50 protein-coding genes are annotated in these 45,727 nt (G+C 71.2%); 29 read left to right on the top strand and 21 right to left on the bottom strand.

All coding sequences use genetic code 11. From position 1 onward, the window contains the following. The 7 genes from ACWDY5_RS36920 to ACWDY5_RS36890 form a co-directional block, all read right to left on the bottom strand. Positions 1 to 92: hypothetical protein (locus ACWDY5_RS36920; protein ID WP_449726770.1), on the bottom strand; the 92-nt coding region annotated here is incomplete at its 3' end. 10 nt (positions 93 to 102) lie between these two features. Next, on the bottom strand, positions 103 to 1,098 hold the full coding sequence (locus tag ACWDY5_RS36915; RefSeq protein WP_449726767.1) for a zinc-dependent alcohol dehydrogenase family protein: 996 nt from the start codon (positions 1,096 to 1,098) through the stop codon (positions 103 to 105). Then, entirely contained in the window at positions 1,098 to 1,922 is an 825-nt protein-coding gene (locus tag ACWDY5_RS36910; protein WP_449726766.1) for a carbohydrate ABC transporter permease, read from the bottom strand. The genes ACWDY5_RS36915 and ACWDY5_RS36910 overlap by 1 nt, the downstream gene beginning before the upstream one ends. Next, positions 1,919 to 2,842, bottom strand: coding sequence for a carbohydrate ABC transporter permease (locus ACWDY5_RS36905; protein WP_449726765.1), 924 nt, complete (start codon positions 2,840 to 2,842; stop codon positions 1,919 to 1,921). Before ACWDY5_RS36905 ends, ACWDY5_RS36910 begins: the two co-directional genes overlap by 4 nt. Before the next feature lie 11 nt (positions 2,843 to 2,853). Then, a complete protein-coding gene (locus ACWDY5_RS36900) occupies positions 2,854 to 4,206 on the bottom strand; it encodes an ABC transporter substrate-binding protein (protein ID WP_449726764.1) in 1,353 nt (450 codons plus the stop codon). 82 nt (positions 4,207 to 4,288) lie between these two features. Continuing rightward, entirely contained in the window at positions 4,289 to 5,050 is a 762-nt protein-coding gene (locus ACWDY5_RS36895; RefSeq protein WP_449726763.1) for a DeoR/GlpR family DNA-binding transcription regulator, read from the bottom strand. 239 nt (positions 5,051 to 5,289) lie between these two features. Next, entirely contained in the window at positions 5,290 to 6,540 is a 1,251-nt protein-coding gene (locus ACWDY5_RS36890) for an MFS transporter (RefSeq protein WP_449726762.1), read from the bottom strand. A 293-nt stretch (positions 6,541 to 6,833) separates the two neighbouring features. Between ACWDY5_RS36890 and ACWDY5_RS36885 the strand changes: the two genes are divergently transcribed. Continuing rightward, positions 6,834 to 6,995 carry a hypothetical protein gene (locus ACWDY5_RS36885; RefSeq protein ID WP_449726761.1) on the top strand — a complete coding sequence of 54 codons (162 nt, stop codon included), beginning with the start codon at positions 6,834 to 6,836 and terminating at the stop codon, positions 6,993 to 6,995. Here the strand turns inward: ACWDY5_RS36885 and ACWDY5_RS36880 are convergent. The 4 genes from ACWDY5_RS36880 to ACWDY5_RS36865 all read right to left on the bottom strand — a co-directional run bounded on the left by ACWDY5_RS36880 (position 6,992) and on the right by ACWDY5_RS36865 (position 10,329). Continuing rightward, positions 6,992 to 8,083: a YeiH family protein gene (locus ACWDY5_RS36880; protein ID WP_449726760.1), complete on the bottom strand. Its 1,092-nt coding sequence runs from the start codon at positions 8,081 to 8,083 to the stop codon at positions 6,992 to 6,994. The genes ACWDY5_RS36885 and ACWDY5_RS36880 overlap by 4 nt on opposite strands. A 246-nt stretch (positions 8,084 to 8,329) precedes the next feature. Next, complete coding sequence (locus tag ACWDY5_RS36875) at positions 8,330 to 8,893, bottom strand: hypothetical protein (protein WP_449726759.1); 564 nt, start codon at positions 8,891 to 8,893, stop codon at positions 8,330 to 8,332. 10 nt (positions 8,894 to 8,903) lie between these two features. Further along, the gene (locus tag ACWDY5_RS36870) at positions 8,904 to 9,341 is read right to left on the bottom strand and encodes a VOC family protein (protein ID WP_449726758.1); all 438 of its coding nucleotides are present in this window, start codon (positions 9,339 to 9,341) and stop codon (positions 8,904 to 8,906) included. Between the two features lie 28 nt (positions 9,342 to 9,369). Next, positions 9,370 to 10,329, bottom strand: a complete 960-nt coding sequence (locus ACWDY5_RS36865; protein WP_449726757.1) for a hypothetical protein — start codon at positions 10,327 to 10,329, stop codon at positions 9,370 to 9,372. 304 nt (positions 10,330 to 10,633) lie between these two features. Between ACWDY5_RS36865 and ACWDY5_RS36860 the strand changes: the two genes are divergently transcribed. From ACWDY5_RS36860 to ACWDY5_RS36850, 3 genes are all read left to right on the top strand, one after another. Further along, positions 10,634 to 10,873 carry a DUF6928 family protein gene (locus ACWDY5_RS36860; protein WP_449726756.1) on the top strand — a complete coding sequence of 80 codons (240 nt, stop codon included), beginning with the start codon at positions 10,634 to 10,636 and terminating at the stop codon, positions 10,871 to 10,873. Further along, on the top strand, positions 10,873 to 11,265 hold the full coding sequence (locus ACWDY5_RS36855; RefSeq protein WP_449726755.1) for a hypothetical protein: 393 nt from the start codon (positions 10,873 to 10,875) through the stop codon (positions 11,263 to 11,265). The genes ACWDY5_RS36860 and ACWDY5_RS36855 overlap by 1 nt, the downstream gene beginning before the upstream one ends. A 359-nt stretch (positions 11,266 to 11,624) precedes the next feature. Further along, entirely contained in the window at positions 11,625 to 12,017 is a 393-nt protein-coding gene (locus ACWDY5_RS36850) for a hypothetical protein (protein WP_449726754.1), read from the top strand. Positions 12,018 to 12,071: 54 nt separating this feature from the next. Here ACWDY5_RS36850 and ACWDY5_RS36845 read toward each other — a convergent pair whose 3' ends face one another. Further along, entirely contained in the window at positions 12,072 to 13,301 is a 1,230-nt protein-coding gene (locus ACWDY5_RS36845) for an ROK family transcriptional regulator (RefSeq protein ID WP_449726753.1), read from the bottom strand. 252 nt (positions 13,302 to 13,553) lie between these two features. Between ACWDY5_RS36845 and ACWDY5_RS36840 the strand changes: the two genes are divergently transcribed. The 7 genes from ACWDY5_RS36840 to ACWDY5_RS36810 all read left to right on the top strand — a co-directional run bounded on the left by ACWDY5_RS36840 (position 13,554) and on the right by ACWDY5_RS36810 (position 22,342). Then, on the top strand, positions 13,554 to 15,215 hold the full coding sequence (locus ACWDY5_RS36840) for an ABC transporter substrate-binding protein (protein ID WP_449726752.1): 1,662 nt from the start codon (positions 13,554 to 13,556) through the stop codon (positions 15,213 to 15,215). 34 nt (positions 15,216 to 15,249) lie between these two features. Further along, on the top strand, positions 15,250 to 16,332 hold the full coding sequence (locus ACWDY5_RS36835) for an ABC transporter ATP-binding protein (protein ID WP_449726751.1): 1,083 nt from the start codon (positions 15,250 to 15,252) through the stop codon (positions 16,330 to 16,332). Further along, positions 16,329 to 17,309, top strand: a complete 981-nt coding sequence (locus tag ACWDY5_RS36830; RefSeq protein WP_449726750.1) for an ABC transporter permease — start codon at positions 16,329 to 16,331, stop codon at positions 17,307 to 17,309. Before ACWDY5_RS36835 ends, ACWDY5_RS36830 begins: the two co-directional genes overlap by 4 nt. 3 nt (positions 17,310 to 17,312) lie before the next feature. Next, positions 17,313 to 18,317: an ABC transporter permease gene (locus tag ACWDY5_RS36825; RefSeq protein ID WP_449726749.1), complete on the top strand. Its 1,005-nt coding sequence runs from the start codon at positions 17,313 to 17,315 to the stop codon at positions 18,315 to 18,317. Continuing rightward, the gene (locus ACWDY5_RS36820; protein ID WP_449726748.1) at positions 18,314 to 19,315 is read left to right on the top strand and encodes an ABC transporter ATP-binding protein; all 1,002 of its coding nucleotides are present in this window, start codon (positions 18,314 to 18,316) and stop codon (positions 19,313 to 19,315) included. Before ACWDY5_RS36825 ends, ACWDY5_RS36820 begins: the two co-directional genes overlap by 4 nt. 22 nt (positions 19,316 to 19,337) lie before the next feature. Next, complete coding sequence (locus ACWDY5_RS36815) at positions 19,338 to 20,744, top strand: GH1 family beta-glucosidase (protein ID WP_449726769.1); 1,407 nt, start codon at positions 19,338 to 19,340, stop codon at positions 20,742 to 20,744. A gap of 113 nt (positions 20,745 to 20,857) precedes the next feature. Further along, the gene (locus ACWDY5_RS36810) at positions 20,858 to 22,342 is read left to right on the top strand and encodes a PQQ-dependent sugar dehydrogenase (protein WP_449726747.1); all 1,485 of its coding nucleotides are present in this window, start codon (positions 20,858 to 20,860) and stop codon (positions 22,340 to 22,342) included. A 40-nt stretch (positions 22,343 to 22,382) separates the two neighbouring features. On the opposite strand, the gene ACWDY5_RS36805 is transcribed toward ACWDY5_RS36810, so the two are convergent. Together ACWDY5_RS36805 and ACWDY5_RS36800 are read right to left on the bottom strand one after the other, a co-directional pair. After that, positions 22,383 to 23,621: a sensor histidine kinase gene (locus ACWDY5_RS36805; protein ID WP_449726746.1), complete on the bottom strand. Its 1,239-nt coding sequence runs from the start codon at positions 23,619 to 23,621 to the stop codon at positions 22,383 to 22,385. Between the two features lie 315 nt (positions 23,622 to 23,936). Next, complete coding sequence (locus tag ACWDY5_RS36800) at positions 23,937 to 24,386, bottom strand: YkvA family protein (protein WP_449726745.1); 450 nt, start codon at positions 24,384 to 24,386, stop codon at positions 23,937 to 23,939. A gap of 139 nt (positions 24,387 to 24,525) precedes the next feature. Here ACWDY5_RS36800 and ACWDY5_RS36795 point away from each other — a divergent pair, with 139 nt between their 5' ends. Further along, complete coding sequence (locus tag ACWDY5_RS36795; protein WP_449726744.1) at positions 24,526 to 25,575, top strand: hypothetical protein; 1,050 nt, start codon at positions 24,526 to 24,528, stop codon at positions 25,573 to 25,575. Positions 25,576 to 25,585: 10 nt separating this feature from the next. Next, complete coding sequence (locus tag ACWDY5_RS36790; RefSeq protein WP_449726743.1) at positions 25,586 to 25,948, top strand: sunset domain-containing protein; 363 nt, start codon at positions 25,586 to 25,588, stop codon at positions 25,946 to 25,948. On the opposite strand, the gene ACWDY5_RS36785 is transcribed toward ACWDY5_RS36790, so the two are convergent. Continuing rightward, the gene (locus ACWDY5_RS36785) at positions 25,945 to 27,150 is read right to left on the bottom strand and encodes a J domain-containing protein (protein WP_449726742.1); all 1,206 of its coding nucleotides are present in this window, start codon (positions 27,148 to 27,150) and stop codon (positions 25,945 to 25,947) included. The genes ACWDY5_RS36790 and ACWDY5_RS36785 overlap by 4 nt on opposite strands. A 188-nt stretch (positions 27,151 to 27,338) precedes the next feature. Here ACWDY5_RS36785 and ACWDY5_RS36780 point away from each other — a divergent pair, with 188 nt between their 5' ends. Further along, on the top strand, positions 27,339 to 27,503 hold the full coding sequence (locus ACWDY5_RS36780; protein ID WP_449726741.1) for a hypothetical protein: 165 nt from the start codon (positions 27,339 to 27,341) through the stop codon (positions 27,501 to 27,503). A 179-nt stretch (positions 27,504 to 27,682) separates the two neighbouring features. Here the strand turns inward: ACWDY5_RS36780 and ACWDY5_RS36775 are convergent, their stop codons facing one another. Continuing rightward, the gene (locus ACWDY5_RS36775; RefSeq protein WP_449726740.1) at positions 27,683 to 28,156 is read right to left on the bottom strand and encodes a MarR family winged helix-turn-helix transcriptional regulator; all 474 of its coding nucleotides are present in this window, start codon (positions 28,154 to 28,156) and stop codon (positions 27,683 to 27,685) included. Positions 28,157 to 28,231: 75 nt separating this feature from the next. On the opposite strand from ACWDY5_RS36775, the gene ACWDY5_RS36770 reads away from it, so the two are divergent. From ACWDY5_RS36770 to ACWDY5_RS36760, 3 genes are read left to right on the top strand one after another with little or no spacing between them, the layout of a single operon-like run. Continuing rightward, the gene (locus ACWDY5_RS36770) at positions 28,232 to 29,176 is read left to right on the top strand and encodes a ring-cleaving dioxygenase (RefSeq protein ID WP_449726739.1); all 945 of its coding nucleotides are present in this window, start codon (positions 28,232 to 28,234) and stop codon (positions 29,174 to 29,176) included. After that, entirely contained in the window at positions 29,173 to 29,775 is a 603-nt protein-coding gene (locus ACWDY5_RS36765) for an alpha/beta hydrolase (RefSeq protein ID WP_449726738.1), read from the top strand. Before ACWDY5_RS36770 ends, ACWDY5_RS36765 begins: the two co-directional genes overlap by 4 nt. A gap of 12 nt (positions 29,776 to 29,787) precedes the next feature. Then, positions 29,788 to 30,006, top strand: coding sequence for an RNA-binding S4 domain-containing protein (locus ACWDY5_RS36760; RefSeq protein WP_449726737.1), 219 nt, complete (start codon positions 29,788 to 29,790; stop codon positions 30,004 to 30,006). Here ACWDY5_RS36760 and ACWDY5_RS36755 read toward each other — a convergent pair. Beyond that, on the bottom strand, positions 29,996 to 32,284 hold the full coding sequence (locus ACWDY5_RS36755; RefSeq protein WP_449726736.1) for an ATP-binding protein: 2,289 nt from the start codon (positions 32,282 to 32,284) through the stop codon (positions 29,996 to 29,998). The genes ACWDY5_RS36760 and ACWDY5_RS36755 overlap by 11 nt on opposite strands. Before the next feature lie 170 nt (positions 32,285 to 32,454). Here ACWDY5_RS36755 and ACWDY5_RS36750 point away from each other — a divergent pair, with 170 nt between their 5' ends. From ACWDY5_RS36750 to ACWDY5_RS36715, 8 genes are all read left to right on the top strand, one after another. Then, positions 32,455 to 33,168: a hypothetical protein gene (locus ACWDY5_RS36750; RefSeq protein ID WP_449726735.1), complete on the top strand. Its 714-nt coding sequence runs from the start codon at positions 32,455 to 32,457 to the stop codon at positions 33,166 to 33,168. A gap of 19 nt (positions 33,169 to 33,187) precedes the next feature. Further along, positions 33,188 to 33,796, top strand: a complete 609-nt coding sequence (locus ACWDY5_RS36745; protein WP_449726734.1) for a TetR/AcrR family transcriptional regulator — start codon at positions 33,188 to 33,190, stop codon at positions 33,794 to 33,796. After that, a complete protein-coding gene (locus tag ACWDY5_RS36740; RefSeq protein ID WP_449726733.1) occupies positions 33,783 to 35,411 on the top strand; it encodes an acyl-CoA dehydrogenase family protein in 1,629 nt (542 codons plus the stop codon). Before ACWDY5_RS36745 ends, ACWDY5_RS36740 begins: the two co-directional genes overlap by 14 nt. Before the next feature lie 198 nt (positions 35,412 to 35,609). Then, positions 35,610 to 36,572: a hypothetical protein gene (locus tag ACWDY5_RS36735; protein WP_449726732.1), complete on the top strand. Its 963-nt coding sequence runs from the start codon at positions 35,610 to 35,612 to the stop codon at positions 36,570 to 36,572. 217 nt (positions 36,573 to 36,789) lie between these two features. Next, the gene (locus ACWDY5_RS36730; RefSeq protein WP_449726731.1) at positions 36,790 to 37,173 is read left to right on the top strand and encodes a peptidase inhibitor family I36 protein; all 384 of its coding nucleotides are present in this window, start codon (positions 36,790 to 36,792) and stop codon (positions 37,171 to 37,173) included. Between the two features lie 185 nt (positions 37,174 to 37,358). Further along, on the top strand, positions 37,359 to 37,775 hold the full coding sequence (locus tag ACWDY5_RS36725) for a DUF6292 family protein (RefSeq protein ID WP_449726730.1): 417 nt from the start codon (positions 37,359 to 37,361) through the stop codon (positions 37,773 to 37,775). 123 nt (positions 37,776 to 37,898) lie between these two features. Further along, positions 37,899 to 38,300, top strand: a complete 402-nt coding sequence (locus tag ACWDY5_RS36720) for an SSI family serine proteinase inhibitor (protein ID WP_449726729.1) — start codon at positions 37,899 to 37,901, stop codon at positions 38,298 to 38,300. 125 nt (positions 38,301 to 38,425) lie between these two features. Next, positions 38,426 to 38,923, top strand: coding sequence for a hypothetical protein (locus ACWDY5_RS36715; protein ID WP_283659075.1), 498 nt, complete (start codon positions 38,426 to 38,428; stop codon positions 38,921 to 38,923). Positions 38,924 to 38,992: 69 nt separating this feature from the next. Here the strand turns inward: ACWDY5_RS36715 and ACWDY5_RS36710 are convergent, their stop codons facing one another. After that, a complete protein-coding gene (locus tag ACWDY5_RS36710) occupies positions 38,993 to 39,964 on the bottom strand; it encodes a TIGR03557 family F420-dependent LLM class oxidoreductase (RefSeq protein WP_449726728.1) in 972 nt (323 codons plus the stop codon). A 100-nt stretch (positions 39,965 to 40,064) separates the two neighbouring features. Between ACWDY5_RS36710 and ACWDY5_RS36705 the strand changes: the two genes are divergently transcribed. Genes ACWDY5_RS36705 through ACWDY5_RS36690 form a run of 4 tightly spaced genes read left to right on the top strand, consistent with a single transcriptional unit; the run spans position 40,065 to position 43,187 of the window. After that, positions 40,065 to 41,150, top strand: a complete 1,086-nt coding sequence (locus tag ACWDY5_RS36705) for a carboxylate-amine ligase (protein ID WP_449726727.1) — start codon at positions 40,065 to 40,067, stop codon at positions 41,148 to 41,150. Positions 41,151 to 41,184: 34 nt separating this feature from the next. Next, the gene (locus ACWDY5_RS36700) at positions 41,185 to 42,165 is read left to right on the top strand and encodes an iron-containing redox enzyme family protein (protein ID WP_449726726.1); all 981 of its coding nucleotides are present in this window, start codon (positions 41,185 to 41,187) and stop codon (positions 42,163 to 42,165) included. Between the two features lie 39 nt (positions 42,166 to 42,204). After that, on the top strand, positions 42,205 to 42,555 hold the full coding sequence (locus tag ACWDY5_RS36695) for an ArsR/SmtB family transcription factor (protein WP_449726725.1): 351 nt from the start codon (positions 42,205 to 42,207) through the stop codon (positions 42,553 to 42,555). Beyond that, positions 42,552 to 43,187, top strand: coding sequence for an SRPBCC domain-containing protein (locus ACWDY5_RS36690; protein WP_449726724.1), 636 nt, complete (start codon positions 42,552 to 42,554; stop codon positions 43,185 to 43,187). Before ACWDY5_RS36695 ends, ACWDY5_RS36690 begins: the two co-directional genes overlap by 4 nt. Here ACWDY5_RS36690 and ACWDY5_RS36685 read toward each other — a convergent pair. The 3 genes from ACWDY5_RS36685 to lpdA form a co-directional block, all read right to left on the bottom strand. Then, positions 43,175 to 43,357, bottom strand: a complete 183-nt coding sequence (locus tag ACWDY5_RS36685) for a CDGSH iron-sulfur domain-containing protein (RefSeq protein WP_449726723.1) — start codon at positions 43,355 to 43,357, stop codon at positions 43,175 to 43,177. The genes ACWDY5_RS36690 and ACWDY5_RS36685 overlap by 13 nt on opposite strands. A gap of 13 nt (positions 43,358 to 43,370) precedes the next feature. Next, positions 43,371 to 44,027, bottom strand: a complete 657-nt coding sequence (locus ACWDY5_RS36680; RefSeq protein ID WP_449726722.1) for a HemK2/MTQ2 family protein methyltransferase — start codon at positions 44,025 to 44,027, stop codon at positions 43,371 to 43,373. Between the two features lie 123 nt (positions 44,028 to 44,150). Continuing rightward, complete coding sequence (gene lpdA, locus ACWDY5_RS36675) at positions 44,151 to 45,554, bottom strand: dihydrolipoyl dehydrogenase (RefSeq protein WP_449726768.1); 1,404 nt, start codon at positions 45,552 to 45,554, stop codon at positions 44,151 to 44,153. Between the last annotated feature and the right edge of the window lie 173 nt (positions 45,555 to 45,727).

The following is a 45,727-nucleotide window of genomic DNA, read 5'->3' as shown; positions in this document are numbered from 1 at the left end:
CGGAGGAGGATCTGCGCGCCGGAGACCTGGTAGCGGCTGGCCACCTGGTCGGCGTGCTTGAGGAAGCTGGAGTAGACGCCGGTGTAGCCCATCACGGCGCGGTCAGCTACCGGGCAGGACCTGGATCTTGCGGCCCTCGCCGCGGCGGAAGGACTCCAGCGCGGCGGCGTAGTCGTCCAGGGGCAGGCGGTGGCTGATGAAGATCTCCGGGTCCAGCACGCCGGCGGCGAAGAGGTCCGCGGCCCGCTCGAAGGAGTGCAGCACCGCCATCGAGCCGGTGATGGTGATCTCCTGGTTGTAGATCTTGTACGGCTCGATCACCGCGCGCGCCGAGTAGTCGGAGACGCCGAACTGCAGGAAGGTGCCGCCCTTGGCCACCCGGCCCAGCCCGTCCTGGATGGCCTTCTCGTTGCCGGTGCAGTCGATGACCACGTCCCAGCCCTCCGGCCGGTCCAGCTCGTCGGCGTTGGTGGCGGTGCCGGTGACGCCGATGCGCTGGGCGGTGGCCAGCCGGTCCGGGTTCAGGTCGACCACCTCGATGCTGGCCGCGCCGGTGCGCTTGCCCAGCTCCAGCATCATCAGGCCCATGGTGCCCGAGCCGTAGATCAGCACTCGGCTGGCCAGCTGCGCGTTGAGGATGTCGTAGCCGCGCACCGCGCAGGACAGCGGCTCGATCAGCGCGGCGTCCTCGGTGCGGATGTGCTCGGGCAGCGTGACGCAGTTGGCCACCGGCGCCACCGCGAACTGGGCCGCGCCACCGGGCTTGCTGACCCCGATGGCGTTCCAGCGCTCGCACAGGTTGTTGCGGCCCACCCGGCAGTAGCGGCATTCGTGGCAGTACAGCGAGGGGTCCACCGCGACCCGGTCCCCGGCGCGGACCTCGGTGACCTCCTTGCCGGTCTCCACCACGACCCCGGCGAACTCGTGGCCGGGCACCACCGGCAGCGTCGGGGCGAACTCCCCTTGCAGGATATGGAGATCCGTGCCGCACAGGCCACAGGCGGCCACCTCGACGACGACCTCGCGGGGACCCGGCGCGGGATCGGGCACCGTGGTGACCTCGACCTGACCGACTCCGCTGATGACGGCGGCCTTCATTACTTCACAGCTCCCAACGACAGGCCCTGGACCAGCTTGTCCTGGGCGGCGAAACCGGCGACCAGCACCGGCAGTGACACCACGGTGGCCGCGGCGCACATCTTGGCCAGGAACAGGCCCTGGCTGGTGACGAACCCGGTGAGGAAGACCGGCGCGGTGCCCGCGACGACCCCGGTCAGCACCCGGGCGAACAACAGCTCGTTCCAGCTGAAGATGAAGCAGATCAACGCGGTGGCCGCGATGCCGGGCATGGCCACCGGCGCGACCACCCGGCGCAGCGTGGTGACCAGGCCCGCGCCGTCCAGCGCGGCGGCCTCCAGCATCTCCTTGGGGATCTCGGCCAGGAAGGAGCGCATCAGCCACACCGCGATCGGCAGGTTCATCGAGGTGTAGAGCACCACCAGGAAGGAGATGTTGTCCAGCAGCCCGGAGTACTGGGCGATCAGGTAGATCGGCAGCAACCCGGCGACCACCGGCAGCATCTTGGTGGAGAGGAAGAAGAAGAGCACATCGCTCCACTTCTGCACCGGCCTGATCGAGAGCGCGTACGCCGCCGGAACGGCAAGCAGGAGAACGAGGATCGTCGATCCGACGCTGGCGCTGACCGAGTTGAGCAGCGGCGGCCACGGGCTGGCCCCGCCGTCGGCGCCGAAGAACTCCGCGTAGCCGTCCAGGGTGAGCGGGGCCAGGATGGACGGCGGGTTGGTGGCCGCGTCGGACTCGCTGTGCAGCGAGGTGAGCACCATCCAGGCCACCGGCAGGAAGAACAGGATGCCGGCGAACCAGGCCAGCGCGCCCCATGGGCGCCACGTGCGGCGGGTCATCGGGTCACCTCGTCTTTCAGCAGGGAGGACACCGCGCGCAGCGCGAAGGTGGCGATGATGATCGAGCCGATCACCACGACCACCCCGGCGGCGGAGGCCTGGCCGTAGTCGTGCGCCTGGTAGAAGGTCTGGTAGATGGTGTAGGGCAGGTTGGCGGTGTCCAGGCCGCCGGAGGTGATGGTGAACACCGCGTCGAAGTTCTGCACGATGTAGATCGAGCCCAGCAGCGCGCCCAGCTCCAGGTACTGGCGCAGGTGCGGCAGGGTCAGGTAGCGGAAGACCTGGAAGCCGCTGGCGCCGTCGATGGAGGCGGCCTCCACCGCGTCCAGCGGCCGGGACTGCAGGCCCGCCAACAGGATCAGCATCATGAACGGCGTCCACTGCCACACCAGCGAGGCGACCACCGCGACCAGCGGCATCTCGCTGATCCAGTCCACCTCGGTGCCCAGCAGGCCGTTGAACAGGCCGTACTCGGGGTTGTAGAGCGCGTGCTTCCACAGCAGCGCCGCGGCCACCGGCACCACCAGGAACGGCGCGATCAGCATCGTGCGCACCAGGCCCCGGCCGCGGAACTTGTTGTCCAGCAACAGGGCCAGGCCCAGGCCGAGGATCAGGCTGACCAGCACCACGCTGGCGGTGAGCAGGATCGTGGTGAGCACCGAGGACCGCAGGTTCGGGTCGGTGACCACGGCGAGGTAGTTGTCCAGCCACGCGAAACCGCGGTTCTCCGGGGCCAGGGAGTTCCACTGGAGGAAGGAGATCACCAGGGTGGCCACGAACGGCAGCTGGGTGACCGCGATGGTGAAGATCAGTGCGGGCAGCAGCGGCGCGCGCCGGGCCCAGCGGGCCGCCTTGGACGCGCTGCGCGGCTGCGCCGGCGGACCGGTGACCGGCGCGGGGCGGGTGTCGAGGGTGGTCATCGTTCCTCCTCTCAGTTCCGGTACTTCTTGGCGACCTTGTCCGCCAGGCCTTGCGCGGCCCGCAACGCCTCGTCCACGGACTCGCGCCCGGCGATGGCGGAGCTGATCTCCTGGGAGACCTGGGTGCCCAGGTTGGTGAACTCCGGGATGCCGACGAACTGGATGCCGTAGGCCGGACGCGGCTGCACCCCGGGGTTGCGCGGGTCGGCGGTGGCGATGGCCTCGCGGGTGGCGCCGGCGTAGGAGCCGCCCAGCTTCAGGTACTCCGGTCGCTGGTAGGTCGAGGCGCGCTTGCCGTCGGGGACCTTGGACCAGCCCAGCTGCTGCCCGGCCACGGTCTCGTAGTCCTTGCCGCTGGCCCAGGACAGGAACTTCCAGGCCGCCTGCTGCTTCTTCGATGCCTGCTGCACGGCGAAGGCCCAGGTGTAGAGCCAGCCGGAGCTCTTGGTCTTGACCACCGGCGCCTGGGCGAAGCCGAGCTTGCCGCGCACCGGGGAGTCCTGCGCTTCCAGCAGGCCGGCCGCGGAGGTGGCGTCGTACCACATGGCGACCTTGCCCTGGGTCATGTTGTTCAGGCACTCGGCGAAACCCGCTTGCGGGGCACCGGCTTCACCGTGGTTTCGGACCAGGTCCACGTAGAACTTGGTGGCCTCGGTGAACTCCGGCGCGTCCAGCTTGGCCTGCCAGTCCTGGGTGAACCAGGTGCCGCCGAAGGTGTTCACCACGGTGGTCAGCGGCGCCATCAGCTGGCCCCAGCCGGGCTGGCCGCGCAGGCAGATGCCCTTCATGCCGGGCTCCGCGCCGTCCACTTTGGACGCGATCTCGGCGACCTGCTGCCAGGTCGGCCGTGCCGGCATGGTGAGGTTCTTCGCGGCCAGGATGTCCTTGCGGTACATCAGGAAGGAGGACTCGCCGTAGAAGGGCTGGGCGTAGACCTTGCCGTCGGCCGCGGTCAGCGACTGCCGGATCGGCTCCAGCACGTCCTGCTGGTCGAAGCCGGGATCGGCGGCGATGAAGCCGTCGAGGGGCGCCAGCCACTTGTTCTTGGCGTAGATCGGCACCTCGTAGTTGGACAGGGTGGCGATGTCGTACTGCCCGGCCTGGCTGGTGAAGTCCTGGCTGATCTTGTCCCGGACGTCGTTCTCCGGCAGCACGGTGAAGTTCACCTTCACGCCGGTGCGCTTGCTGAAGTGCTCGGCGGTCAGCCGCTGGATGTCCAGCATCTGCGGGTTGTTCACCATCAGCACGTTGATCGAGTTCGGGTCGTCAGGGTCGCCGATGCCGCCCGCGCCCGCACAGCCGGCGGCTAGCAAAGCCGAGGCGAGCGCGAGAGCGGCGAGTCGCCGGGGGGTGGGTGACGTCATCGTCCTTCCTTCCCTGAGTGCGGGCAGCACGGCAGGGGCCGCCGCGGGGGCGAACCTGTTGGGGGAACTGGAGTTGTGCGGGTCAGACCCGGATGACCTTGGGGCCCAGCAGGGCGTAGCGGTGGGCCTCGGTGGGGGAGAGGGTGGTGTCGGTGATGATCGCCTCGAAGTCCGAGACCGTGGCGAAGCGGCTGAAGCTGGCCACGCCGAACTTGGTGTGCACCCCGACGAAGACCTTCCGCCGGGAGGACTGGATGGCCTGCGCCTTGACCGCGCTGACCACCGGATCCGGGGTGGTGAGGCCGTGTTCGCGGGAGATGCCGTTCGCGCCGATGTAGGCCAGGTCGATGACCAGCTCGCTGAGCATCCGGATCGCCCAGTGGTCCACGGTGGCCTTGGTGCGGCCGCGGACCCGCCCGCCGAGCAGCAGCACGGTGAAGCTGGGCTGCTCCGACATCGCCGCCGCGGTGGGCAGCGAGGCGGTGACCACGGTCAGCGGCCGGCCGTTCGGCAGGTTCTCGGCGATGAGGTGCGGGGTGAAGCCCTCGTCGATGAACACCGTCTCGGCCTCGTCCAGCCGGTCGGCCGCGGCCCTGGCGATGCGCTGCTTCTCCGGGACCATGGACGCGGCCCGGAAGGCCAGCCCGGTCTCGAACCCGGCGCTCTCCACCGGCAGCGCGCCGCCGTGCGTGCGGCGCAGCAGCCCGTGCTCGCCGAGGGTCTTGAGGTCGCGGCGCACCGTCTCCGGCGCGACCCCGAACTCCACCGCCATGGCCATCACGTCGACCTTGCCGTCGGCTCGCGCCCTGGCCAGGATGCGCCGCTTGCGGTCTTCCGCCTGCATCCAGACCTCCTTGTCCGTTCGGGCTTCGAACCTGGGCTCAACCGTGCCCGTTCGGGCTGCGCATAGGTTTAACACCGCCGAAACGGTGTGGCCAGCACCACAACCCAGCCGGTCAATGCCCGTTCGGTGTCCGTTTCACCGCCGGGCTACCAGGGGTTTTCCCAGGTAATCGATCTACCCGGTCGGCCGGGATGTCCGTTTGGTGTGATCCACGCGCCCGGATCGCGGTCCGCAGCCGGTCAGGAGTCACTCGGCCGGGTGGCTTTCCGGCGCTGGTCCTGACCGACCGTGCACACCACGCCGAGCACCAGCGGCAGCGCGAGCGCCGCGACCAGGATCATCCCGCCGTCGTGCCCGCCGCCCAGGAAGCCCTGCACCATCGGGCCCACCGCCGCCGAGGCCGCCGCGGCGGCCGACAGCGCGCCGGCCGCGGTGGTCGGCGAGTCGGTCGCGGCCGCGCCCAACGCGGTGACCAGCGGGTACAGCGGGGCGATGCCGAGCCCGGCGACCGCGGTGGCCACGGTCAGACCGGGCACGTCCGGCCCGTAGAGCACGATGCCGCCGGTGCCCGCGGTGGCCATCACGGCGGCGCCGATCAGCAGCGGCGCGGTGCCCAGCCAGTCGACCAGGCGCACCGAGGCCAGCCTGCCCACCGCGACGCTGATCCAGAACGCCGAGGTCACCGCGGTGGCGGCACCAGGGCCGGCGCCCGCGACGAGCACCGCGTTCTGGTAGGACCAGTCGGCCAGCCCGGCGTTCATCATGTTGACCGCGGACACCGCCACCATCGGCGCGGCCAGCACGCCGAGCCCGATCGGCAGCCGGGGAGCCGCTGCCCGGGTGAGTCCGGAAACGGGCGCGGCCTGGTAGACGAACAGGCGGCTGCCCAGCACGGCCATGGTGCCCGCGGCCAGCGCGTAGGCCGCGCCCCAGTGCCCGGTGAGGCGGCAGAGGTAGACCAGCAGCGGCCCGGCGATGGAGCCGAGGCTGTACCAGAAGTGCAGCGCGGCCACGTGCCGCGGCGCCTCGTCACCCATCCTGGCCACCACCTCGGCGTTGCACACCACGTGCAGCCCGCCCTGGCCGAGGCCCCACAGCACCGAGGCCAGCACCGCCACTGGCAGCCCGGCCGGCAGCAGCAACAGCAGCAGGCCCGCTGAGTAGCAGAGGAAACCGGCGAGGCCGAGCAGCGCGGTGGACAGCCGGGCGCCGAGCCAGGCGCAGCTGACCGAGGCGAGGAACTGGCCGAGCTGGCGGCCGGAGCGGATCGAGCCCGCCATCGGCAGGGTGATGGCCAGCGTCTGCGCCAGGTCGCCGAGGGTGGGGCCGAGCAGCGCGCTGCCGAAGCCGAGCACACCGAAGACACCGCAGCTGAGCCAGAACCACTGGCGCGTCGGCCGGGGACCGGCCGCCACCTGGTGGTTCACCGGAACGGGTGAGAGCATCCGGTCTTTGTGGCAGACGTTGTGCGTCCGGTCGAGTTGTTGCATCGGCGGAATGAAACCAAGGGGAGAAAGGGACTGCTTTATCGTGCAAGCGGTTACCTATGTACGCCTGTTTTCGCAGGCAGGCGGGTTGTCCGATGGTCGGATGGATGATCATCGAGCAGAGTCGGACATCCGGGAACTTGAATTTCACCCGCTGGGAGCCGGTTTCAATTTAGACTCGGCCCAGACAGGTGTGTGCAAGCCAACGGGGTGTCGGTTCGACGTTCGCGGTCCCTCGATGGGAGGCTGTTGCGCGTCCTGGGTAGACGGGCAGTGATGAGGATGGACTCGAGCCGGTGAATGCGAAGAAGCTGATCGTGGTGTTGGCGGTCGTTCTGGTGATCTACCTGATCATGAACGACCCAACGGGTGCCGCCGGCGGTGTGCACGGCATCCTGGGCATGCTCCGCAGCGCCGCGGAGTCGGTGATCACGTTCGTGCAGCGGTTGTTCGCCTAGCCGAACAGCAGCAGCGCGAGGCCGAGGGCGGCGACGATGTTGACCAGCGTCGCCGCACCGAAAACTCCCACCGGTCGCCACCCGGCCGCCCGCAGCGCCCCGGCCCGGAACTCCAGGCCGATGCTGACGAAGGCCAGGATCAGGAACCAGGTCCGCAGGTCGTTGGCCACCCCCAGCGCCGCCTTGCTCTCCGCCGCGGGCACCAGTCCGATGTAGACGGTGGTGAGCACCGAGGCGGCCAGAAAGCCGAGCACGAACTTCGGGAACCGCTGCCACAGCCCGCGCGCCACCGAGCGGTCGGTGGCGCCGGTGCGCTCGACCTTGAGCGCGAAGTAGGCGGTCAGCGCCACCGCGACCACACCGAGCAGCGCGTTCTGGGTGACCTTGACGATGGTGGCGATCTCCAGCGCCTTCTCCCCGGTGAGCGTGCCCGCCGCGGTCACCGCCGCGGTGGTGTCGATGTTGCCGCCGATCCACGCCCCCGCTACTTCATCCGGCAGGCCGAGCGCGGCCGCGGCCCAGGGCAGCACGAAGATCGACGGCAGCGCGAAGACGATCACCAGGCTGGCGCTGTAGGCGAGCTGTTCTTTCTTGGCCTGCACCGCACCCGCGGCCGCGATGGCCGCGCTGACCCCGCAGATGGCCACCGCGCAGGACAGCAGCGCGCGCAGCTTGTCCTCCAGCCCGAGCCGCCCGCCCAGCCACCAGCTGAAGCCGAAGACGATGGTGATCAGCAGCAGCGACTGCACGATCGCCGGTCCGGCCGCGCGCACGATCACCGCCAGGTTGATCGAGGCGCCGAGCAGCACCAGCCCGGTCTTGATGAAGAACTCGGTCCGGAAGCCCCCGGCCAGCCGGTCCCGCAACCCGGTCCCGGCGAGCACCACGTTGCCCAGCAACCCCAACAGGATCGCGTACACCGGGAACTCCACCGAGGCCCCGATCCCGGCCAGCGCGGTGCCCCTGGTCAGCTCGGGCACCGCGGCGGAGAGGTAGCGGGCCAGCGCGCCGAGCGCGAGCACCACGAGCACGCCGAGCCCGGCCCAGGCGAGCGCGGGGGAGCGCAGGGGAGTGGTCGCGGTGGCCATCACGGCACCAGCCCCGGCGGGAGGACACCGGCGAGGGCGAGGACGAGCAGCGCCAGGCCGACGAGGACGGCCAGCCAGTCCTCGCTCAGCCGGCGGGCGGGCCGGGAGTCGGTCATGGCAGGCGACGCTAACCGTGATCGCCCGCACCGGGCAGGGGCGCGGTTTCCGTCCCAGAAGCCGGGACGATTCCGCTGCCGACCGGCACCCGGACTGGGCTGAACGAGTGAAGGCCCTGGTGTCCGGGCCCTAGGGATGCCGGTTGTCGCGCATCGGCCGGTAGTCGTGCTCGCCCGCCGCCCGCCACACGTAGTCCTGGTGCTTCACCGGCGTGGCCCCGAAGTCGTAGGCCCGGTAGCGGCCTGCGGCGTAGTCCAGCCAGCGCTCGAACAGCCGCACGTGCTTGCCGTCGGCGACCAGGATGTCCCCGGCGCGCAACTGCGGGAGCTGGATCGGGTGGGCCACGTCGGCCAGGTCCGGGCTGTCGCCGGGCCGAGGGGTGGCGTAGCTGAACTCCAGCCCCCAGGTCATGGACACAAAACCGGAGCAGTCGGTGCGGTGGAACGGCTGCCGGCACCCACCCAGCGGCCCGCTCCAGTCGATCGCGCGGTACCCGGATCCCGTGTGGTAGCAACGTTCCTGCGAGTAGTGCAGGTTCTGCCGGTACCAGCTCTCCGCCCGAGCCAGCACCCGGTCGCCGAACCCGCTCGCCCGGTCCGAAGCCACCCCCGACCCGTCCCCGGCCATCCCCACCGACAGCCCGGCGACCAGCACCACCACCGCCGCGAACCGCATCCCCCTGCTCCGCCCCATGCCGCCATCCTCACACGGCGCGCTCCGGGGGCTGGGGCTCGGGTGGTCCGGGCGCGACGAGCTCGACCTCGAAGCCGTCCTCGTTCTCCCAGTAGGCGGCGTAGGTCCGCGCCCCACCGGCGTGCGGATGCCGCTCGGGGAAGAGCAAGGTCCAGCCGTGCCGCCCGGCCTCGGCGGTGAGCCGGTCCACGGCGGCGGCGTCCTCGACGTGGAAGGCCAGGTGGTTCAGCCCGGGACGGCAGCGATCGTGCCGGTCGGCGGTCAGCGCGGGGGACTGCTCGAGCACCACGTACGTAGACCCGAGCCGCCAGCTACGACCGCCGTCCCAGCGCTGGAACTCCCGGTACCCCAAGGCTTCCAGCAGCCAGCCGAACGAGCCGACGGCGCGCCGGAGGTCCGGCACCCACAGCTCGACGTGGTGCAGCATCCCGTGTGCAGGTTCGCTCATCCGGAGCCAGGGTAGCGGCCATCCCGGCCTAGCCCAGCCGGCGCAGCACGAACTCGTCGCTGCGCCCACCCCCGAGCAGCACGTCCAGCCGCCCGGCCAGCACGTACGGCCCACAGTGCGTAGCGGCCAGCGTGGTCGGGGCCTTGTCCGCCCACGGCGTGGACGCGGTCACCACCGCGCTCCGCCAGCCGTCAGCGGACCGCAGCTCCACCACCCGGTTCGCCGCGGTGTTGTCCACCGCCAGCAGTCGGTTCCCCGGCCGCACCAGCAACCCATCCGGCTTCCCGATCGGCGCGTCCACGCTCACCAGTTCGAACTTCTCCGGCTCCCGCAACGGAATCCGCACCAGCGCACCCTTGGCCGACAGCGCTCCGACCAAGCCGTGCGGGGTGTGGACGATCCCGTTGAGCCCCCACCCGCTGCCCACCGCCCCCGCCAGCCGCGGATCCCGCACCAGCACATCCGCCCGCCCGTCCGCGGTGACCCGGTACACCGCCCCGGCCAGGGAGTCGGTGACGTAGGCAGTGCCATCCGGTCCAAGCGCGACGTCATTGGCGAAGTTCTGCGTGTCGGGGATGAGCGCCCCCAGGTCGAGGTAGTGCAGCGCGCGTCCGGTGCGCAGGTCGTAGATTCCCAGCCCCGCCAACTGGTTCCTGGTCTCCGGACTGGTCCGATCACCACGACCGAGGTCGGCGTTGGTGACCAGCACCCGGCCGCGTCGCTGGTCCACGGCCAGCCCCATGGTGGTGACCAGGCGCTGGTCGTCCACCAGGGTCACCGCCCGATGGTCAGGACCGACCACCGAAACGGTGCCATGGGTGACCGAGCCGATCAGGAACCGCCCGCGCACCGCGTCATAGGCCACGCCCTCGGGATGGATCGAGGGACCGGTGCCCTGGACGGCGGACGGGCAGTGGGCGGGGGCGGCACCGGCGGGCGCGGCCAGCCCCGCGGTGAGCGTCACGGTCAGCACGACGGCACGCAGCACGGCGGATCCCTTCCTCGGCAACGGGTCCCGGCCAGGCTGCCAGGTGAGCGGCAGTCGGTGCACCCGCCTCACGACGGGTGCCCGGCACAGGCCTGTGCGTCCTTGGTGACTCAGGGCGATTGACACCGTTCGGCCTATCGCCGGTGCTCAGGAGACCTGCCATAGTCGCGTCGCGGTCTTGGCCGCGCGTCTGGGGGCGTAGCCACGTTTGGTCATCTTGGGATCACGTGTGCTTGTTGAGGGTGAGCTGGTTTGTGGTTCGGCCTCGAGCGCTGCCCCATGGATCTGGCTCTAGGAGGGTTGCGTGGGTTCAAAGGCCGCTGATCCGGGTGTTGTGTGCACGGCCTCTTTGCCAGGGCTGGACGTTGTCTGCTCTCGGGCGCTGGCCAAGCCTCGGCCCAGTCAGTTGACGGACGACGTTGTGGGACTCGCTGACGGACGGAGTGCGTATGCCGTGTTCATGCACAGCGCGGAAGACTGGGCGGCCTTCGCGCTGTGGGCTGGGGGCGGCAGGATTAGCTGCGGCAGGGGGGACCGGTTGTGATGGCCAGGCCTGAAATGTCATTCAATGCTCAGGCGGGGCATGGTTGCCTCATTGTTCGAGACAAGAGCAGTGAGGGCGACGTGTCGGGCTGGGATCCAGCGGAAGCGAACTGGTACAAGGCGGGAAGCTCGATCATCTTCGCGGTTCTGCACGGATCGGAAGGCTGGATAGACTGCGAGATTTGGCGGGAAGAGCCGACAAGTCCTTTGCCTGTTCAGATGTTTGACGAGGAGCTAGTGTTAGACACCGGTCAGCTTGTCGTTCATGACCCGAACGAAAGTGTGCAGATGGCGCTTCGTTGCAGGGTTGGTCGAATAAGAGTCATGGTGCTGGTCGATGACTTGGACTTTGCGTCGAAGATCCAGTTGTGTGTGGCTCACTCGACTCGCTAGCCGAATGGCGCGACCACAATCATTGCCAGGTGCTTGAAGGGGCGAGATTGGCGGGGTGGGTGTAGTGGCATCAAGTTGCGACGGTCGGCATTACTTGGCTGGGTTGTGGCGGCCTCGGGATCCAGTTGTAAACGGGAAGAAGTCGATGAGCGGCGAGCGTTCTCAATCTTGGCGGGTCAGACACGCAGAAGCTTGGCTGACGGACTGTTCGGCTGCCTGTGAGTGACGTGGCAAGGCGAGCCCAGCTCGCGCGGTGGAACTGGAAGGTGAGAAAAGCCAGGGAAGCGCTCGTTGCCACGTTCAGTGCTCACGGACGCCAACTGCGAGGTGAATGGTGCGACTTCGCGGAGTCGGATCGGTTGTCCAAGGAAGTCAGTAGCCTCGGTTCGTCTCCTGGGCGGGTCATCCAGCGTTGGACCGTCAAGGAGAGACTCGGCGAGGTTCTGCGATCGTGCGATCTGTCGGCGCTGCGCGGAGAACGGCTTGTCGCTTCGATCCTGGACGGGCCGGATGTGGCCTGGATCGCGGCCTCCCCGGAGGTCGTTCAGTTCGAGCTGATTCCCTCGGCAGTGGAATGGATGGTTGACGGGTTCGTCCTGTACGTGGCCAACAAGGCTTCGCTGCTCAGTGTCGATGTTGAGGAAGTGGCTGGGGTTTCCCGCATCGAGACCACCCTGATAGGGGAGGGGATCGAGCCCATAGGCGCGCACTTGCTGGCGCACGGGCCGAAGCCGCTTCCGATACTGAACTGAGCCGCTCCGGGACAGACCCGCTGGTGGGCCGTGGCGGCGGCCCTCCGGCGAGCCTCAGGCCGCGTCGTCGCCCGCGGTCTCCCTGGGGTCGCAGCCCTGCTCCAGCAGGGAGGCCACCGGCAGGGTGGCCGCGCCGACCGCGACCGCGTCCGGGCCGAGTTGGCCCACCTCGATCGTGGTCTGGCCGTAGGGGTGGCGTAGCGCGTGGGCGGCGGTGGCCTCGCGGATCGCGGGTAGCAACACAGAGCCCAGGGATAGGCCTGCCCAGCCGCCCAGGACTATGCGTTCGGGGTTGAACAGGTTGACCAGGTTGGCGATGCCTGCGCCCAGGTAGCCCGCGGTCTCGTCCAGGACCTTGGCGGCGGTGCGGGAGCGTTCGGCTGCGGCCAGTAGGGCGGCCAGGCTGCTTTGTTCGTCGGTGCCGGGGACGGCTCGGCCGCCGCGGGCCTTTCGGTAACGCTCCAGGATGGCTTCCGCGCCGACGTAGGCCTCTAGGCAACCCCTTGCGCCGCAACGGCATTCCTGGCCGTTGTAGACGATGGTGGTGTGGCCCCACTCGCCGGCGCTGCTGGTGGAGCCTCGGTAGGTGGCTCCGTCGGTGATCACCGCGGCGCCTACGCCGGAGCCGAGCAGGGCGACGACCGCGTGGCGGGCGCCTCGGCCGGCGCCGAACCACAGCTCGGCCTGGCCCTGGGTCTTGGCCCCGTTGTCGATGAACAGGGGGAGCTCTACTCCCTTGGCGCGCAACAGGGTTTCCAGCTCTACGCCGTCCCAGCCGATGGTCTGGGCGTGTACCCGGACGGTGCTGCCCTGTTCCACCGTGCCGGGCACGCCGATGCCCACGCCGAGCACCGTGCCCGCGCTCACCCCGGCGGTGGCCATCACCTCGCGCAGGCCCGAGGCCACCTGGGTGACCACCGCGGCCGGGCGGGGGCGGGAGCTGGGCAGTGGGTGGTCCACCGCGGCCAGGCGAGTCATGCCCAGGTCGAAGAGCTCGACCTTCACGCCGGTCTCGCCGACGTCGATGCCGACCACGTGGGCGTACTCCGGGTCCACCCGGAGCAGCACTCTGGGCCGTCCGCCGTCGGACTCGACCAGGCCCGCCTCGACGATGAGCCGCTCCTCGGCCAGCTCCCCGGTGACGTTGCTGACCGTGGCCGCGCTCAGACCGGTCTGCTGGCTGAGCTCCTGGCGGCTGAGCGGACCGTCGAAGAACAGCTTGGACAGCAGCATGGACCGGTTGCTGCGGCGCAGGTCCCGCACCGTGGACCGTCGTGCCGTCATGGTGGTTTCCTCCCCCCTTGAAACAAGTATGTGAACAACCTCGGCATCAGTGTGGGCCAAACGGGGATCTTCCGCGCCCAGCCACGCCGTCGTGCTTACTTCGCGGCTTAAATTTAGTCGGGATACGTTATGTTCTCGTTATTGACGCGGCCGGGTGCGGCCGGTTGACTGCCTCGCACAAGCTGACCGAGAGAGCGCTTCCAAGGCTCCCTCGGCACACAGTGAGCCGCCATCGACGTCGAAGGAGGATCCATGCGAGTCAAGCGCATCGCGGCCTTGACCCTCGCGGGAATCCTTGCCGCGGTCCTGGCCGCCTGCGGCAGCGGGAACGGCAGCGCCGGGGGCAACCCGGGCGCGGTGCTCAACATCGGCGCGCCCAACGGGCCGCAGCCGGAGAACCACAACCCGTTCCTGGAGACCTCGGCCGCCGGCTCGCTCGGCTACCGGTGGATGATCTACGAGCCGCTGGTCATGCGGAACAAGGCCCGCCCCACCGACCCCGGCAAGGCCTGGCTGGCCAGCAAGTGGGACTGGGCGGACAACTACACCAAGCTCACCATCACCGTGCGCGACAACGTGAAGTTCTCCGACGGCAAGCCGATGACCACGCAGGACGTCGCCTTCAGCCTGGGCCTGCTGAAGAAGCACCCGGCGTTCAACCTGCACGCCATCCCCTACGGCGAGATCACCCCCAGCGGCAACACGGTGACGGTGACCTTCCCCAGGTCCCAGTTCACCAACCAGCTGATGATCCTGGAAGCCGCGGTGGTGCCCAAGCACATCTGGGAGCAGGTCAAGGATCCGGCCCAGGAGCTGAACAAGAACCCGGTCGGCACCGGCCCGTACACGCTGAAGTCCTTCACCCAGCAGACCGTCACGCTCACCGCGCGGGAGAGCTACTGGCAGGAGCTGCCGAAGGTCAAGGAGCTCCGCTACACCTCCTACAACGACAACAACGCGCAGACCACCGCGCTGGCCTCCGGCGCCTCGGAGTGGGCCTTCGTGTTCATCCCGAACTACAAGGCGGTCTACACCAGCAAGAACCCGCAGCACCACAAGCTGTGGTTCCCCGCATCCCTTGGCGTGCACGGCCTGTGGTTCAACACCGAGAAGGCGCCCTACGACAACGCGGCGCTGCGCAAGGCGATCAACCTGGTGATCAACCGCGAGGACATCTTCACCCAGGCCGAGGCCGGGTACTTCTACCCCAAGATCGACAACGTCACCGGCATCCCGACGCCCGGCGGTGAGGCCTTCATCGCGCCGGAGTACCAGGGCAAGACGCTGACCCCTGACGTGGAAGAGGCCAAGCGGATGCTCACCGCGGCCGGTTTCCGCTACGAGGGCAGCGCGCTCATCGACCCGGCGGGCAAGCCGGTCAAGCTCACCATGTCGGTGCCCTCGGGCTGGTCGGACTACGTGACCACGCTGGAGATCATCAAGGACAACGTCTCCGGCATCGGCATCACCGCCACCGTGGACAAGACCAACCAGGACGCCTGGACCGAGGCGGTGGAGGCGGGCAACTTCGAGGCGGTCCTGCACTGGACCGAGGACGGCCCGACCCCGTACCAGGCCTACCGGTACATGATGGACGGCGAGCTGTACAAGCCGCTGGGCACCGGGCAGACCATCGGCAACTACGGCCGCTTCCGCAACGAGGAGGCCACCGCCGCGCTGCGCCAGTACGCCAACGCCACCGACGACGCCGGTCGCACCACCGCGCTGCACGACCTGCAGCGCATCATGATCGAGCAGCAGCCGGTCGCGGTCACCGGCGCGGCCAACGTGGGTGGCATGTACAGCACCAAGAACTGGGTCGGCTGGCCCGATGGCAGCAACCCCTACGCGCCGGCTCAGCCGAGCCTGCGCACCTCACTGGATGTCGTGCTCCACCTCAAACCCGCCTCCTGAGCGGCGCCTGGGAAGGACAGGAGGACTCACGGGTATGAGTGAGGGCACGATTGCCTCGGCTTCCGGCACTACGGCGGTGGTGCTGGAAGCCGAGGACCTGACCAAGCACTTCCCGGTCCGCAAGGGGGCCAGGGAAGTGTTCTCCCGCACGGTGAAGACCGTGCACGCGGTGGAGGAGGTCACGCTGCGCCTGCGGCGTGGCCGGGTCACCGCACTGGTGGGGGAGTCCGGTTCGGGCAAGTCCACCGTGGCCAGGCTGCTGGCCCAGCTGTACCCGCGCACCGGCGGCGCGATCCGGCTGCACGGCGAGCCGGTGACCGTGCGCGGCGGCCGGAAGTTCCGCGCCTACAGCAAAAAAGTGCAGCTGATCTTCCAGGACCCGTTCGCCTCGCTGAACCCGGTGCACACCGTGCGCTACCACCTCGGCCGGGCACTGAAGATCCACGGCAACGGTGGCGCGAACCGGGCCGAGCTGGAGACCGCGCTGCACGAGCTGCTCACCAGGGTCTCGCTCACCCCGCCGGAACGCTACCTGGACAAGTTCCCGCACGAGCTCTCCGGCGGCCAGCGCCAGCGGGTGGCCATCGCCCGCGCGCTGGGCGCGGACCCGGACGCGCTGCTGGCCGACGAGCCGGTGTCCATGTTGGACGTCTCCATCCGGCTGGGCGTGCTGAACCTGTTGCGGGACCTCAAGGAACGGCTGCGGCTGGCCATCCTCTACATCACCCACGACATCGCCTCGGCCCGCTACTTCGCCGATGAGACGCTGGTGATGTACGCGGGCCGGATCGTGGAGGGCGGCGACAGCGAGACGGTGACCCAGCGGCCCGCGCACCCCTACACCCGGCTGCTCATCGACTCCGCGCCCGACCCCGACCGCGGCGCGCACGAGACCGCCGTGCCGGAGAAGGTGGACTCCCTGGCGAAAGCGGGCAGCGAACCGCCGAGCCTGATCACCCCGCCCTCGGGCTGCCGGTTCCACCCGCGCTGCCCGCAGGCCATGGCCCGCTGCGCCAGTGAGGTCCCGCCGCGCTTCGACATCGGCGACACCGACGGGCACTGGGCCGCCTGCTGGCTGTACGCAATGGGCGACCGGGCCGAGGAGCCGCTCACGTGAGGCATGTGCTGCAGCGCCTGGCGTTCTACCTGTTCACCGCGTGGGCCGCGGTGACCATCAACTTCTTCATCCCCCGGCTGATCCCCGGTGACCCGGTCACCTCGCTGCTGTCCCGGCAGCAGGGCGCGATGAGCGCGGAGAACATCCAGTCCCTGTACGTCCTCTTTGGACTCGACGGCGACCAGAGCCTGGTGGCGCAGTACCTGGACTACTGCGCGCAGCTGCTGCGCGGCGACCTCGGCCTGTCCTTCACCTTCTTCCCGACGCCGGTCTCCGACGTGCTGGCGCAGAGCCTGCCGTGGACGGTGATCCTGGTCGGCATCACCACCGTGGCCAGCTTCCTGGTCGGCACCGGACTCGGCGTGCTGGCCGGGTGGCGGCGCGGGTCCTGGGTGGACCTGGTGCTGCCGGTGACCACCTTCCTGTCCTCGGTGCCCTACTTCTGGCTCGGGCTGATCGCGATCACCCTGTTCGCCGGGATCGACGGCTGGTTCCCGGCCTCCGGCGGGTTCGAGGCGGGGCTGGTGCCGGGCTGGGACCTGGACTTCGCAGGCAGCGCGCTCTACCACAGCATCCTGCCCGCGGTGACGATCATCATCTCCTCGATGAGCGGCTGGATCCTCAGCATGCGCAACATGATGGTCACCGTGGCCGCCGAGGACTACGTCACCGTGGCGCACGCCAAGGGCCTGTCGGAGAGCCGGGTCGCGCTCAGCTACGCCGCGCGCAACGCGGTGCTGCCCAACGTCTCCGGCCTCGCGCTCTCCCTCGGCTTCATCGTCGGCGGCACGCTGCTGGTGGAGATCGTCTTCTCCTATCCCGGCGTCGGCTTCCAGCTCTTCCAGGCCGTCGGCGCCAAGGACTACCCGCTGCTGCAAGGCATCTTCCTGGTGATCACGCTGTCCGTGCTGGTGGCCAACCTGCTCGCCGACCTGGCCTACCTGGCCCTCGACCCGCGCACCCGCAAGGAGGGCTGAGCCATGGCCATGCCCACCACCGACCTGCTGGCCGCCGCGGACCTGCCCCCCGAACAGCCCGCGCTGATCGTGGGCAGGCGCCGCCGGTTCCGCTTCGCCGCCAACGCCAAGGTGGCCACCGGGCTCGCGCTGATCGGTTTCTTCGTGCTGCTGGCGGTGATCGGGCCGTGGATCGCGCCCTACGACCCGTCCCAGCGCAGCTCAGCGCTGCTGGAACCGCCCTCGGCCGCGCACTGGTTCGGCACCACGCACATCGGGCAGGACATCTTCAGCCAGGTACTGGTCGGCGCGCGCAGCGTGATCCTGGTCGGCTTCCTGGCCGGGGGAGTGGCCGCGGTGCTCGCGGTGCTCATCGGCGTCACCTCCGGCTACCTCTCCGGCGCGGCGGGGGAGAGCCTTTCGGTGCTGTCCAACGTGTTCCTGGTGCTGCCCGCGCTGCCGTTGGTGATCATCGTGACCGCGACCCTGCCGGGCAGCGGCGACCTCACCGTGGCGCTGGTCATCGGGTTCACCTCCTGGGCCTGGGGCGCGCGGGTGCTGCGCGCGCAGACGTTGTCGTTGCGGCGCAGGGACTACGTGGAGGCGGCCAGGGCCACCGGTGAGACCAGCTGGCGGATCATCATCTTCGAGATCATGCCCAACCTGAGCGCGGTGGTCGCGTCCAACTTCGTCGGCACGGTGATCTTCGCGGTGATGTCGGAGATCACCCTGGCCTTCATCGGCATCTCCGGCATCTCGGAGTGGAACTGGGGCACCATCCTGTTCTGGGCGCAGAGCCAGCAGGCCCTGGCCCAGGGCGCCTGGTGGTGGTTCGTGCCGGCCGGGCTGGCCATCGCGTTGCTGGGCACGGCGCTCTCGTTGCTCAACTTCGGCATCGACGAGTTCGTCAGCCCCCGGCTGCGCAGCTCCGGCGGGCGCCGCAGGCGCACCGCCGACGGCCGCGTGGTGCGGATGCGGGTCGGCTTCACCCCCGTCCTCGGGGAGTCCATTAAGGACGGTGCGCGGTGAGCAGGCCGGTGCTGGAGATCAAGGACCTCAACGTCGACTACGGCCTCGGTGACAACGCGGTGCGCGCGGTGCGCGAGGTCAGCCTGACCCTGCACCGCGGCGAGGTGCTCGGCCTGGCCGGGGAGAGCGGCAGCGGCAAGTCCACCCTGGCCTACGGCCTCACCAGGCTGCTGCCGCCGCCCGGCGTGGTGCGCGGCGGCCAGGTGATCTACCACGACCCCCACGGCGAACCGGTGGACGTCCTGCGCCTGTCCATCCCGGAGCTGCGCAGGTTCCGGTGGGCGGAGACCTCGCTGGTGTTCCAGGGCGCGATGAACTCGCTCAACCCGGTGCACAAGGTCTCCACCCAGCTCACCGACGTGATCAAGGCGCACGACCCCGGCAGCACCGCCCGCTCCCGCCGGGCCCGGGCCAAGGAGCTGCTGGACCTGGTGGGCATCGCGGCCGACCGCCTGGACGCCTACCCGCACCAGCTCTCCGGTGGCATGCGCCAGCGCGTCATGATCGGCATGGCGCTGGCGCTGCACCCGCAGATCGTGATCATGGACGAGCCGACCACCGCGCTGGACGTGGTCACCCAGCGGCAGATCCTGCGCCAGCTCGTCGACCTCCGCGAACGACTCGACTTCTCCGTCCTGTTCATCACGCACGACCTGTCGTTGCTGGTGGAGTTCGCCGACCGGATCGCGGTCATGTACGGCGGACGCATCGTCGAGCAGGCCCCCTCGGCACAGTTGTACCGAGACTCCTTGCACCCCTACAGCGACGGCCTGCTGCACTCCTTCCCCGCCCTGCGCGGCCCGCGCCGGGAGCTGTCCGGCATCCCGGGTTCGCCACCGGACCCGAGGGCGCTGCCCAGCGGCTGTGCGTTCCACCCCCGCTGTCCACGGGCCTTCGACCCGTGCGCGCAACGGGTTCCCGTGCTCGGAGCGCCAGCCGGCAACGCCGGCCGCACCGTGGCGTGCCACCTGCACGCAGGCGACCGAGTTCCGACCTGAGGGAGAAGGAGACAGCGTGGACATCACGACGGCGGCCCCGGCAGGCACCGCGGCGGAGGAGCTGATCCGCACCCTGCCGCAGTCCTTCCGCTGGGGCGTGGCGACCTCGGCCTACCAGATCGAGGGCGCGGCCTTCGAGGACGGGCGGACGGCCTCGATCTGGGACACCTACTGCCGGACACCGGGCATGGTGCACGAAGGCGACCACGGCGACGTGGCCTGCGACCACTACCACCGGATGCCCGAGGACGTCGAGCTGATCCGCTCCCTCGGCGTGGACACCTACCGCTTCTCGGTGTCCTGGCCCAGGGTTCAGCCAGGAGGCGCCGGTCCGGTCAACGCCAAGGGGATCGGCTTCTACGACCGGCTGGTCGACGAGCTGCTGGCCAAGGACGTCGACCCCTGGGTCACGCTGTACCACTGGGACCTGCCGCAGGAGCTGGAGGACGCGGGCGGCTGGCCGGTGCGCGAGACCGCCTACCGCTTCGCCGACTACGCCATGCTGGTCTTCGACAAGCTCCAGGACCGGGTGCGGGACTGGACCACGCTGAACGAGCCGTGGTGCTCGGCCATGCTCGGCTACTACGAGGGCCGCCAGGCCCCCGGGCGGCAGAACTTCGCCGACGCCATCCACGCGGTGCACCACCTGCTGCTGGGCCACGGCCTTGCCACCCAACGGATGCGTGCGGCTGGTAACCCCGAGCACAAGTTCGGCATCACCCTGAACATGGGCACCGCCACCCCGGCCTCGGACTCCATCGAGGACCGCGAGGCCGCCCGCCGGGCCGACGGCCTCGGCGCGCGGATCTACCTGGATCCGTTGCTGCGCGGGCGTTACCCGGCCGACATCGTCACCGACCTGGCCGACCGCGGGGTCGAGCTGCCGGTCCAGGACGGCGACCTGGAGATCATCTCTGCCCCGATCGAGGTGCTCGGCGTCAACTTCTACTCCGGCCACGTCTTCTCCGGCCGGGACGAGCAGGGCAACACCCGCGACGCCCAGGGCAACCCGGTGGACCGGCAGATCCCGCAGGGCAAGCCGGTCACCGCGATGGGCTGGGAGATCGTGCCCGAGCGCTTCACCGAGCTGCTGGTGCGGCTGGGCCGGGACTACCCCGGCGTGCCGATGGTGATCACCGAGAACGGATCGGCCTTTGCGGACGTTCCGGACGCCGACGGCTTCGTCGAGGACACCGAGCGCACCGACTACTTCCGCCGGCACATCGCCGCGGTCGCGGCCGCGCGCGAGCAGGGCGCGGACATCCGCGGCTACTTCGCCTGGTCGCTGATGGACAACTTCGAGTGGTCCTACGGCTACGACAAGAGGTTCGGCATCGTCCGCGTGGACTATGAGACCCAGCGGCGCACGCCCAAGCGCAGCGCGCTGTGGTACCGGGACACCATCCGCCAGGTCCGGTCCGGTTCCTGACGAATGGCCGGTGCGGCAGCCGACCGGGCTGCCGCACCATGGTGTGGTTCTCCCGAGAATCCCGCCGCCACGGGAAACCGCCTTCCCTCACCGCACACTTGAGAGGAACGGTTATGAGAACTGGCTTGAAAGCGCTTACCAGAGCGGGGCTGCCGGTGGTGGTCGTGGCGGGCGCGCTGGTGCTGCCCGCCGGGCAGGCTGGTGCGGCCCCGGTGCGCCACGAGGCGGAGACCGCGACCATCTCCCAGGGTGTGGTGGAGTCCAACCACGCCGGCTTCAGCGGCAGCGGCTTCGTCAACAGTGACAACGTGGCGGGCAGCTACGTGCAGTGGACGGTCAACGCCGCCACCGCCAGCCCGAACGCGGTGCTGTCCTTCCGCTACGCCAACGGCAGCGGGGCGAACCGGCCGCTGGACATCACGGTCAACGGCAACCTGGTCGCCAACGACCTGGCCTTCCCCAGCAACGGCTGGACCAACTACCAGTCGATCACGGTGACCACCGCGCTCAACGCGGGCACCAACACCATCCGCGCCACCGGGGCCACCGCGGCGGGCGGACCCAACCTGGACGCCCTGGACGTGGACACCGCGCCCGCCCCCGGCCGCGGCAACCCGCAGCCGCCCGCCAACGTGAGCACCGGCTGGTCCATCCCGTGGGCGGTGTCCTTCCTGCCGGACGGCCAGTCCGCGCTCATCACCGAACGCGACACCTTCCGGGTGTTCCGGGCCGGGCTCAACGGCAGCAGGACCCAGGTGGGCACGGTGCCCAACAGCACCACCACCGGCGGCGAGGGCGGCCTGATGGGGGTGGCGGTCTCGCCGACCTGGAACGGCGCCGGCGACCAGGACGTGTTCTTCTTCCACACCTCCAACGACGGCGGCGCGCAGGCCAACCGGATCGTGCGGATGAGCTTCAACGGCACCACGCTGAGCAACCGCCAGGTCATCGTCAACAACATCCCGGCCAGCCGCTTCCACAACGGCGGCCAGCTCAAGTTCGGCCCGGACGGCTTCCTCTACGCCACCACCGGCGACGCGCAGAACACCAGCCTGGCGCAGAACCTGGGCAGCGTCGCGGGCAAGGTCCTGCGCTTCACCCGCACCGGCGCCCCCGCGCCGGGCAACCCGTTCAACTCGCTGGTCTACAGCTACGGCCACCGCAACGCCCAGGGCCTGGCCTGGGACTCCGCCGGCCGGCTGTGGTCCTCGGAGCTGGGCAACGTCTCCACCGACGAGCTGAACCTGATCCTGCCCGGCCGCAACTACGGCTGGCCGCAGTGCGAGGGCAACTGCAACGTCAGCGGCATGGAGAACCCGAAGCGGACCTGGACCACCGCCGAGGCCTCGCCCAGCTCGCTGGCCATCGTCAACGACACCGCCTACATCGCCGCCCTGCGCGGGCAGCGGCTGTGGCGGGTCGAGCTCAACGGCACCAGCGCCGGCGCGACCACCAGCCACTTCACCAGCTTCGGCCGCCTGCGCGCGGTGGTGAAGGTGCCCGGTGCGGACGCAATCTGGATCGGCACCACCAACGCCGACGGCAACGGCGGCCAGGGCCCCGGCTCCGACCGCGTTCTGCGGAGTGAGATCCGCTGAGGCGAAGCTGCCGGGCGGGTCCGCCCGTCCGGCAGCGCCGTCAGCGGGCGTGCCGGGCCAGGTCGGCGTGCGAGCCGGTGGGCATGTAGGCGGGCAGGATGGCATCGACGGAGAAGCCGCCGTCGGGGCGGGGGCCCGCGTTGATGGTGCCGCTGACCAGGGCCACCCGCTGGCGCAGGCCGAGCAGGCCGCCGCCGGCGGGCGGGCCGGCGGGGGCGGTGGTGAGGCGGGCGACGGCGGGGGCGGTGTTGCGGATGCTCAGCCAGACCCGGTCCGCGCCGTAGCGCACGTGCACCCTGACCTGGCTGCCCGGCGCGTGCTTGCGCACGTTGGCCAGGGCCTCCTGCACGATCCGGAACGCGGTGCGGCCCACCACCGGCGAGGTGTGCACCGGCGAGCCGTCCTGCACCAGGTCCACCCCGATGCCCACCGACACCGTCTCGGCGACCAGCGCGGACAGGTCCGGCAGCGCGGTCGCCGGCGCCTCCACCGCGGCCTCGCCGTTGGCGCTCTTGGCCGGCAGGGTGCGCAGCACGCCGACCAGGTCGCGCAGCTCGTCCAGGGCGTGGCAGCCCGCGGCGCGCAGGTCCTCGGCGGCCTGCCGGGTGGCCTCGTCGGGGGCGGTCATCCGCAGCGCGCCCGCCTGCAGCACCATCAGGCTCACCCGGTGGGTCAGCACGTCGTGCATCTCCCCGGCCAGCCGGACCCGCTGCTCGGCGCGGGCCTGTTCGGCCAGCAGCCGGGCCTCGGTGTCGGCGTGCCCGGCGCGGTCGGCCTCGGCGCGGGCCAGCGCGCGGCGGGCCAGCAGGTGGCGGCCCAGCAGCACCGGGAGCAGGGTGAGCAGCAGGCCGGTGGCGGCGATGCCCAGGTCCAGCCGCCACGGCTGGGCGGCCAGCACCGCGGCCACCCCGGCCAGCGGCCACCACCACCGCTGCCGGTCGCGAGGGACGGTGAACGCGGCCAGGGCCAGCGCGGCGGCCGGCCAGGGCACGGTGGCCAGGTTCGACGGCAGCAGCAGGCCCGGCACCGCCAGCTCGGCCAGCACCACCCCGGTCAGCCCGAAGGCCACCGCCGCCGGGGCGACGCTGCGGCCCAGCACCAGCAGGCTGGCCACGGCCTGGCCGAGCACCCCAGGCCAGGGGTAGGCGTCGGCCGGCCACCAGAGCGAGCCGAGCAGCGGGGGCAGCAGACCGATGGCGAGGAGGGCGAGCGCGGCCGCCGCGTCCGCGGGACTCGCCCGGCGCGGTGGCCACCATGGCCGGCGTGATGGTGCCTGCACACCGAGAACGGTACTGACTCGACCGTAGGTTCAGGTGAGAGAAACGCCTTTCGGCCCCCTCAAGTCCCTACGAACGATGTCGTTCGTTGCCCCGGGTGCGCCTTTGGTCGCATTCCGCTGCCCGTGCGGGCAGGCCGCGACGGCAGCTGGTCCGGGGACTTACCGGTTTCGGGTCCTGGCGACCCCGCGCACCACACCAGGACGCGAAACCGCAGGTGCAATCGATGTCCCGTCGATCGATGTTACGCACTACGGCCGCACCGGGGAGCGTCCTTTCGGCCCAATCGCCTCCGGCCTGAATAGAAACTGGCCGGTCTACTTTTTCGGCGTGGAAATGCCGCGTTCCACCTCGACGAACCGGCCGGTCTCCGTGCGCAGCTGGGCCAGCAGGAAGGCGCCGAGGCCGACGTCGTCGGTGAGTCCGATGAACGGCAGGAACACCTCGGGCAGCAGGTCGATCGGGGAGATGATGTAGATGATCCCGGCGATCCAGAACAATCGCTTGGACCACGGCGGCGCCGGATAGCGGCGGTCGCGCATCGCGCGCAGCATCCTCGGCAGCGCCCGCGCCCGCTGCACGGTGCTGGGCGAGCCCAGGCCCTTGCGCCTGCGCACCGCGCGCACGATGCCCGCGATCAGGAACAGCCCGCCGAGCACGGTCAGCAGGATGGCCACCGTGGTCGGCTCCAGCCACAGCACCGATGAGGACAGCCGCCAGAAGGCCAGCCCGCCCAGCGCGAGCAGCCCCACCCCGAGAACCAGCACCCGACCTCCCCGACTCCTTGACCGGACAAGGGTTCCCGGTCGCATGATCGCTGAACCAGGTGAACTCTCCGGCGTGTCACCAGGATAGCCCGCAGCGGGCTGGCGCGAGCGCGGCGCGTTTCGCTACAACCCGGTGCCCATGGACCAGACAGCAGAGCCGCCAGCGCCGCCGCACCCCCGTCCACAGTGGATCGGCTGGGCGCTGACCGCGGTCGCGGTGCCCGCGCTGCTGGCCGGTCTTGCCGTGGCCGTGGCCGGGCCGAGGATCGAGCACGAGCTGACCGCCAAGGCCCGTGCCGCGCTGGGTGGGGCCGGGCACCCGGACGCCCAGGTGGCCGCCGTAGGCCGGGGGCTGACCCTCGCCGGGCTGCCAGGGGAGCGGCTGGCCGCGCTGAGCACCATGGTGGCCAACCTGCCCGGCGTGGACTCGGTGGTGGCCCGCGAGCTGGCCCCCACCCCGGTGCTGCTGCGGGTGCGCGACGGCGAGTTAATGGTCTCGGCCACCGGCCACAGCGAGCTGGCCACCCGGCGGCTGCTGGACGCGGTCACCGCCCGCTGTCCCGGCCACCAGGTCACCGACCTGACGCTGACCGCGCACGGCACCGGCCCCGACCTGCCTGCCGAGGAGCTGGCCCGGCTGGCCCAGGCGGCCACCGAGGCCAGGGGCGCCGACCTCACCGTGGCCATCCGGCCCGAGGGCGTGACCGTGCGCGGGGTGGTGGCCGACGCCGACCAGCGCAACACCCTCATCGAACGGCTGCGCACCCGGTGGGCCGGCCCGGTCACCGCCGACGGGCTCACCGTCGGGCCCTCGCCGCTGCCGTCCACTGTGGACATCCGGGCGCTGGACGCCGCGGTCGGCCGGATGGTCGACGGCGCGGGCGGGATCAGCTTCGAGGCGGCCACCGTGCGCTGGGGCGAGGGGCCCGGGCCCCGGCTGGTGGAGCGGATCGGCAGGCTGCTGCGGGTCGCGCCCAAGTCGCTGATCACGGTGACCGCCTGGGCCTCGGAGGAGCAGCCGCCCGGTGTCGACCCGCGCAAGCTGGCCGCCCGGCGTGCCGAGCTCGTGCGCGACCTGCTTGCCGGACAAGGGGTTCCGCGTGAGCTGATCACCACCGTGGCCAGGGTCGAGCCCGGCCCGGAGACCTTCGTCCCGCACCTGCGCCGCGCGCGGGTCGCTGTCAGCTAGGAGCGAAACGATGATGTGGTTGTTCTGGCAGGTCTTCCTGCTGTGCCTGGCCGCCTTCCTCACCGGCGGCCTGCTGAGCTGGCTGCTGCTGGTGCGCCCGCTGGCCGAGCGCCGGGAGCAGGCCCCGGTGGTCGACGAGGTGGTCGAGGTGCTGCCGCAGAGGGTGGAAACCGTGCTGCCGCAACCGGAACCGGCCGCCGAGGTCATCCTCGGCTCGGTCAAGGGCAACACCCGCACCAAGCGCTACCACACCCCGGACTCGCCCTACTTCAACCGCACCAAGGGCGACATCTGGTTCGCCTCGGCCGCCGAGGCCGAGCAGGCCGGTTACACCCCGGGCGTGGTCCGCCGCCGCACCGCGGTGCCGTCCTAACGAGCGCTCTCCGGCTGCACCACCTGGCCCAGCACCACCCGGAACAGGTCCCGGTCCACCGTGCTGGGCTCGGCGGCCAGCCACTGCCCGATCTCGGCGATGAACTGCTCGGGACTCATCGGCGGGGCGGCCACCTCTGGCGCCTCGCCGGTGGTGATCTCCCCGGCCCGGTTGGGGTAGAGCACCAGCACCCCGCGCACCTCCACCTCGGGCAGCAGGTCGCGGAAGGCCTCCACGCCCTCGGGCAGCCTGGTGCCGCCGCCGCGGTAGGGGTGGCCGTTGCGGCGCAGGGCGCCGGTGTCGTCGGCGGTGTAGTGGCCGGGCAGCCACAGCTTCGACTCGATCAGCACCAGCCGCCGCCCGCACAGCACGGCGTGGTCGATGTCGGCGAACACCGAGTCCGGCCAGGCCAGCCCGTGGAAGATGCGCACCCCCGGCAGGCGGGTCAGGTAGCGGCCGAGCAGCCGCGCGGTGAGCTGCTCGGCGACATCGCCCTCCTCAGCGCCGGGCCGGCCGAACACGGTGCGGATGCCGAACTCGGCGGTGAACTCCCGGTCCGCGCGGCCCGCCGCCAGCTGCCCGCGCCACAGGTGCAGGGTGACGCCGGTGACCCCGGCGAAGACGGCCAGCCACAGGCCGATCAGCCACACCGAGCCGGTCAGCACGGGCAGCAGCACCCACATCGCCAGCCAGGCCGCCAGCGCGCCGAACGCGGGCCCGTGGCCCGGCCCGGTCGGCGGCACCAGGCGCACCCGCTCCACCGGGTCGACCTCGGGCCACCACGGGATGGTGTCCGGGTCCAGCCGCGGCATGGCCGGGGTGAACTCGGGGTCGGGTCCGAAGGTGCGGGTCTTGCGCGCGGCGCCGGTGCGCGGCCACGGCCTGGCCCGCTGCCGGGTGCCGCGGCGGGGCGGTTCCGGGGCGTCGACGGTGACCTCGATGTCGGACTCGTCGATCCAGTCCTCGGTCTCGTCCCAGTCGTCCTCGTCGTCCTCGCCGCGGTCGTAGTGGGCCCGCCGGTCGGGGTCGTTGAGCGTCTCGTAGGCCTCGCGCAGCAGCCGGAACGAGCCCGAGGTGCCACCGGCGTCCGGGTGCATGACCTTGGCCAGCGCGCGATAGGCGGTCTTGATCTCCGCCGCGGTCGCGGTCCGGCCGACGCCAAGCAGCTCGTAATAGTCGACCGCGCCCACGATCCCGCCCACCTTCCGTGTCTGCGCGAACACCCTATGGGGTGCCCGCGGAAGATGATCACCCGCCTCCACCCTGCGGGCCGGAGCGGAAGGAGTGATAAGCGATCCGTATTTCGACCAGTGTTCTGCATATACCCGAGCGCGAAAGGCCACCCTTCCTCTAACGTGATAGCCGACACACACGAAAGGCGGTAACCGACATGATGGAACAGGTCCGAGAACGCGCCGAGCCCGCGCCCAGGGTCGGGCTCCCGGTGCAGGCCGAGCGCCAGAGCAGGTCGCGCCAGGTGGCCGGGAGCCCGATCCCGCAGTGGCTGCTCGACGACGAGACCTTCGAGCCGCACATTGTGCGCGGACTGGACTGACTCGTTTCGTAATAACGTCCCGGTCTCGACGACCCCTCCGAGATCCGGGCCCACAGTTTTACCTTCCCCGACCGGGTGATTTCCGGAGTGGACGGCATCGAGGCGCTGACGCGGTGATCCCGCGAACAGCGCCGCGCCACCACACCGTTGAGGCCCGACCCGGTCCTGGGAGTCCTCCCTCAGCTCACCGCCGAGCGCGTGCCGTTGGTCTCGCGCAACGTGCGCATGGCTTCGGCGAGGGCGGCGGCCTGCTCGGACCCGAGCGGGGTGAGCACGGTGCGGCGCAGGTTGTCCGCACCGGCCCGGCGGGCCGCCGCCGCCACTTCTTCCCCGTGCTCGGTCAGCACCGCGTAGGTGACCCTGCGGTCGCTCTCGCAGGGTTCCCGGCGGATCAGTCCTGCCTTGACCATGCGGTCGGCCACCTTGGTGAACCCGCCGCTGGTGAGCGCGGCCTCGGTGGCCAGCCTGGTCATCTGCATCCGGTGCCCCTCGGAGCGGATCAGCCGGAGCAGGATGTCGAAGGGGGCCGGTTGCAGGCCGAACTTCTCCGCGATCTCGCTCATCAGGCGGTCCTGGGTGGCCAGGTAGCCCTCGATCACCAGGCCCCACCAGGTGATGATCTCGTCATCGGCGATCTTGTCCGGCTCGGTCATGCCGCCAGCATAGCCATGCACCCCTTCCGGGGAAACTTCTTGCGAGGAAGATAACCGCGGCGTAGCGTCTCCGGCATGAGCATCCAGACCAGCGGGCTGCACCACGTCACCGCGATCGGCGGCGACCCCCAGCGCAACGTCGAGTTCTACCTGCGCGCACTCGGTCTGCGCCTGGTCAAGACGACGGTCAACTTCGACGACCCCGGCACCTACCACCTCTACTACGGCGACGGCTCCGGCCGGCCGGGCTCGCTGATCACCTTCTTCCCGTGGAAGGACGCGCCCCTGGGCAAGCACGGCACCGGGCAGGCGACCACCACCTCCTTCTCCGTGCCGGAGTCCTCCCTGGGCTGGTGGCGGCAGCACCTGGCCGAGGCAGGCGCGCCGGTCAGCGAGATCAAGGGCCGCGACGGCGAGGAAGCCCTGCTCTTCCGCGATCCGGACGGCCTGGAGCTGTCCCTGGTGGCGCACCCGCAGGAAGACCCGCGCGATCCCTGGGACCACGGCCTGGTCCCGCCCGAGCACGCCATCCGCGGCCTGCACTCGGTGACCCTGTCCGTCACCGCGGAACAAGCCACCGCGGGCACCCTGACCGAGGACCTCGGCCTGCGCTTCGTCGGCCAGGAGGGCAACCGGCTGCGGTTCGAGGCCGGGGACGGCGGTCCGGGGTCCCTGGTCGACGTGCTGGTGCGTCCCGGGGACGAGCGCGGGCTGGTCGCGGTCGGCACCGTGCACCACGTGGCCTGGCGGGTGCCGGATGAGGCCACCCAGGTCTCCTGGCGGGACGAGTTGCTCGACCGGGGCGTCCGGGTCACCGAGATCCTGGACCGGCAGTACTTCCGGTCCATCTACTTCCGCGAGCCCGGCGGCACCCTGCTGGAGGTGGCCACCGACGGCCCCGGCTTCGCTGCCGACGAGCCGCTGCTGGAGCTGGGCCGCGCGCTGAAGCTGCCGCCGTGGCTGGAGCCCAGCCGCGAGCAGATCCAGCGCGCGCTGCCGAAGCTGGAGATCCCGGCGTGAACCTGACGCACCAGTTCCGCGAGGGCGACCCGGCCGCGCCGGTGCTGCTGCTGTTGCACGGCACCGGCGGCGGCCCGGCGGACCTCCTGGGCCTTGCCGAGCACCTGAGCCCCGGCGCGGCCACCCTCGCGCCGCTGGGCCCGGTGTCCGAGCACGGCATGGCCCGCTGGTTCCGCCGCCTGGCCGAGGGCGTCTTCGACCACGAGGACGTGCGCAGGCGCGCGGGCGAGCTGGCCGAGTTCATCGTGGCGGCCAAGGAGAAGTACGGGCTGGGGGAGCGGCGGCTGGTCGCGGCCGGCTTCTCCAACGGCGCCAACATCGCCGCCGCGGTCACGCTGCTGCACCCGGAGGTGCTGCGCGAGGCGGCGCTGTTCGCCGCGATGAGCCCGCTGCCCGAGGACCCGGGCACGGATCTCACTGGCAGCAGGGTGTTCCTGGCCAACGGCACAGCTGACCAGATGGCGCCACTGGACTCGGTGGACCGACTGGAGGCGACGCTGCGGGCACGCGGCGCGGAGGTCACCGCCTTCCGCCACCCAGGCGGCCACCAGCTCACCCTGGAAGCGGCCCAGGCTGCGGCCGACTGGCTCAACGCCTGAGATGATTCCGCCATGGGTATCCGCACGGTGGAGATCAGCGACGACATGATCCGGCTCGGTCAGTTCCTCAAGCTGGCCGGGCTGGCCGAGGACGGCGGGCAGGCGAAGTCGCTGATCGAGGAGGAAGAGGTCACCGTGAACGGGCGCGTGGAGACCCGGCGCGGCGCCCAGCTGCGCGGCGGCGACGTGGTCGCGGTGGGCGAGGAGAAGGCCAGGGTGGTCACGGCCTGAGCTGCTCGGCCACCCAGGCCGCCACCTGCGCCCTGGACCGCAGCCCGAGCCGGGCCAGGATGTGCTCCAGGTGCGCCTCCGCGGTGCGCTGGGCGATGGTCAGCTCGCGGGCGATCTCCTTGTTGCTCAACCCCCGCGCCACCAGGTGGGCCACCTCCAGCTGCCGCCGGGTCAGCGTGCTCGGCGCGGCCGGGGCGAGCAGCTCGGTCTCGGCGTAGGTCACCGCCTGGTCCAGGTCGAAGCGCCGCCCACGCCGCCGCGCGGTCTCGAACGCGCCGGCGGAGAGGGCCTGGCGGATCCGCGCGGTCGCCTCGGCCCGGTGCCGGGCCATCGCGTCGATGGTGAAGAAGCTGGCGCCCACCGGGGTCAGCACCGACTCCACCGCGCCGGTCAGGCAGGCCGCCGCGGCGTGCCGCCCCTGCGCGGCGAAGGCCCAGGACAGGATCTCCAGGGTCATGCCAAGGCCGAAGCGGTCGGTGAAGCTGCGCTTGAGCCGGATGCTCTCCAGCAGCAGCGGCAGCGCCGCCGCGGGCTGCCCGTCCAGCCAGTGCGCCAGGCCGGTCAGCGTCTGCGCCCAGGTGCGGATCCACACCTCGCCCACGGTCTCCACGATCGCGATCGCCTCCTGACAGCGCGCCACCGCGTGCACCAGGTCCTGTTCCGCCGGGTCGGCGCGCAGGCAGCGGCACAACGCCTGCTGCACCATCGCCAGACTCGCGCCCTGCTGGTCGCCGACGCTGAGCTGGCGCTCGATCGCCTCCTGGTAGAGCGCGATCCCGGCGGTGGTGTCGCCCGCGTACATGACGTGGGTGGCCCGGTACTGCACCGCGTAGGCCAGCACGCCCGCCGCGCCCAGCTCGCGGGCCAGCTCCTCGCACTCCAGCACCGCGGCCCGCATGGTGGCCAGGTCCCCGCGCACCGCCGCGACCTGCGCGGTCACCCATAGCGCGGTGGCCCGCAGCTCGGTCGGCTCCGGGGCGGCGCCCAGCGCGCGGGTCAGCCACAGCTGGCCCTCCTCGGTGGCCCCGCACACCGCCCAGTACCAGTTGAGGGCGGTGACCAGCCGCAGCGCCACCTGCGCGCCGCCGGGCTCGGCCAGGCTGAACTCCAGCGCGGCCCGCAGGTTGCCCAGCTCGGCGTCGCAGCGCCTGCTCCACCGGGCCTGCTCCGGCCCGTGCCAGCCCCGGTCGAAGCCCAGGGCCAGCCGCAGGTAGTGGTCCCGGTGCCGCCGCCGCCAGCGGAGCAGCTGGTCCTGGCCGGTCAGCCGGTCCCTGCCGTACTGGCGGATGGTCTCCAGCATCCGGTACCTGGCCGTGCCCTCGTCCTCGACCCGGCTGACCACCGACTTGTCCACCAGCCCGGTCAGCGCGTCCAGCACCTGGCCGCGGGCCAGGTCCTCGCCGGTGGCGATCTCCTCGGCGGCGGCCAGGTCGAAGCCGCCGGAACACACCGACAGCCGCTCCCACAGGATCCGCTCGGCCGGGGAGCACAGGCCGAAGCTCCACTCCACGGTGGCCCGCATGGTCTGCTGCCGGGGCACCGCGGTGCTCGCGCAGAGCAGCAGGTCGAACCGCTGGTCCAGCTCCGCCAGCAGGCCTTCGGGACCGCTGCCGGGCAGCTGGGCGGCGGCCAGCTCGATGGCCAGCGGGATGCCCTCAAGGCGGCGGCAGAGCTGGGTGATCGGCTCCCGGTTGCGGCTGTCCACGCTGAGCCCGGCGCGGGCCAGCAGCAGCCGGACCGAACCGAAGCCGCGCAGCTCCTCCAGGGTCAGCCGCCTGCCCGCGGGCGGCACGTCCAGCGGCGGCACCGGCAGCAGGTGCTCCCCGCCGATGCCGAGGGCCTGGCGGCCGGTGGCCAGCACGGTCAGGCCGGGAGCGTGCGGCAGCAGCGCGCTGACCAGTTCGGCGCAGGCGGCCACCAGGTGCTCGCAGTTGTCCAGCACCAGCAGCACCCGCCGCTCGCGCAGGAACTCCCGCATCGCGGCCATCGGCGGCCGGGCCGAGCGCTCGGTGGCGCCGAGCCGGTCGGCCACGGTCTGGGCGAGCAGGCCGGGATCGTCCAGCGCGGCCAGCTCCACGTGCCACACCCCGTCCGGGAAGGCAGGCCGGGACTGCTCGGCCACCCGCGCGGCCAGCCTGCTCTTGCCCACCCCGCCCGGCCCGGTCAGGGTGACCAGCCGGTGGTCGAGCAGCAGCCTGCGGGCCCGTGCGATCTCCGCGGCCCGGTCGATGAAGGAGCTCATCGCGACCGGCAGGTTGCCTGGTGCCGCCGAAGCCATTGCGTGCACATTACGGCACTCTCCGTAGAAGATCATCGCGCTATGGTTGGTTACAGACACATGCAAACTGCAAATAACACAAAAAGCAGTAGTACTCCCGATGTGCCGGTAGAGCACGCCGTGTGACGCTTCCGGTACCCAGCGAAGGGCAACTCGGTAGGAGGCGCCCGGTGGACGGCACCGGTTTTCTGGATGTCGAGGTTCGGGACGAGGCGCGGGTACGGGTCGTCGGGCTGGCCGGCGAGCTGGACCGGATCGCGTGTTACGAGGTGCGGCAGCTGCTGCTCGGCCTGGCGGTGGAGCGGCCCAAGGCCATCATCGTGGAGCTGGGCGAGGTCAAGGTGACCTCGCCGGCGTTGCTGGTGGTCTTCGACGTGGTCGCGGCCGAGGTCGCCGACTGGCCGGGGGTGCCGGTGCTGTTGGCCATCACCAGCCCGTCGGTGCGGTTGATCTTCGCCGCGGTGCGGCTGCCGGAACGGGTGCTGGCCTGCCAGAGCGTGGCCGAGGCGATGGCCGCGCTGGACACCGGTCCGCGCGGGCGGCGACTACGCCTGCCGGTGCCGGCCTCGCCCTCGGGCGAGCTGCTGGCCAGGGCCGCCGCCGAGCAGATCTGCCAGAGCTGGCGGCTGCCCGGCCTGACCGAGGTGCTGCCGCCGGTGGCCGCCGACCTGGTCGCGCACACCGCCGCCGAGCGGGGTGAGTGCGTGACCTTGCAGTTCTGGACCGACGTGCAGCGGATGGTGGTTTCGGTGCGCGGGCTGCTGCGCGGCGGCAGCGCGCTGGCCGTGCCTGCCTGGCGGGACTCGGTGTCCGGGCACACCCCGACCGGCGACGGCGCGGTGGTGCTCTGGACTTCGCTGGGACTTGCTTGCGTGAAGGACTGAATCACGGTTCACTCCTTGTATGCCGTACCGCCGCACGCCTTCGGTCGACGCGCGCCGCGCCGCGACCAGGGACCGGGTGCTCGGCGCGACCAGGGAACTGCTGGCCGAGGCCGGGTACGCCGGTTGCTCGATCGCGGCCGTGGCCAGGCGGGCCGGGGTGGCGGCCGGTTCGGTGTACCTGCACTTCCCGAACAAGGCCGACCTGCTGGCCGAGGCGTTCCGGGTGGTGGTCGGGCACGAGGTGGACGCGGTCGCACAGGCCGTGGCCGCCGCGCCGGACCACCGGGCCGGGGTGGTCGCGGTGGTGGAGACCTTCGCCGGGCGCGCGCTGAAGTCGCCCCGGCTGGCCTACGCCCTGCTGGCCGAACCCATCGACGCCGCGGTGGAACGCGAGCGCCTGCGCTTCCGCGTCGCCTTCCGCGACCTGGTCTCCGGCGTGCTGGCCACCGCGGTCGAACGCGGCGAGCTGCCGCCGCAGAACCCCGCGGTCAGCGCGGCCGCGCTGGTCGGCGCGGTCGGCGAGGTGCTGATCGGCCCACTCGCGGCCGGGCACGCCGACCCGGACACCATCCCGAACCTGATCTCCTTCTGCCTGCGCGCGATCGGAGCCCCCCATGCCGACTCATGAAGTCACCAACCAGGTCCCGCCGCTGCTCGACCACGACATCGCCGCCGACCCGGCCCTGGTGGAGGCGCTGCACCGGGAGGGCGCCGGCTGGGCCGAGCCCGAGCTGCACGAGCTGGGCCGCCTGGCCGGCAGCGGGCAGGCGCAGGAGTGGGGCCGCCAGGCCAACGACAACCCGCCGGTGCTGCGCACGCACGACCGGTACGGGCACCGGATCGACGAGGTCGACTTCCACCCGGTCTGGCACCAGCTGATGACGGTCGCGGTCGGCCACGGCCTGCACGCCGCACCCTGGCGGGATCAGCGGGCCGGCGCGCACGTGGCCCGCGCGGCCAAGTTCTTCGCCTGGGGCCAGGTCGAGCCGGGCCACAGCTGCCCGATCTCGATGACCTACGCCGCCGTGCCCGCGCTGCGCGCCACCCCCGAGCTGGCCGCGCGCTACGAGCCCCTGCTGGCCGCGCCGGAGTACGACTTCGGGCTGCGCGAGCCCTCGGGCAAGCGCGGGCTGATCGCGGGCATGTCGATGACGGAGAAGCAGGGCGGCTCCGACGTCAGGGCCAACACCACCAGCGCCACCCCTGCCGGTGACGGCGCGTACACCCTGGTGGGGCACAAGTGGTTCACCAGCGCGCCGATGTCGGACATGTTCCTCACCCTGGCCCAGGCGCCCGGCGGCCTGTCCTGCTTCCTGCTGCCCAGGGTGCTGCCCGACGGCACCCGCAACCGGATCCGGTTGCAGCGGCTGAAGGACAAGCTGGGCAACAAGTCCAACGCCTCCGCCGAGATCGAGTACGAGGACGCGGCGGGCTACCTGGTCGGCGAGGAGGGGCGCGGGGTCCGCACCATCATCGAGATGGTCAACATGACCCGGCTGGACTGCTGCCTGGGCTCGGCGGCCGGGATGCGCGCCGGGGTGGTGCAGGCGGTGCACCACGCCACCCACCGCTGGGCCTTCGGCAAAGCTTTGGTTGACCAGCCGCTGATGGCCACCGTGCTGGCCGACCTGGTGATCGAGTCCGAGGCCGCCACCACCATGGCGATGCGCCTGGCCGGGGCCACCGACCGCGCCCAGCACGGCGACGAGCAGGAGACCCTGTTCCGCCGGATCGGCCTGGCGGTGTCGAAGTACTGGCTGTGCAAGCGCGGCCCCGCGCACGCGGCCGAGGCGCTGGAATGCCTGGGCGGCAACGGCTACGTGGAGGAGTCCGGCATGCCCAGGCTCTACCGCGAGGCCCCGCTGATGTCGATCTGGGAGGGCTCCGGCAACGTGGCCGCCCTGGACGCCCTGCGCGCCATGGGCCGCCAGCCGGAGACGGTGCGGGCCTACTTCGCCGAGGTGGACACCGCCCGCGGCCTGGACCCGAGGCTGGACGCCTTCGCGGCTAAGGTGCGCGCCGAGCTGAGCGACCTCACCGACATCGAGGCCCGCGCCCGCCGGGTGGTGGAGCGGATGGCGCTGCTGCTGCAAGGCGTGCAGCTGGTCCGTCATGGCAGCCCCGCGGTCGCCGAGGCCTTCTGCGCCAGCCGCCTGGCCGGCGACTGGGGCGTGGCCTTCGGCACCCTGCCACCGGGCCTGGACCTCAAGGCGATCATCGACCGGGGCCGCACTGTGCGCTAGAGGACGGAACGGGTGAGTCCGGACAGGTGAACGAGCTGCCCGATGGGGCGGCGGAGAGGGCAGGAAACCCCGCGTCAGATACCGATCGGGCATCCGGCCGTCGCGGATCGCGGAGGCTCTCACCGATGCTGACGGCAGTCAGTAACCGGAAACTGTGGCGCTGTCCACAGTGGACACTTGTGGTGAGGGGGAACCGGCTTGTCCTGGTTCCGGCCGGGGCGGGCCAAGCTCGCCGAACCGGCACAGCGCACCCTGCTCTACCTGATGGCGGGCCCGAACGCGGGCGTCGCCGTCCGGCAGGCCGTCGGCGGCGACACCGGCGCCATCACCGGCACCCTGGAACTGCCGGGCTTGAGCACCCCCGAGGTCACCGCCGCCGTCCAGACCTTGGCCAAGGCAACCGGCCCCGCGCCCCTGGAGGCCACCACCCGGATCCGCCTGCTCGCCGAATCCCTGGCCACCACCGGCCGCCTGATCTGGACGCCGATCCTGACCGAGTGGCCGGACCTGCGCGGCACCAAGGTGGAACTGGCCCCGGTCGGCGAGATCCTGTACCTGCCGCTGCACACGGCGCTGGTCGAGGGGATGCCGGCGTGCGTGCTGCTGGACCTGTCGGTGCGGGTGCCGGTGCACGCCCCGGCGATGCTGCCGGCGTCGCTGGGGGAGGGCGCGCCGGGCGGGGTGGGGGCCGGGGCGCGGGACGGTTCGGGGGACGGGGGGAGTGGGCAGCGGACCTGCCACGGGATCATGGACGCGGACGAGCCGTGGCGCAGCACGGTCCTGCTCGGCCACCGCCCCGCGTCCCCGGGACCGCAACCACCTTCGGACTGGCAGCCGTCCCCGGATCGCCAGCCGTCCCTGGATCGCCAGCCGTCCCTGGATCGCCAACCGTCCCCGGATCGCCAACCGTCCCCGGGACCCGCCGTCGACCCCCTCGTCATCCTTTCCGGGGGACGCCTGGCCGCCTTCGACACCCTCCCCGTCCTCGGCGCGCTCTGGCCGCTGCCCGACCCCACCCACACCGCCGACCTGCTCGCCCGCCTCCACCGCGCCCTCGTCGGCGTGCCGGACGCCTGCTCACTCGCCCAGGTCGTCGGCGCCGCGCACCGTCACGGCCTGTTCATCGCGGTCTGGGGGCCATTCGTCCACTTCGGTGCTTAACTCTCCGGGCATGGACGGAACGTCCGGTTCGTGCCAGGCTCTGTGGTGAGGTCCTGGGGGACTGCACACCGTTGCTCCGGCATGGGCCGGGGCGGGGGTCGCGGCGTCTCCTGCCCTCGTCCTCGCAACCGAGGACTCACCACACCGAGGAAGTCCACTCCTCGGTCCGGGGGCGGCCGCCGGTGTCCCCGGACCGGGGCCGTGTCTGGAGGTTGTCGTGCGCAAGTCCGTTTCCCGTACCGCCCGGCTGGCCCTCACCGCGTTCGCGGTGACCGCACTCGCCGGTTCCGCCCTGGCCGGCACCGCCTCGGCGGCGCCGGCCTCGCCCTGCCCGCACTCCGGCGCCTTGTGCCTGTGGGACCAGGAGAACTACCAGGGCAACCCGTTCAACGTGCGGGCGCTCGACCCCGAGCGCGGCACCTGTGTCAACCTGTTCGACCACAAGTGGGGCGAGGGCCGGGCCAAGTCCGGCGTCAACAACGGCTCGCGCACCGCGTCCCTGTTCACCAGCCGGGACTGCACCGGGCGGCCCTACCCGATCAGCCCCGGCAGCGGTGACCCCTCGATCGACATCGCGGCCAACAGCGTCTACGTGTACTGATCCGTCGGCTCCACCTGCAACCGGGTCACCTGTGCCGGCGGCCGCGCCGCCCGCCGGCACGAACGGTGATCCACACCACCCAAAGATCTTGCCCTGCAAGAGTTTGCGGTACGGGCATCCGGTGAATCCCCCTGACACGAACGTTGAGCCACAAGTGGAAAGAGGGGGCCATGACGGGTGCGGTGATGGATACCGAACACGCCTTCGCGCGCGGCCTGCAGGGCTACATCGCGGAGGTGGCGCGGCAGCTCGGTATCGGCCTCGAATCCTGCACGATCGACCCCGAGCCGCCCGCCTCGGCCTACCTGGCGCTGGACTGGCGGCTGGAACGCTTCCCGGGCCTTGACCTGGCGCTGCTGTGGGACGAACGCCAGGGCTGGTACGCCGCCCTGGAGTCCCGCACCGGCGAGGATCTGATCACCCTGGCCTACCTCGGCGACGCCCTGCTGCCCGCCCCGGCCGAGGTGCGCGGGTTCCTCGACGACGTGCGGGCCGGGGAGCACCGGCTCGGCCAGCCCGGCCCGCCGCGGTCACGCGCGAGTTCCCGGGCGCGACTGGTCGAGGGACTGACCGCCTACCGGGAACACGCGGAAACGGTCTGACTCCTGCTTTCAGTGGGTTCCGCCGTCCTGGGCGCGAGCTTTGAATTGTCCCACGCGTATACCGACGGGAGCGAGAACCGCTCCCGTCGGTTTTCTGTGTGGAGGCACCCTATGCGCCAACGCTTGTTCGCGACCGCCGCTATTGTCGCGGCTATTTCCGGGGCCGGGCTGACCGCCGGGCCGGTGAATGCCGGACCGGCTCAGTCCAGCCGCCTGACGCTGACCATCGCCGAGGGCGAGGACCCGGCCCCGGTCGCGCACCGCCGCACCCTCATCTGTCAGCCGCCCGGCGGCGACCACCCCCGCGCCGCAGCCGCCTGCGCCGATCTGAACAGGGCAAACGGTGACTTCGCCCGGCTGCCCGGCGATCCGGCGCACCCCGGCTGCCCGCGTGACTACCGCCCGGTGACCGTCACCGCCCGCGGGCACTGGCAGGGGCGCCCGATTCGTTTCCAGCGCACTTACCCCAACCAGTGCGTACTCACCGCATCCACCGGTCCGGTTTTCGACATCCAACCCCGGTAATTGCTTGCACACAGACGCTCGGTATCCCCGATTGATCGCAGTCGGAATTGCTGGACCGGGACCCGGTCGGCATGTCTGAATAGTGACCGTTAGCAAGTCCACCCCCATTTCGGAGGTTGAAAGTCATGCGGTTGCGCGCACTGGTAGTCGCCGCGTTCGTCGGCCTGACCACGCTGGTCGCCGGCGTCTCCGCCAATGCCGCCCCGATCCCCGACACGGTGATCAGCGACCAGTTCCAGGTCCGCGCCCAGGGTGTCTCGGCTGCCACCATCTGCACCATCCAGCTGAGGGCGCAGTGGCCCTCGGACACCCAGAACGTCCGGATCTCCTTCCAGGGCCGCACGAACTGCGGCCTGCCGGTGATCATGACCGGCCAGGCGACCCTCTACTCCGAGACCCGCCAGGTCGAACAGGCCGGACCCCGGTTCGGTTTCGCCTACCTCTACCAGGGCGTCAGCTCCGCCACCCACTCCCCGGTGACCCGCGGCGCCGAGCAGATCCTCGGCTACACCACCACGCTGATCGCGCCCCAGGGCCAGGTCTGGCGGCAGGCGCCTCGTCAGTGCACCGGTCTCAACACCCCGGTGCTGAACTGCTCCTTCGACCGCACCTTCCTGGTCTGACCCCACCAGGCTCGGCCAACTGAACAGCGCACAGAGGGGCCCGGGACGATCTCCCGGGCCCCGTGCCGCTCAACCCAGCTCGCGCAGCGCGGGCAGCAGGGTCGACTCGGCGAAGCGCAGGAAGTCGTCCTGGTGGTCGCCGCCGATCTGCACCAGCGCGACATCGGTGAACCCGGCCTCGATGAACTCCCGCACGCTGTCCAGGATCGGCTGCACCTCCGGGCCGCAGGGGATGGCGGCGGCCACGTCCTCCTTGGTCACGAACTGGGTAGCTCCGGCGAAGCCAGCCGGGCCGGGCAGTTCGGCGTTGACCTTCCAGCCGCCGCCGAACCAGCGGAACTGCTCGTGCGCCCGCGCCACCGCGGCCTCGGTGTCCTCGTCCCAGCACACCGGCAACTGGCCGATCTTGCGGCTGGGTGAGTGGTTGCCGCGGCTGGCGTCCCAGGTCGCGCACAGCTCGGCCTCCGGTTCCACCGCGATCATCGCGTCGGCGGCCAGCGCGAAGCGGGCCACGGACTGCTTGCCGGAGACCGCGACCGCCACCGGGACGCGCTTCTCGGGCAGGTCCCACAGCTTGGCCGAGTCCACCCGGTAGTGGTGGCCGGCGTAGTTGACGTAGCCGCCGTCGAAGAGCTCGCCGATGATCCGCACCGCCTCCTCCAGCATCTCGTGCCGGATGTTCGCCGGTGGCCAGCCCTGCGCCGTGATGTGCTCGTTGAGGTTCTCACCAGCGCCGAGGCCCAGGGTGAACCGGTTGTCCGAGAGCAGCTGGATGGTGGCGGCCTTCTGCGCGACCACCGCGGGGTGGTAGCGGATCAGCGGGCAGGTCACGTAGGTCATCAGCTCGACCCGCTGGGTGCGCTGGGTGACCGCGCCCAGCACACTCCACGCGTACGGGGAGTGGCCCTGGCTGTCCAGCCACGGCGAGTAGTGGTCGCTGATCACCTCGAAGTCGAAACCGGCCTGCTCGGCGGCCTCGGCGTCGCGGACCAGCTGGGCCGGTCCGGCCTGTTCGGTCATCAGCGTGTAGCCCCACCGCATGGTTTCCTCCTCGGCCTCAGCGCGCCCGCCCACCGACATACCCGGACCGCTGCGGCTCAACCCCGGTCTGACGGCGGGCCAAACGGGGTACCTGCGGGGCATGACGCTGACCGTGGGGGTCGAGGAGGAGTTCCTGCTGGTGGATCCGGCCTCGGGGCGGCCGGTCCGGGCGGCCGCGCCGGTGCTGCGCCGCGCCGGCCCGCCCGCCGCCGGGAACCTGCACACCGAACTGATGGACACCCAGGTCGAGGCGGCCACCGGGGTGTGCGCCGACCTGGCCGAGCTGGGCGGGCAGCTGCTCGCGGCCCGGCGGCAGCTGGACACGGCGGCCCGCGCCGAGGGCCTGCTGCTGCTCTCCACCGGCACCCCGGTGCTCGATGGCGCGCCGCCGGGGCTGGCCGAGGGCGAGCGGTTCGCCGAGATCGGGCGGCGCTACGCCGGGATCGTCGAGGACTACCAGGTTTCCGGCTGCCACGTGCACGTCGGCGTGCCGGACCGGGAGACCGCGGTCGCCGTGATGAACCACCTCCGGCCATGGCTGCCGACACTGCTCGCGCTCTCCGGCAACTCGGTGTTCTGGGCGGGCCGGGACACCGGGTACGCGAGCTGGCGAATGGTGTGTCAGTCCCGTTTTCCCGGCTCCGGGCTGCCGCCGTCGTTCGGCTCGGCGCAGCAGTACGACGCCGAGGTGGCCCGGCTGGTGGACTGCGGCGCGCTGGTCGACCCCACGCAGAGCTTCTGGCTGCTGCGTCCGTCCCCACGTTTCCCGACCCTGGAGTTCCGGGTCGCCGACGCGGTGCCCACCGCGGCCGAGGCGCTGGCGCAGGCCGCGCTGAGCCGGGCCCTGGTCCACACCGGAATGTCCGAAGTGGACAGAGGTAGGCCGGAGCCGGTGGTGGGCCAGCAGGTCGGCGCGGCTGCGGTGTGGTCAGCCGCCCGCTACGGCCTCAGTGGGCCAGGGGTGCACCCGGTGCACGAGAAGCGGCTGCCCGCCACCGAGCTGCTGGCCGAACTGCTCGACTGGGTGGGCCCGGCGCTGGCCGCCGCAGGCGACCTGGCGCTGGTGACCCGGTTGCTGGAACCGCTGCTCGCCATGGGCGCCGGTGCGCAGCGGCAGCGCGCGGCGGCCGCGCACGGCACCGCCGCGGTGGTGGAGCTGCTGGCCGCCGAGCTGACCCGCGCTTGAGCCAGCCGGAACCGGGTACTCGTTCGGGGTGACGATGACTGCTGTCTCGCTGAGCCCGGTGCTCCCGCGCCCGCGCGGCCCGCTGTCCGCGGCCGTGGTGCGCATCCTGCGCGAGGAGCCCGGCACCGCGACTTTCCCTGCCCCCGGTTCGCCGGAGCCCTTCGGCGAGGACCTGCACCTCGCGCTCTACACCCTCTACGAGCTGCACTACCAGGGGTTCGCCGAGGCCGACCCGGACTGGGAGTGGGACCCGGCGCTGATCGCCTTCCGCACCGCGCTGGAACGGACCTTCCTGGCCGCGCTGCGCCACGAGGTGCCCGGTGGCGCGGATGTCTGGTCCACAGTGGACGAACTGCTGGTGGAACCGGTGGAGGGCAACGGGATCTCGCATTTCCTGCGCGATGAGGGGGAGTGGTGGCAGATGCGGGAGTACTTCACGCACCGCTCGCTCTACCACCTCAAGGAGGCCGACCCGCACGCCTGGGTGCTGCCCCGGTTGCGCGGCAAGGCCAAGGCGGCGCTGGTCGCGGTGGAGTTCGACGAGTTCGGCGGCGGCGACCCCGAGCGCATGCACTCCCAGCTCTACGCCAACCTGCTCACCGGGGCGGGCCTGGATCCCGGCTACCTCGCCTACCTGGACCGGGTGCCCGCCGTGGCGCTGGCCCCGGTCAACATGATGTCGCTGTTCGGCCTGCGCCGTTCGCTGCGCGGCGCGCTGGTCGGGCACTTCGCCGCCGCCGAGATCACCACCGCGCCCAGCGCCCGCCGGATGGCGCAGGCGCTGGAACGGCTGGCCGCCGATCCGGCCTGCGTGGAGTTCTTCACCGAGCACATCGAGGCCGACGCGGTGCACGAGCAGGTGCTGCGGCACGACGTGCTCGGCGACCTGCTGGCGCGCGAACCGGAACTGGCCGCCGACGTGGTGCTGGGCGTGCAGGCCACCGAGTTCCTGGAACAGCGGCTGGCCGAGCACCTGCTGGGCTGCTGGCGGGCCGGGCAGACCTCCCTCATTTAAGTATTGACTTATATAAGTCTCAGCTGTGATGATGTCGTCGTGCACGCGTTTGACGTACTGGGCGACCCGGTTCGCCGCCGGATCCTGGAGCTGCTCGCCGCCGGGGAGCAGAGCTCCGGGGAGCTGACCGCGGTCATCCGGGCCGAGTTCGGGATCTCCCAGCCGGGCGTCTCGCAACACCTGAAAGTGCTGCGGGACAACGGGTTCACCACCGTGCGCGCGGATGGCGCGCGCAGGTTGTACGCGGTGGATCCGGCCCCGCTGCGCGAGGTCGACGGCTGGCTGGAGCAGTTCCGCGGATTCTGGCACCAGCACCTCGACGCCCTGGCCACCGAGCTGGCCAGGGGAAAGCGTGCCCGCCGCATCGCTGAGACAAAGGACAAGCCATGATCGACATCGCCCAGCAGCTGGCCGCGATCCACCGGGCGGTCGGCAACCGCACACTGGCCGAGACCGAGGTGGTCGCGGTCACCGTGCGCCGGGACTACGAGGCCGAGGTCGCCGACGTGTGGGAGGCCATCACCGAGCCGGAGCGGGTGCGCCGCTGGTTCCTGCCTCTGACGGGTGATCTGCGCGAGGGCGGGAACTTCCAGCTGGAGGGCAACGCGGACGGCGACATCCTCACCTGCCAGCCGCCCCGGCTGCTCAAGGTCACCTTCGGCGGCCCGATCAGCTTCGTCACGCTGACCCTGAATGAGGGAGCGCGGCCGGAGACCACCACGCTGGAGCTGGAACACACCGTGCCGCTGGAGCTCGCGGGCAGCGGCGCGGGCGCGCTCTACCCGGGACCCGGCTGGGACGGCGCGTTCCTCGGCCTGGCCCTGTACCTGGCCGGCGAGGTGTCCGAGGACCCGGTGGCCGCGGCCAACTCCTTGGAGGCCCAGAACTTCTCCGCGGGCTCGGTGCGGGCCTGGGAGGAGACCGTGCGCGCCTCCGGCACCGCGACTGAGGAGCAGCTGGCCACGGCGGTGGAGGTGTCCCTGGCCCAGTTCGCGCCCGCGGTGGGCGGTCAATCGTCCTGAGTGGACTTCACCCGGCGGCGATGACTGGTGTCGCACAACGGGTAGCGCTTGCTGCGGCGGCACAGGCAGACCGCGACCTGGAACCGGGAGCAGTGCAGGACGTCGCCGTCGGGCAGCTCCAGGTCGACCGGCCCTTCCACCAGCAGCGGGCCGCCGGTCACCAGGCGCATCCGGCGCGGTCGTTCAGCGGGTCCGGTCGGCACGGATCACCACCAGCTCCTCCTCGTCCTCACCGGGATCGGCGAAACCGTTGCGCACCAGCCAGTCCGCTCGTTCGCGCATTACCGGTCCGTAGGGAATCCGGTCCCTGGCCACCACGGCGGCCTTGAGCCCGCCCCCGCGCAGCCGGAGCAGAGTGTCCTCGGTGCCGGCGAAGGCCGACTGCACGAGCAGCATGGTTCCCTTGGGGGCCAACAGCTCCGGCGCCCGCGCGCACAGCGGGTCCAGCAGCGCGCGCCCGTCCAGTCCGGCGTCCCAGGCCCTGGCCGGACCTCGCTCGGGTAGCGCGGGCCGGGCGGCAGGCACGTACGGCGGGTTCGCCAGCACCAGGTCGAACTCCTTGCCGCGCAGGCAGAAGCGCATGTCGCCGCGGCGTACCCGCACCCGTGGCCAGTGCCACAGGGTGCGTAGCCGGGCGGTGAGCACCGCGCGCCGGGACACGTCGATCGCGGTCACCTCGGCCGCGCCCGCGATGGCCGCGGCCTCGGCGAGCGCGCCGGAACCGGTGCCGACGTCCAGAACCCGCGCGCCGGTGGGAAACGGCGCGGCGAGCATGGCGTCGACCAGCAGCGTGGTGTCGCGCTGCGGCGCGTACACACCCAGACTTCGGAGCAGTTCCACGACAACCGAATACCTCGCCGACGACTGTCCAAACGCGTCAGTTCAGCGGAGGCGGCGACGATCAGCGCCAGGTGGGGAGTTCCCCGGGGCGTTACCCAGAAGTGGCCCCGGGGAACCCCGCGATCACATGTTGATCATATGTCCGGCCAGGCCGTGCAGGGCCTCCTTGACCGCCTCGCCCAGGGTCGGGTGGGCGTGCACGTTGCGGGCGAGCTCGTGCACGGTCAGGTCCCACTGCTGCGCCAGGGTCAGCTCGGGCAGCAGCTCGGTGACCTCAGGCCCGATCAGGTGACCGCCGAGCAGCTCGCCGTACTTGGCGTCGGAGATCAGCTTGACGAAGCCGCGGGTGTCGTTGAGCCCAGGCGCCTTGCCGTTGGCGGTGAACGGGAACTTGGCCACCTTGACCTCGTGCCCGGCGTCCCTGGCCTGCTTCTCGGTGAGGCCGAAGCTGGCGATCTGCGGCTGGCAGTAGGTGGCGCGCGGGATCATGGTGAAGTCCAGCTCCATGGTCTCCACCTCCGCGATGGTCTCCGCGGCGATCACGCCCATCGCCTCGGCGGCGTGCGCGAGCATCAGCTTGGCGGTGACATCGCCGATGGCGTAGATGTGCGGCACGCTGGTCCGGCCACGCCCGTCGATGTCGATGGCGCCGCGCTCGGTGAGCCGGACACCGGTGTTCTCCAGGCCGTAGCCGTTGACGTTGGGCGCGAAGCCGATGGCCTGCAGCACCTTGTCCGCGTGCAGCGTCTCCGCGCCCTGCGGCCCGGTGACCTCGATCTTGACCTGGTCGCCGGAGTCGTCGATCCGGTCCACCCTGGTGCTGGTCTTGAGCGTGATGCCCAGCTTGCGGTAGGCCTTGGCCAGCTCCTTGGACACCTCCTCGTCCTCCAGCGGCACCAGGCGGTCCAGGTACTCCACGATGGTGACGTCGACCCCGTAGTTGACCAGCACGTAGGCGAACTCCACGCCGATCGCGCCCGCGCCGGCGATCACGATGCTGCCCGGCACGCTGTCGGCGAGGATCTGCTCCTCGTAGGTGACCACCCGGTCCGACAGCGAGGTCCCCGGCAGCAGTCGCGGCGAGGCGCCCGCGGCGATGATGCAGTGGTCGAAGCTGATCGTCTCGGTGCCGCCGTCGGCCAGCGCGACCTGCATCCGGTTGGCGTCCAGGAACGCGCCCCGGCCGGTGAACTCGGTGATGCCGTTCTTGCGCATCAGGAAGTGCACGCCCTTGACCCGCCCGTCCGCGACCTTGCGGCTGCGGCTGTGGGCGGCGCCGTAGTCGACGCTGACCTTCCCGCCCTCGACGGAGAACCCGTACTCCTGCGCCTCGTGCTGGAAGATGTGCGCCAGCTCGGCGTTGCGCAGCAGCGCCTTCGACGGGATGCAGCCCACGTTGAGACAGACCCCGCCCCAGTAGCGCTCCTCGACGACCGCGGTCCGCAGGCCGAGTTGCGCGGCTCGGATTGCCGCGACGTACCCGCCGGGTCCGGCGCCGAGCACCACGACATCGAAATGTGTACTCACCCGCAACACCCTACGCACGGTCGGCCGAGGCCGCGTGTGGTGGATCTCGTGCGTGAGCGCCGGAGTCCAGGTCGCCGGTGGCGGCACCGCCGGGACGGCCGCGTACCAGGTCGTACGGTCGTCGGCCAGCCAGCCCTGCACCAGTTCCAGCGCGCGGGCGGCCTCGGCGAACA

Source organism: Crossiella sp. NPDC003009 (assembly GCF_053591555.1).
Note: the sequence above shows the minus strand (reverse complement) of the source record. Positions and strands in the feature narration are given on the sequence as shown.

Bases quoted from the DNA above. Each gene is read 5' to 3' on its own strand.
- ACWDY5_RS36775 (WP_449726740.1), bottom strand. From the start codon at position 28,156: ATGACCGAGCCGGACAAGATCGCCGATGACGAGATCATCACCTGGTGG.
- ACWDY5_RS36915 (WP_449726767.1), bottom strand. From the start codon at position 1,098: ATGAAGGCCGCCGTCATCAGCGGAGTCGGTCAGGTCGAGGTCACCACG.
- ACWDY5_RS36770 (WP_449726739.1), top strand. From the start codon at position 28,232: ATGAGCATCCAGACCAGCGGGCTGCACCACGTCACCGCGATCGGCGGC.
- ACWDY5_RS36715 (WP_283659075.1), top strand. From the start codon at position 38,426: ATGCGGTTGCGCGCACTGGTAGTCGCCGCGTTCGTCGGCCTGACCACG.
- ACWDY5_RS36740 (WP_449726733.1), top strand. From the start codon at position 33,783: ATGCCGACTCATGAAGTCACCAACCAGGTCCCGCCGCTGCTCGACCAC.
- ACWDY5_RS36855 (WP_449726755.1), top strand. From the start codon at position 10,873: ATGGCCAGGCCTGAAATGTCATTCAATGCTCAGGCGGGGCATGGTTGC.
- ACWDY5_RS36705 (WP_449726727.1), top strand. From the start codon at position 40,065: ATGACGCTGACCGTGGGGGTCGAGGAGGAGTTCCTGCTGGTGGATCCG.
- ACWDY5_RS36685 (WP_449726723.1), bottom strand. From the start codon at position 43,357: ATGCGCCTGGTGACCGGCGGCCCGCTGCTGGTGGAAGGGCCGGTCGAC.
- ACWDY5_RS36810 (WP_449726747.1), top strand. From the start codon at position 20,858: ATGAGAACTGGCTTGAAAGCGCTTACCAGAGCGGGGCTGCCGGTGGTG.
- ACWDY5_RS36870 (WP_449726758.1), bottom strand. From the start codon at position 9,341: ATGAGCGAACCTGCACACGGGATGCTGCACCACGTCGAGCTGTGGGTG.
- ACWDY5_RS36895 (WP_449726763.1), bottom strand. From the start codon at position 5,050: ATGCAGGCGGAAGACCGCAAGCGGCGCATCCTGGCCAGGGCGCGAGCC.
- ACWDY5_RS36905 (WP_449726765.1), bottom strand. From the start codon at position 2,842: ATGACCACCCTCGACACCCGCCCCGCGCCGGTCACCGGTCCGCCGGCG.
- ACWDY5_RS36760 (WP_449726737.1), top strand. From the start codon at position 29,788: ATGGGTATCCGCACGGTGGAGATCAGCGACGACATGATCCGGCTCGGT.
- ACWDY5_RS36755 (WP_449726736.1), bottom strand. From the start codon at position 32,284: ATGGCTTCGGCGGCACCAGGCAACCTGCCGGTCGCGATGAGCTCCTTC.
- ACWDY5_RS36795 (WP_449726744.1), top strand. From the start codon at position 24,526: ATGGACCAGACAGCAGAGCCGCCAGCGCCGCCGCACCCCCGTCCACAG.
- ACWDY5_RS36745 (WP_449726734.1), top strand. From the start codon at position 33,188: ATGCCGTACCGCCGCACGCCTTCGGTCGACGCGCGCCGCGCCGCGACC.
- ACWDY5_RS36875 (WP_449726759.1), bottom strand. From the start codon at position 8,893: ATGGGGCGGAGCAGGGGGATGCGGTTCGCGGCGGTGGTGGTGCTGGTC.
- ACWDY5_RS36890 (WP_449726762.1), bottom strand. From the start codon at position 6,540: ATGCAACAACTCGACCGGACGCACAACGTCTGCCACAAAGACCGGATG.
- ACWDY5_RS36845 (WP_449726753.1), bottom strand. From the start codon at position 13,301: ATGACGGCACGACGGTCCACGGTGCGGGACCTGCGCCGCAGCAACCGG.
- ACWDY5_RS36780 (WP_449726741.1), top strand. From the start codon at position 27,339: ATGATGGAACAGGTCCGAGAACGCGCCGAGCCCGCGCCCAGGGTCGGG.
- ACWDY5_RS36900 (WP_449726764.1), bottom strand. From the start codon at position 4,206: ATGACGTCACCCACCCCCCGGCGACTCGCCGCTCTCGCGCTCGCCTCG.
- ACWDY5_RS36910 (WP_449726766.1), bottom strand. From the start codon at position 1,922: ATGACCCGCCGCACGTGGCGCCCATGGGGCGCGCTGGCCTGGTTCGCC.
- ACWDY5_RS36835 (WP_449726751.1), top strand. From the start codon at position 15,250: ATGAGTGAGGGCACGATTGCCTCGGCTTCCGGCACTACGGCGGTGGTG.
- ACWDY5_RS36690 (WP_449726724.1), top strand. From the start codon at position 42,552: ATGATCGACATCGCCCAGCAGCTGGCCGCGATCCACCGGGCGGTCGGC.
- ACWDY5_RS36700 (WP_449726726.1), top strand. From the start codon at position 41,185: ATGACTGCTGTCTCGCTGAGCCCGGTGCTCCCGCGCCCGCGCGGCCCG.
- ACWDY5_RS36790 (WP_449726743.1), top strand. From the start codon at position 25,586: ATGATGTGGTTGTTCTGGCAGGTCTTCCTGCTGTGCCTGGCCGCCTTC.
- ACWDY5_RS36825 (WP_449726749.1), top strand. From the start codon at position 17,313: ATGGCCATGCCCACCACCGACCTGCTGGCCGCCGCGGACCTGCCCCCC.
- ACWDY5_RS36710 (WP_449726728.1), bottom strand. From the start codon at position 39,964: ATGCGGTGGGGCTACACGCTGATGACCGAACAGGCCGGACCGGCCCAG.
- ACWDY5_RS36880 (WP_449726760.1), bottom strand. From the start codon at position 8,083: ATGGCCACCGCGACCACTCCCCTGCGCTCCCCCGCGCTCGCCTGGGCC.
- ACWDY5_RS36840 (WP_449726752.1), top strand. From the start codon at position 13,554: ATGCGAGTCAAGCGCATCGCGGCCTTGACCCTCGCGGGAATCCTTGCC.
- ACWDY5_RS36725 (WP_449726730.1), top strand. From the start codon at position 37,359: ATGGATACCGAACACGCCTTCGCGCGCGGCCTGCAGGGCTACATCGCG.